The organism is Leuconostoc sp. C5, from assembly GCF_056530425.1.
The window spans coordinates 1,594,285-1,649,257 of record NZ_CP134351.1; the positions used below are offsets into that span (position 1 = coordinate 1,594,285).

Annotated in this window: 74 protein-coding genes and 1 tRNA gene (2 of these 75 running past the window's edge); 14 read left to right on the forward strand and 61 right to left on the reverse strand. The window is 37.0% G+C overall.

What is annotated here, in order from left to right:
* The 3 genes from RHP56_RS08040 to RHP56_RS08050 form a co-directional block, all read right to left on the reverse strand.
* Window positions 1–87: the beginning of a recombinase RecT gene (locus RHP56_RS08040; RefSeq protein WP_153245443.1), read on the reverse strand. It extends 828 nt beyond the left edge of the window; 87 of the gene's 915 nt are visible here — the first part of the coding sequence; it begins with the start codon at window positions 85–87; its stop codon lies beyond the left edge, outside the window.
* Window positions 88–89: 2 nt separating this feature from the next.
* Window positions 90–428 carry a hypothetical protein gene (locus tag RHP56_RS08045; RefSeq protein WP_228117375.1) on the reverse strand — a complete coding sequence of 113 codons (339 nt, stop codon included), beginning with the start codon at window positions 426–428 and terminating at the stop codon, window positions 90–92.
* Window positions 429–512: 84 nt separating this feature from the next.
* Entirely contained in the window at window positions 513–731 is a 219-nt protein-coding gene (locus RHP56_RS08050) for a hypothetical protein (RefSeq protein WP_072614121.1), read from the reverse strand.
* Between the two features lie 93 nt (window positions 732–824).
* On the opposite strand from RHP56_RS08050, the gene RHP56_RS08055 reads away from it, so the two are divergent.
* Window positions 825–1,376: a hypothetical protein gene (locus RHP56_RS08055; protein WP_072614122.1), complete on the forward strand. Its 552-nt coding sequence runs from the start codon at window positions 825–827 to the stop codon at window positions 1,374–1,376.
* Between the two features lie 156 nt (window positions 1,377–1,532).
* Here RHP56_RS08055 and RHP56_RS08060 read toward each other — a convergent pair whose 3' ends face one another.
* Window positions 1,533–2,255 (reverse strand): phage antirepressor KilAC domain-containing protein, encoded by a 723-nt coding sequence (locus tag RHP56_RS08060; protein ID WP_462794689.1) that lies wholly within the window; start codon window positions 2,253–2,255, stop codon window positions 1,533–1,535.
* 5 nt (window positions 2,256–2,260) lie between these two features.
* Window positions 2,261–2,503, reverse strand: a complete 243-nt coding sequence (locus tag RHP56_RS08065) for a MerR family transcriptional regulator (RefSeq protein ID WP_136903796.1) — start codon at window positions 2,501–2,503, stop codon at window positions 2,261–2,263.
* Window positions 2,504–2,571: 68 nt separating this feature from the next.
* Between RHP56_RS08065 and RHP56_RS08070 the strand changes: the two genes are divergently transcribed.
* Entirely contained in the window at window positions 2,572–2,781 is a 210-nt protein-coding gene (locus RHP56_RS08070; RefSeq protein ID WP_010284703.1) for a hypothetical protein, read from the forward strand.
* On the opposite strand, the gene RHP56_RS08075 is transcribed toward RHP56_RS08070, so the two are convergent.
* Window positions 2,759–2,905 carry a hypothetical protein gene (locus RHP56_RS08075; protein WP_153245445.1) on the reverse strand — a complete coding sequence of 49 codons (147 nt, stop codon included), beginning with the start codon at window positions 2,903–2,905 and terminating at the stop codon, window positions 2,759–2,761. The two genes, RHP56_RS08070 and RHP56_RS08075, sit on opposite strands and share 23 nt — an antisense overlap.
* 15 nt (window positions 2,906–2,920) lie before the next feature.
* On the reverse strand, window positions 2,921–3,127 hold the full coding sequence (locus RHP56_RS08080; protein WP_096639508.1) for a helix-turn-helix domain-containing protein: 207 nt from the start codon (window positions 3,125–3,127) through the stop codon (window positions 2,921–2,923).
* 252 nt (window positions 3,128–3,379) lie between these two features.
* Between RHP56_RS08080 and RHP56_RS08085 the strand changes: the two genes are divergently transcribed.
* The 4 genes from RHP56_RS08085 (at window position 3,380) to RHP56_RS08100 (ending at window position 6,430) form a co-directional block, all read left to right on the forward strand.
* Window positions 3,380–3,727 (forward strand): helix-turn-helix domain-containing protein, encoded by a 348-nt coding sequence (locus RHP56_RS08085; RefSeq protein ID WP_128684406.1) that lies wholly within the window; start codon window positions 3,380–3,382, stop codon window positions 3,725–3,727.
* On the forward strand, window positions 3,724–4,155 hold the full coding sequence (locus RHP56_RS08090) for a M48 family metalloprotease (RefSeq protein WP_136903795.1): 432 nt from the start codon (window positions 3,724–3,726) through the stop codon (window positions 4,153–4,155). Before RHP56_RS08085 ends, RHP56_RS08090 begins: the two co-directional genes overlap by 4 nt.
* A gap of 49 nt (window positions 4,156–4,204) precedes the next feature.
* The gene (locus tag RHP56_RS08095) at window positions 4,205–5,206 is read left to right on the forward strand and encodes a hypothetical protein (protein WP_194258435.1); all 1,002 of its coding nucleotides are present in this window, start codon (window positions 4,205–4,207) and stop codon (window positions 5,204–5,206) included.
* A gap of 177 nt (window positions 5,207–5,383) precedes the next feature.
* Window positions 5,384–6,430 carry a site-specific integrase gene (locus RHP56_RS08100; protein WP_136903794.1) on the forward strand — a complete coding sequence of 349 codons (1,047 nt, stop codon included), beginning with the start codon at window positions 5,384–5,386 and terminating at the stop codon, window positions 6,428–6,430.
* Window positions 6,431–7,116: 686 nt separating this feature from the next.
* On the opposite strand, the gene RHP56_RS08105 is transcribed toward RHP56_RS08100, so the two are convergent.
* The 46 genes from RHP56_RS08105 to RHP56_RS08330 form a co-directional block, all read right to left on the reverse strand.
* Window positions 7,117–7,374, reverse strand: a complete 258-nt coding sequence (locus tag RHP56_RS08105) for a hypothetical protein (protein WP_135400141.1) — start codon at window positions 7,372–7,374, stop codon at window positions 7,117–7,119.
* A gap of 98 nt (window positions 7,375–7,472) precedes the next feature.
* A complete protein-coding gene (locus RHP56_RS08110) occupies window positions 7,473–8,048 on the reverse strand; it encodes a hypothetical protein (protein WP_462794679.1) in 576 nt (191 codons plus the stop codon).
* A gap of 14 nt (window positions 8,049–8,062) precedes the next feature.
* Window positions 8,063–8,467, reverse strand: a complete 405-nt coding sequence (locus RHP56_RS08115; RefSeq protein WP_462794680.1) for a DUF6941 family protein — start codon at window positions 8,465–8,467, stop codon at window positions 8,063–8,065.
* 162 nt (window positions 8,468–8,629) lie between these two features.
* The gene (locus RHP56_RS08120) at window positions 8,630–9,103 is read right to left on the reverse strand and encodes a holin (RefSeq protein ID WP_462794681.1); all 474 of its coding nucleotides are present in this window, start codon (window positions 9,101–9,103) and stop codon (window positions 8,630–8,632) included.
* A 12-nt stretch (window positions 9,104–9,115) separates the two neighbouring features.
* Complete coding sequence (locus RHP56_RS08125) at window positions 9,116–10,207, reverse strand: GH25 family lysozyme (RefSeq protein ID WP_462794682.1); 1,092 nt, start codon at window positions 10,205–10,207, stop codon at window positions 9,116–9,118.
* Window positions 10,208–10,210: 3 nt separating this feature from the next.
* Complete coding sequence (locus tag RHP56_RS08130; protein ID WP_011680273.1) at window positions 10,211–10,435, reverse strand: hypothetical protein; 225 nt, start codon at window positions 10,433–10,435, stop codon at window positions 10,211–10,213.
* Between the two features lie 17 nt (window positions 10,436–10,452).
* Window positions 10,453–11,259: a hypothetical protein gene (locus RHP56_RS08135; RefSeq protein WP_179876248.1), complete on the reverse strand. Its 807-nt coding sequence runs from the start codon at window positions 11,257–11,259 to the stop codon at window positions 10,453–10,455.
* 11 nt (window positions 11,260–11,270) lie between these two features.
* Window positions 11,271–12,365 carry a hypothetical protein gene (locus RHP56_RS08140; protein ID WP_462794683.1) on the reverse strand — a complete coding sequence of 365 codons (1,095 nt, stop codon included), beginning with the start codon at window positions 12,363–12,365 and terminating at the stop codon, window positions 11,271–11,273.
* The gene (locus RHP56_RS08145) at window positions 12,362–12,787 is read right to left on the reverse strand and encodes a hypothetical protein (protein WP_462794684.1); all 426 of its coding nucleotides are present in this window, start codon (window positions 12,785–12,787) and stop codon (window positions 12,362–12,364) included. The genes RHP56_RS08140 and RHP56_RS08145 overlap by 4 nt, the downstream gene beginning before the upstream one ends.
* 49 nt (window positions 12,788–12,836) lie before the next feature.
* Window positions 12,837–13,073 (reverse strand): hypothetical protein, encoded by a 237-nt coding sequence (locus RHP56_RS08150; protein WP_179876251.1) that lies wholly within the window; start codon window positions 13,071–13,073, stop codon window positions 12,837–12,839.
* The gene (locus tag RHP56_RS08155; protein WP_179876252.1) at window positions 13,073–13,210 is read right to left on the reverse strand and encodes a hypothetical protein; all 138 of its coding nucleotides are present in this window, start codon (window positions 13,208–13,210) and stop codon (window positions 13,073–13,075) included. The genes RHP56_RS08150 and RHP56_RS08155 overlap by 1 nt, the downstream gene beginning before the upstream one ends.
* Before the next feature lie 12 nt (window positions 13,211–13,222).
* Window positions 13,223–17,515: a hypothetical protein gene (locus RHP56_RS08160; RefSeq protein WP_462794685.1), complete on the reverse strand. Its 4,293-nt coding sequence runs from the start codon at window positions 17,513–17,515 to the stop codon at window positions 13,223–13,225.
* 14 nt (window positions 17,516–17,529) lie between these two features.
* Complete coding sequence (locus RHP56_RS08165) at window positions 17,530–18,642, reverse strand: phage distal tail protein domain-containing protein (RefSeq protein ID WP_105296184.1); 1,113 nt, start codon at window positions 18,640–18,642, stop codon at window positions 17,530–17,532.
* A 65-nt stretch (window positions 18,643–18,707) separates the two neighbouring features.
* A complete protein-coding gene (locus tag RHP56_RS08170) occupies window positions 18,708–23,921 on the reverse strand; it encodes a phage tail tape measure protein (protein ID WP_462794686.1) in 5,214 nt (1,737 codons plus the stop codon).
* Window positions 23,922–24,139: 218 nt separating this feature from the next.
* On the reverse strand, window positions 24,140–24,544 hold the full coding sequence (locus RHP56_RS08175; RefSeq protein ID WP_011680280.1) for a phage tail tube assembly chaperone: 405 nt from the start codon (window positions 24,542–24,544) through the stop codon (window positions 24,140–24,142).
* A 340-nt stretch (window positions 24,545–24,884) separates the two neighbouring features.
* Window positions 24,885–25,520 (reverse strand): phage tail protein, encoded by a 636-nt coding sequence (locus RHP56_RS08180; protein WP_096639483.1) that lies wholly within the window; start codon window positions 25,518–25,520, stop codon window positions 24,885–24,887.
* Between the two features lie 3 nt (window positions 25,521–25,523).
* Window positions 25,524–25,898 (reverse strand): DUF806 family protein, encoded by a 375-nt coding sequence (locus RHP56_RS08185; protein WP_010292990.1) that lies wholly within the window; start codon window positions 25,896–25,898, stop codon window positions 25,524–25,526.
* Window positions 25,898–26,314, reverse strand: a complete 417-nt coding sequence (locus RHP56_RS08190; protein ID WP_096639484.1) for an HK97 gp10 family phage protein — start codon at window positions 26,312–26,314, stop codon at window positions 25,898–25,900. Before RHP56_RS08190 ends, RHP56_RS08185 begins: the two co-directional genes overlap by 1 nt.
* On the reverse strand, window positions 26,304–26,675 hold the full coding sequence (locus RHP56_RS08195) for a phage head closure protein (RefSeq protein WP_096639485.1): 372 nt from the start codon (window positions 26,673–26,675) through the stop codon (window positions 26,304–26,306). Before RHP56_RS08195 ends, RHP56_RS08190 begins: the two co-directional genes overlap by 11 nt.
* On the reverse strand, window positions 26,668–27,000 hold the full coding sequence (locus RHP56_RS08200) for a head-tail connector protein (RefSeq protein ID WP_462794687.1): 333 nt from the start codon (window positions 26,998–27,000) through the stop codon (window positions 26,668–26,670). The genes RHP56_RS08195 and RHP56_RS08200 overlap by 8 nt, the downstream gene beginning before the upstream one ends.
* Window positions 27,001–27,010: 10 nt before the next feature.
* Window positions 27,011–28,174 carry a phage major capsid protein gene (locus RHP56_RS08205; RefSeq protein ID WP_096639487.1) on the reverse strand — a complete coding sequence of 388 codons (1,164 nt, stop codon included), beginning with the start codon at window positions 28,172–28,174 and terminating at the stop codon, window positions 27,011–27,013.
* A gap of 9 nt (window positions 28,175–28,183) precedes the next feature.
* Complete coding sequence (locus RHP56_RS08210) at window positions 28,184–28,873, reverse strand: head maturation protease, ClpP-related (protein WP_011680285.1); 690 nt, start codon at window positions 28,871–28,873, stop codon at window positions 28,184–28,186.
* Window positions 28,870–30,012, reverse strand: a complete 1,143-nt coding sequence (locus RHP56_RS08215; protein WP_096639489.1) for a phage portal protein — start codon at window positions 30,010–30,012, stop codon at window positions 28,870–28,872. The genes RHP56_RS08210 and RHP56_RS08215 overlap by 4 nt, the downstream gene beginning before the upstream one ends.
* 4 nt (window positions 30,013–30,016) lie before the next feature.
* A complete protein-coding gene (locus RHP56_RS08220; protein WP_096639490.1) occupies window positions 30,017–30,205 on the reverse strand; it encodes a hypothetical protein in 189 nt (62 codons plus the stop codon).
* Window positions 30,202–32,082: a terminase large subunit gene (locus tag RHP56_RS08225; RefSeq protein WP_179876256.1), complete on the reverse strand. Its 1,881-nt coding sequence runs from the start codon at window positions 32,080–32,082 to the stop codon at window positions 30,202–30,204. Before RHP56_RS08225 ends, RHP56_RS08220 begins: the two co-directional genes overlap by 4 nt.
* Entirely contained in the window at window positions 32,069–32,590 is a 522-nt protein-coding gene (locus tag RHP56_RS08230) for a phage terminase small subunit P27 family (RefSeq protein ID WP_096639491.1), read from the reverse strand. The genes RHP56_RS08225 and RHP56_RS08230 overlap by 14 nt, the downstream gene beginning before the upstream one ends.
* 535 nt (window positions 32,591–33,125) lie before the next feature.
* On the reverse strand, window positions 33,126–33,656 hold the full coding sequence (locus RHP56_RS08235; protein WP_105296190.1) for an HNH endonuclease: 531 nt from the start codon (window positions 33,654–33,656) through the stop codon (window positions 33,126–33,128).
* A 61-nt stretch (window positions 33,657–33,717) separates the two neighbouring features.
* Complete coding sequence (locus RHP56_RS08240) at window positions 33,718–33,918, reverse strand: hypothetical protein (protein WP_105296191.1); 201 nt, start codon at window positions 33,916–33,918, stop codon at window positions 33,718–33,720.
* A 110-nt stretch (window positions 33,919–34,028) separates the two neighbouring features.
* Window positions 34,029–34,640: a hypothetical protein gene (locus tag RHP56_RS08245; RefSeq protein ID WP_105296192.1), complete on the reverse strand. Its 612-nt coding sequence runs from the start codon at window positions 34,638–34,640 to the stop codon at window positions 34,029–34,031.
* A gap of 50 nt (window positions 34,641–34,690) precedes the next feature.
* Window positions 34,691–34,870 (reverse strand): hypothetical protein, encoded by a 180-nt coding sequence (locus tag RHP56_RS08250; RefSeq protein WP_105296193.1) that lies wholly within the window; start codon window positions 34,868–34,870, stop codon window positions 34,691–34,693.
* Between the two features lie 285 nt (window positions 34,871–35,155).
* The gene (locus RHP56_RS08255; RefSeq protein ID WP_011680294.1) at window positions 35,156–35,410 is read right to left on the reverse strand and encodes a hypothetical protein; all 255 of its coding nucleotides are present in this window, start codon (window positions 35,408–35,410) and stop codon (window positions 35,156–35,158) included.
* A 413-nt stretch (window positions 35,411–35,823) separates the two neighbouring features.
* Window positions 35,824–35,949, reverse strand: a complete 126-nt coding sequence (locus tag RHP56_RS08260) for a hypothetical protein (protein WP_010292084.1) — start codon at window positions 35,947–35,949, stop codon at window positions 35,824–35,826.
* Entirely contained in the window at window positions 35,946–36,524 is a 579-nt protein-coding gene (locus RHP56_RS08265; protein WP_010292081.1) for a hypothetical protein, read from the reverse strand. Before RHP56_RS08265 ends, RHP56_RS08260 begins: the two co-directional genes overlap by 4 nt.
* A gap of 97 nt (window positions 36,525–36,621) precedes the next feature.
* Window positions 36,622–37,065 (reverse strand): DUF722 domain-containing protein, encoded by a 444-nt coding sequence (locus RHP56_RS08270; protein ID WP_462794688.1) that lies wholly within the window; start codon window positions 37,063–37,065, stop codon window positions 36,622–36,624.
* A gap of 255 nt (window positions 37,066–37,320) precedes the next feature.
* Window positions 37,321–37,488: a hypothetical protein gene (locus tag RHP56_RS08275; protein ID WP_165379444.1), complete on the reverse strand. Its 168-nt coding sequence runs from the start codon at window positions 37,486–37,488 to the stop codon at window positions 37,321–37,323.
* Window positions 37,485–37,925 carry a hypothetical protein gene (locus RHP56_RS08280; protein WP_281446813.1) on the reverse strand — a complete coding sequence of 147 codons (441 nt, stop codon included), beginning with the start codon at window positions 37,923–37,925 and terminating at the stop codon, window positions 37,485–37,487. Before RHP56_RS08280 ends, RHP56_RS08275 begins: the two co-directional genes overlap by 4 nt.
* Before the next feature lie 2 nt (window positions 37,926–37,927).
* Window positions 37,928–38,323, reverse strand: a complete 396-nt coding sequence (locus RHP56_RS08285) for a hypothetical protein (RefSeq protein ID WP_258984183.1) — start codon at window positions 38,321–38,323, stop codon at window positions 37,928–37,930.
* Complete coding sequence (locus RHP56_RS08290; protein ID WP_181065408.1) at window positions 38,313–38,456, reverse strand: hypothetical protein; 144 nt, start codon at window positions 38,454–38,456, stop codon at window positions 38,313–38,315. The genes RHP56_RS08285 and RHP56_RS08290 overlap by 11 nt, the downstream gene beginning before the upstream one ends.
* 124 nt (window positions 38,457–38,580) lie before the next feature.
* Window positions 38,581–38,844, reverse strand: a complete 264-nt coding sequence (locus tag RHP56_RS08295; protein WP_105296197.1) for a hypothetical protein — start codon at window positions 38,842–38,844, stop codon at window positions 38,581–38,583.
* Window positions 38,845–38,846: 2 nt separating this feature from the next.
* Entirely contained in the window at window positions 38,847–39,554 is a 708-nt protein-coding gene (locus tag RHP56_RS08300) for a putative HNHc nuclease (protein ID WP_258984190.1), read from the reverse strand.
* A gap of 155 nt (window positions 39,555–39,709) precedes the next feature.
* Complete coding sequence (locus RHP56_RS08305) at window positions 39,710–40,483, reverse strand: DnaA ATPase domain-containing protein (protein ID WP_223346828.1); 774 nt, start codon at window positions 40,481–40,483, stop codon at window positions 39,710–39,712.
* Entirely contained in the window at window positions 40,480–41,238 is a 759-nt protein-coding gene (locus RHP56_RS08310) for a conserved phage C-terminal domain-containing protein (protein WP_273709210.1), read from the reverse strand. Before RHP56_RS08310 ends, RHP56_RS08305 begins: the two co-directional genes overlap by 4 nt.
* Before the next feature lie 138 nt (window positions 41,239–41,376).
* Window positions 41,377–42,033: a hypothetical protein gene (locus RHP56_RS08315; protein ID WP_153245442.1), complete on the reverse strand. Its 657-nt coding sequence runs from the start codon at window positions 42,031–42,033 to the stop codon at window positions 41,377–41,379.
* Window positions 42,030–42,944, reverse strand: coding sequence for a recombinase RecT (locus tag RHP56_RS08320; protein WP_153245443.1), 915 nt, complete (start codon window positions 42,942–42,944; stop codon window positions 42,030–42,032). The genes RHP56_RS08315 and RHP56_RS08320 overlap by 4 nt, the downstream gene beginning before the upstream one ends.
* A gap of 2 nt (window positions 42,945–42,946) precedes the next feature.
* Window positions 42,947–43,285 carry a hypothetical protein gene (locus RHP56_RS08325; protein ID WP_228117375.1) on the reverse strand — a complete coding sequence of 113 codons (339 nt, stop codon included), beginning with the start codon at window positions 43,283–43,285 and terminating at the stop codon, window positions 42,947–42,949.
* A gap of 84 nt (window positions 43,286–43,369) precedes the next feature.
* Entirely contained in the window at window positions 43,370–43,588 is a 219-nt protein-coding gene (locus RHP56_RS08330; RefSeq protein ID WP_072614121.1) for a hypothetical protein, read from the reverse strand.
* Between the two features lie 93 nt (window positions 43,589–43,681).
* Here RHP56_RS08330 and RHP56_RS08335 point away from each other — a divergent pair, with 93 nt between their 5' ends.
* Complete coding sequence (locus tag RHP56_RS08335) at window positions 43,682–44,233, forward strand: hypothetical protein (protein WP_072614122.1); 552 nt, start codon at window positions 43,682–43,684, stop codon at window positions 44,231–44,233.
* A gap of 156 nt (window positions 44,234–44,389) precedes the next feature.
* On the opposite strand, the gene RHP56_RS08340 is transcribed toward RHP56_RS08335, so the two are convergent.
* Together RHP56_RS08340 and RHP56_RS08345 are read right to left on the reverse strand one after the other, a co-directional pair.
* On the reverse strand, window positions 44,390–45,112 hold the full coding sequence (locus RHP56_RS08340) for a phage antirepressor KilAC domain-containing protein (RefSeq protein WP_462794689.1): 723 nt from the start codon (window positions 45,110–45,112) through the stop codon (window positions 44,390–44,392).
* A 5-nt stretch (window positions 45,113–45,117) separates the two neighbouring features.
* Window positions 45,118–45,360, reverse strand: a complete 243-nt coding sequence (locus RHP56_RS08345) for a MerR family transcriptional regulator (RefSeq protein ID WP_136903796.1) — start codon at window positions 45,358–45,360, stop codon at window positions 45,118–45,120.
* A 68-nt stretch (window positions 45,361–45,428) separates the two neighbouring features.
* Between RHP56_RS08345 and RHP56_RS08350 the strand changes: the two genes are divergently transcribed.
* Complete coding sequence (locus tag RHP56_RS08350; RefSeq protein WP_010284703.1) at window positions 45,429–45,638, forward strand: hypothetical protein; 210 nt, start codon at window positions 45,429–45,431, stop codon at window positions 45,636–45,638.
* Here RHP56_RS08350 and RHP56_RS08355 read toward each other — a convergent pair.
* Together RHP56_RS08355 and RHP56_RS08360 are read right to left on the reverse strand one after the other, a co-directional pair.
* Window positions 45,616–45,762 (reverse strand): hypothetical protein, encoded by a 147-nt coding sequence (locus RHP56_RS08355; protein WP_153245445.1) that lies wholly within the window; start codon window positions 45,760–45,762, stop codon window positions 45,616–45,618. The genes RHP56_RS08350 and RHP56_RS08355 overlap by 23 nt on opposite strands.
* A 15-nt stretch (window positions 45,763–45,777) precedes the next feature.
* Entirely contained in the window at window positions 45,778–45,984 is a 207-nt protein-coding gene (locus RHP56_RS08360) for a helix-turn-helix domain-containing protein (RefSeq protein WP_096639508.1), read from the reverse strand.
* A gap of 252 nt (window positions 45,985–46,236) precedes the next feature.
* Between RHP56_RS08360 and RHP56_RS08365 the strand changes: the two genes are divergently transcribed.
* From RHP56_RS08365 to RHP56_RS08380, 4 genes are all read left to right on the forward strand, one after another.
* Window positions 46,237–46,584 (forward strand): helix-turn-helix domain-containing protein, encoded by a 348-nt coding sequence (locus RHP56_RS08365; RefSeq protein WP_128684406.1) that lies wholly within the window; start codon window positions 46,237–46,239, stop codon window positions 46,582–46,584.
* A complete protein-coding gene (locus RHP56_RS08370; protein WP_136903795.1) occupies window positions 46,581–47,012 on the forward strand; it encodes a M48 family metalloprotease in 432 nt (143 codons plus the stop codon). Before RHP56_RS08365 ends, RHP56_RS08370 begins: the two co-directional genes overlap by 4 nt.
* A gap of 526 nt (window positions 47,013–47,538) precedes the next feature.
* Window positions 47,539–48,063, forward strand: coding sequence for a transcriptional regulator (locus tag RHP56_RS08375; protein WP_409339836.1), 525 nt, complete (start codon window positions 47,539–47,541; stop codon window positions 48,061–48,063).
* Between the two features lie 177 nt (window positions 48,064–48,240).
* Window positions 48,241–49,287: a site-specific integrase gene (locus RHP56_RS08380; RefSeq protein ID WP_136903794.1), complete on the forward strand. Its 1,047-nt coding sequence runs from the start codon at window positions 48,241–48,243 to the stop codon at window positions 49,285–49,287.
* Window positions 49,288–49,466: 179 nt separating this feature from the next.
* Here RHP56_RS08380 and RHP56_RS08385 read toward each other — a convergent pair whose 3' ends face one another.
* The gene (locus RHP56_RS08385) at window positions 49,467–49,856 is read right to left on the reverse strand and encodes a DUF805 domain-containing protein (protein WP_010286910.1); all 390 of its coding nucleotides are present in this window, start codon (window positions 49,854–49,856) and stop codon (window positions 49,467–49,469) included.
* A gap of 433 nt (window positions 49,857–50,289) precedes the next feature.
* A tRNA-Asn gene (locus RHP56_RS08390) sits at window positions 50,290–50,361 on the reverse strand.
* Window positions 50,362–50,774: 413 nt separating this feature from the next.
* On the opposite strand from RHP56_RS08390, the gene ppcA reads away from it, so the two are divergent.
* On the forward strand, window positions 50,775–52,289 hold the full coding sequence (gene ppcA / locus RHP56_RS08395; RefSeq protein WP_014325070.1) for a phosphoenolpyruvate carboxylase: 1,515 nt from the start codon (window positions 50,775–50,777) through the stop codon (window positions 52,287–52,289).
* A gap of 97 nt (window positions 52,290–52,386) precedes the next feature.
* Entirely contained in the window at window positions 52,387–53,298 is a 912-nt protein-coding gene (locus RHP56_RS08400) for a diacylglycerol kinase family protein (RefSeq protein WP_048592362.1), read from the forward strand.
* A 17-nt stretch (window positions 53,299–53,315) separates the two neighbouring features.
* On the opposite strand, the gene RHP56_RS08405 is transcribed toward RHP56_RS08400, so the two are convergent.
* The gene (locus RHP56_RS08405) at window positions 53,316–54,275 is read right to left on the reverse strand and encodes an ADP-ribosylglycohydrolase family protein (protein ID WP_011680313.1); all 960 of its coding nucleotides are present in this window, start codon (window positions 54,273–54,275) and stop codon (window positions 53,316–53,318) included.
* Between the two features lie 18 nt (window positions 54,276–54,293).
* On the reverse strand, window positions 54,294–54,973 hold the 3' portion of the coding sequence (metK, locus tag RHP56_RS08410) for a methionine adenosyltransferase (protein WP_011680314.1). It continues 478 nt past the right edge of the window; 680 of the gene's 1,158 nt are visible here — the last part of the coding sequence; its start codon lies off the right edge, out of view; its stop codon occupies window positions 54,294–54,296.

Here is a 54,973-nt window from a genome sequence, read left to right on the forward strand (position 1 = left end):
CGCATTGTCTTTCAATATTTCCTCAAAATGCTTTTGCATCTTGTCACTGTTAATAATTTTTTGAACTTGTGCTACTTCATTTGCCATAGTTACTTCCACTCCAATTCTTTAATTGCTTCTTCACCATACGTGCTATAAGGCGTTAATATTCCTTTGTACACACCGTTTAGGCAGTTCTTTTCCAAACACGTACCAAGTGCTTCACCGGCACAAACAACTTCTTTCGTTCCGACTTTGACCACATAAACGAAGTAGCATTCTTTTTGCAATTCTTCATAAGTCATCCACATAAAGTCAGCTTCATCTGTATTATTTAATGCATAAACATACAAACATTTCTCGTGAAACGGAACGGCTTCTTTTCCCTCAAAATAATCATGCTCAAAATCATTTCGTGGTTGATATGGTTCGGGTAATGTCACTACCATTTGCATTTACCTCGTTTCTTGCTATAATCGAGATATAAATTTCATTCCAATAATTTATATCTAGCGCTTTAACTGCTCCAACAGTTAGGCGCTTTTCTTTTGCCTATAAACATCACTTGCTCTTTTCAGTGGTTTATCTTCACTAAGGTTGTTAACAATTCGTGTCGCCTGTGCGTAGGTGTATCCGTCCTCAATTAACGACTGACGGAGTATTTCTGCTTCGGCTATATCGAATTTATGTTCGTCATATATGAAGTAGCTCACTCCTACTGCTATGACGATGATTCCAAATACTATGCTCATGTTTACACCTCCTTTATAATGTTTTATTGTTTGTGTGGTGCTATCATTTAATTACTAGTTAAATTGCTCAACTCCAATGAAAGAAAGATAAATATGAAAATTCAGATGATTACCATTCTTGTAGCCTTCTTTACACCTTTTTTAGCTGCTGCCTGTGCTTATTACTTTTCTGTATCCAAGAAACATCAACTTGAAAACCAAGAGGAAGCCTATAAAAATTACTATGCTCCGTTAATGGGCTTACTCACTCATTACCAACTTTCTGCTATTTCCTACGGCATAGCTGTTGGTGCTTCTAAACAAGGAAGTTTTCAATTCAAAGGACGAGTAAAAGTTGATAACAGACTACGTGATTTGGTTAGAAATAATATTGCATATGTCCCCAAAACAATCGGATCTAAATTGCACCAATTTTTAATGTCAAGCGATGATTTCTTTTATCAAGAAGGTGAAGATTATAAAGACTATGAGCACTACGCCATGCTCGCCTCTGAATCTTTCGATTTAATTATCATAGAATCATTAAAAGAAGCATCAGTATTATCAAGGAAGCTAGGATACCCAGACGTAGCGGAAGAACTGTTGAGTGAGTTCCTGAAGTCTTTTGTGGCAAAACCAACAAATCGTCATTTGGTACACGGCTAGGACTAACTAACGTTATCCAAGCGCCATTAGTGAATTTGTACAAGTGATAACTTTCCGGTATCCATAAATCGCCTTCTTGTGGACTGTCGGGGTTAACCCAAGAACAAAATATTTTGTTGCTTGTTCCAGTTTTATGATCAGCTTCCATTACCTCTCCTATGCTGCTTGCAAAAACTTATTAATAAAGTATTGCTGTCCCTTACCAGTTGCCTTTGGTGTCTTAGTTGTTACGTTTACCCCATTTGAGTTAATGTGGTTATGTTCCTTGATTTCAAACAATCCCATTTCCATACTCTTTTGAGTTGGCATGTTGTAGTCTGTTCCCTTACGGCGTATTAGATAGCCATTTTCACGCAACCATGTAAACAATCGATTAGCGCCTGTATCAATGCCGTTCTGTTTCAACAACTTAGCTAGTTCGCCAACCAAGATACTTGTTTGACTTGCGCTCACTGCATCAGCGAACAATGCTTTGGGTTTCATTTCAGCAATCAAGTTATCCTTATGATCTAATTTCATCTGTGCAATAGTTAATGCGCGCGCCATAATCTGGTCTGGGCTGTTCCATGCTTTTTCAACTTGAATGAAGTACATACGAACTTGCTTGCCTTTTTCAGTTCCAGACATCAGCGCAATTTGCTTAGCAGCATCGACCGTTAATGAATAATCTTGCAATTGACGTAATTGTGTACCACCATTGTTTTGGACCTCCGTACCTGAAAGTACGCTGGTAAAATCTTCATTTTCAATTAGTTGCTTGGCGTTTGTTTCAAACCATGCACTGAAGCGTTTCTTAACTTCCAATGCCTGATACAATTCACGGGCACTTACTTGCGCTTCGCCTTGATTGTTGTGATTAATCTTGATAATTTCTTCCATGTTGTTTACCTCCCGTAAAACTTTGTGTGTGAATCTATCCATTCCTGAACTGCCTTTTTCGGATAACCATCTTTCATATTTGGTTGTTCGATATAAGGAAATCCATCTGAATAGATATATTTATTAACGTTGTTTATGCTAACTCCTAGAAACTGAGCCAACTCTGTTTTATCCATGATTTCTGGTAATTGACTCTTGTGGAAAAACTTTATGATTTCATCTAGTTTTGTAAGTAGCTGCGTTACCATCCGATCACTTCCTTTCTAATGTTTGTTTTGTGCTATCCTTTAGTTAATGACATGAAAGGAGAAACACAATGATAAAATTTGGAGATTGGTTAGCTGAATTTAAAGATGTTGATAGACCAATAGGTGATTTAGCAAATGACATGATCAGCGAAAATGCTATTGATACTTTCAACAAAGTTACATCTGTTGATGAATTGCCTTCTAACTTAACTGGAGAAGTCTTAACTGTTGCAATTCAGGCTTTTGAATATTATCTTATTGATACTTCGGTACAATAATTACTGTGTAATCATCTGGCGGTTCAAGTTCGTGTTTAGCGTATTTGAGACGTATTTCTACGTTCCCAATATCTCTGCTATCAATTACCTGGGCTGTTTTTGTTTTGCCTGCGTTATACGCCATGCTTCCGCTTCCTTTCTAAATATCTTTCAGCCCAAGAATTTTCGCTGCACGTTTTTGAATTTCAATATCCTTTGGTGTTGAATTTCCCGCCAACGCTCTACTAACTTGTGCTGGCGATACACCAAGCAATTCTGCTAATTCGACTTGCTTCATTCCTCTTTCCAATAAAGATACTTTGAATTTTATTTTCACTTTGGATGAAGCACTTTCTAGTTCTGTCATTTGTAACCTCCTGTGTAATTTATTCATCAAGTTATTGACAATTATTTACACAATGTGTAAAATAAGTGCATACGAAATAAGCCACAAATTGTGTACCACCTAGTAATCAGACCGCCAAGTTAGATTTACAAGTGTTCGTTTTTTGTTGCTCAATTACTTGATGAACTTATTATTACACACAGTGTTATTTAATGCAATACTTTTGTGTGTTTTTGTGTAATTTTATTTTCGTCATTATCAAAGGATGCTGATATGACAACGTTTGAAAGAATAAAAAAAGTTTCAAAAACTAGAGGTATGAATCTGAAACAAGTAGCTATTGCTTCTGGGTTGAGTGAAAATGCAATATACAGATATAATCAAGGTGTTGAACCAAGTGGCCCCGCTATTAAAGCAATAGCTGACACCCTTAGTGTTTCAACAGAGTATTTGTTGGGGATTGACGAAGATACAAGCTCAAGCCAAAAGAAAAAAGTAGATATTTTAGACGATGAGACAATACTAGCTTTTGACGGTATGGAAATTGAAGAATCTGAAAAAGAAAAGCTGCGTGATTATGCTCGCTATATAATTTCCTTACGTGAAAAGGAGAATAAATGAACAAAATATTTCGCTATGATTACGTTTATCCAGACATAGTAAATGCGCTTGAATTAAAAGCTAAAAATAGCGGTACTGTTTTGATATTAGCCGATGATTTATTAAGCCACGTCCCTGATACTGCTTTAATAAAAAACAAGGCAATCATAATGAATATGAATTTTCAAGTAAACGTTGACTATTGCTACCGTTTAGCTCATGAAATTAGTCATATATTATATGGTGATCACGATGCGCAAGCAGTTTACCAATTCAGTGAATACGGAAAACGTGGTGAAGAATTATTGGCGCACCGAAATGCAATTAAAATGTTAATGAAAATAAAAGTACCTAGTAATCCCATTAATTTTATGGACTACTATCGCATACCCTCATGGTTGGAAAAAGATGTAATAAAGACATTTAGAGAAGTCACAATAGTGGAATAACATTATGTGCTAAGCAACCACATTAAACCGCTCAAGAGAGAATGGGAATATGGAGAAAACAGAAGCGACAAATCATAAAAGAATATGGATTTTAGGTTCAGCTGCGACATTAGTTATTTTACTAATAATCGTTATTATCACAACATTAAATAAGGATAAGCCAAAAGTATCAACAGCCGAAGGCCAGACGATTTATAAAGTAAAAATAACTAGTACTACAGTAGATGAAATGTCAGACTGGAAGATAAGCGGAACAACAAGCGCACCGGACGGGGCAAAATTATTTGCTACTTATGGTGATTCAACAGATGATGAAGATTTTGGTGTAAATGCAGCAACCGCTACATCATTAACTTCTTGGGCTACTGTTAAAAATGGAAAATTTACCATGTATGTTGATCCTTTAACCCTGCATTACAAAAGCACATACGAAGCAGATTCCTCAATTAAATCTTATTTATTTGCTGTAACCGGATTAAAAGGCAAGCTTGAAAAATACGATACAGAATCAAAGATTAGTGACCACATGAAATCAAGTATTATAGATAACATAAAAATCACTAAGCTAACTTTAAACAGTTCACAGGCTGATTACTATAATAATTTAAAAGAATCTAGTTCGAGTTCAGAGGCATCGAGTGAAAGTGAATATTCCTCAACTAGTGATTCCTCATCAAGTTACTCAGAAAACAATGATGTTACTAGTTATCAAACCGGAATTACTTATGATCAAATAGCAAGAACGCCAAACGATTACAAAGGCAAAAAAATGCAATTTACTGGAAAAGTAATTCAAGTAGTTGAAAATGACAGTGAAACAGATATTAGATTAGCGGTTGACGGTAATTATGATAATATCATCATGGTTGGATTCGATCCTGATGTTCTTAATGGTTCTCGAGTGCTTGAAGATGATTTGATCACGGTTTCGGGAGAAAGCGTTGGTACACTATCTTATAAGTCGACTATGGGTGGAAAAATAACAGTACCGGCTATTTACGCCAAAATAATTGACGATCAAGGAAAAGCTAGTGATGACTATGGCGAGTAATAAATGCCCTTGTGGGCGTACATAATAGACAATGAAGTCTCTAAAATAATGCAAAATAAAAAAGCACACCCCAACCTGCAAAAGTTCACTGGGTGTGCTAAAAGTATACTACAAACGCACGGGGCGTTCTATTAGATTATAACAGATATAAGCCTTCTTTTTAAGGGAGATTTTTGTATGGCTTCAATATATAAAAGAGGTAAAACATTTACCGTTAGTGTATCCGTCCCTTATCAAGGCGGATATAAAAAGAAAACTAAATCAGGTTTCAAAACAAAAACCGAAGCAAATCAATGGGCTATAAAAACGGAAGGATCTAAGATTGATGGTGACATTGATTTTAAACCGTCACAACTCCTTTCTTCCTATATAAGTGACTGGATTGATACATATAAAACAGACGTGTCACGTTCAACTCATGTTGGTTATGAAATGACTTTGAAAGCTGTTAGCGAATACTTTGAAAATACATCATTAGATCAAGTAACCCGTCATGATGCCCAAAAATTTTTAAACGAATATGGGCTCTCTCATTCTCTTGCTACTAGCCAAAAAGTCAAAGGACATTTAAGTGGCATATTAAAGGATGCCGTAGCTGATGGAATAATAAGGGTCAATCCTTTTGAAAGAGCAAAACCGCATGGTACTAATGCCAAAGATAGCTCACTAAAGTTCTTAGAATACACTGACTTTAAACGTTTTATAGAATATCTAAAAGAAAACCATGAGCCAACTCATGATATTATGTTAGTAGCTTCTTTATCAGGTGCTCGATTGGGAGAGGTATTAGCCCTTACCCCTAATGACATCGGTAATGGAATAATCAATATCAGCAAATCTTATGAAGAACGTTTGAATATTGTAAAAGAGCCTAAAACTCCTAGTTCAATCAGAACTGTAGATGTTCCAGAATGGCTAACAGATTATTTACTTACATTATCCAAAGACAACGATGAAAGATTATTGAATCGTCAGCAATCTAGCGTTAATCGTGAACTGCAGAGAATATTAACACGATTAGACATCCCCAAAAGAATAACTTTTCATGGACTAAGACATAGTCATGCTTCTATGTTAATTTCTCAAGGCGTTGCTGTAGAATATATAAGTGAAAGATTGGGTCACAAAGATATTTCTATCACTCAAAAAACGTATTTACACCTCTTACAAGTGAAGCGAAATAAGGAAATTTCACACACCATCACGCTTCTTAATTCACTATAATTTTCGATATTTACTACAGTTTTACTACAAGGGTATCTAAAAACCTTATGTACCAGCACCCCTAAATCTTATTCAAAGAAACAGCTCGCAAACCAATGATTATGCCAATGCTAATTTTGGTTTAAATAAAACCGCTATGTATCAACATTTACAAGAAGTTGATTAGCGGTTTTTGTTTTACTTATTTTCTAAAAATTCACTATTATTCATTATTTTTCACTTAAAATTTACTACATTTGCTACAAATTTACTACAAATAAAAAACCGACTAGATTAATTTCTAGCCGGTTTTTTAACGAGTTTCATCTATATAAAAACCTAGCAGGATGCGCAATAAATTGATAATCACCTTGGGAGGATATTATCATGGAGTTTGACTGCCAGCTAGGCGTAAAACAATTCTACTATATTGACATGCATTTTTGCAAGTAAAAAGCCTAACAGATGAATAAGCGAACAAAAATAACTCAGGTAATTATACTTATAGAGCGAAGAAAGTCTGTTAGGCTTAAAAATAATTATACACTACTAATTTTAAAAAGTGTTTTTAAATATTTTGTAATAAAAAGACCCGATAGGGGTAAAGCTTCTCGGAATGCTATCGGGCCGCGTAATTACTTTTAATATAATTACATGATTATTTTAACCAATAAATTCACCGAAAGCAATAACTAATATTAAATCCATCAAAAATCGCCAAGTTCTACATTTACGTTTGTTTCTTTCTTGATATGTTTCGCTAATTCAGGCATGCGATCCTTTTCAGATTCAACGTACCTACCTATTTGTTCTGAATGTGTGGCCGTGCCTATTTTGGCATATTCAAAGAACACGTTTAACTGCTTGGAGTATCTTTGATACACAATACGCACCCAATACAGCGTATTCTTCTTTTTCGTAAATCGCTTCTTGATTTCTTCGATTAGTTTGTCATCGTAATTCATAATGTCACCTCTATGACATTATACGAACACTTGTTCTTTATTGCAAATAAAAATGCGGCTAGTTTCTACACCAACCGCATTTTTAATTTTTAATATCTTTATTTCCAACCTAAAACATGTTGAATTACTTCCCAAATAATTGGCGAAGCTATAGCAAGCAGAGCTACTAATAGCGTCTTGTGATCTTTTTTATCTTTTTTAGCGCCTTCGGAATTGTCTTTAATCTCATCCTTAATGTATACTTTTAAATTAGACTCACTTGTATCTATTTTTTGTGAAACTGTATCTAATTTCGATTCGACTGCCGTAAGCTTAGCGGAGGTGATTTTTGCTGACGCATCAATCAAATCTTTCAAGTTTGCCATATCTCTATCAGTTAGATAGCTATTGTCTGACATTTCTAAAACACCTCCCTTAACCGTTTCATTAGATAGCGTAACATTTTTTACATTGTGTGTTTTTTGCCGATCTGTATAAGCAGTTTTTTGACTAGTTTGAAATCTACTAGTTGTATTCAAAGACAAATAAGCGTTTTTAACAACTGGCGATGTGCTCATTATAACTGCTGCCAAAACAGGAAGTACACCTCCACTTAATTTATGTGTATCGTCACTGTCTGTGTTTTCCAAATCAAGAGTAGGAATATTTGAATTATTTTGAAAAGTAATTACCATATCCGACGTTTACCTTATTGTGGGACATGAACAATCCAAAATGACTGTTTTCCCTTTTCTGTCCCATCTATTGAAAACACTAACTCATGTTCACCTTCAGACTTAAATGGTACATTTCTGAAATTCAAATTAAAATTAAATGTATCTAAAGGGTTTGACGGTTGTATTGGAGCGTTCCCATCAATAGTTGATACTTCTTTACCATTTTGTTTTTCGCGAATAACAAATTGTAACTTGTGTGGCTCATCTAGGTTAATACCCTTTGTTAATACCGAAGCTGCAAAACTCATTCCGCTTGGCACGAATGGGAGCGCAAAAGCCAGTGTCGGATTAATTAGGGCATTTGCGTTCCCCCCTCCTACACCATTCGTGTCGGGAGAAGTTTCGATTCCTTCTCCAAAAATAATTTGAACTGTCATATAAATCTCTCCTTTAATATACTTATATTGTATAACACAGGTGTTATATTTATCATTAAATATTCACTATTAAAGTAATATTCATCAATATACGTTTAATAATGAATATTTAAAACAAAAACCGCCCAACCAGAAATAATCCAGTTGGGTGTTTTTGTTTGTTTAATTTTGTAAGGAATTAACCTTCGCTTGTGCGTCTGCTAATGCTTGTTGTGCTTTTGCTAGTTCATCAGCTTTAGCTAATTCACTTTGTTGTTGAGCGACTTGTTCTTGTGCCTTAACTTGTTCCTCTGTAATTTGAGGGTAAGTTTGATCTAACTCATTAATCAATAGAGCATATTCTTTTTCGACTGCGTTTTTAATTAACGTTTCGTCTGCATCAGAAAAACCTAAAGCAGTCAAAGCTTGAGTAACAATTTTAACTGCGCCAGACTTCTTGGCTTCACCTTCCAGAAACTCAGTGACTCCTAATTTCTGCATAGCCACTACGGCATCTTTAGCTAAAGGATATAATACTTGAATGAGGTTAACCACCTGTTTGTTTCCTAAAATCACCTTGCTGACATATGCACCAATAATTGGAATAGCTGCAATAGCGATTGTTGTAATTAATTTAGTGATTGTATTCGTATCCATGTGTTCTCCTTTTTAGTGAATTGTAGCAAACGCCTTCATCATAGAAACTGGTTCACCGCCGATTTCAACATTAACCGTTGTTGCTGTTTGACTGATAACCTTGTACTTACCGTTCAAAGTGAAGTACTCCATACGTCCGTTATTGCCTTGAATATATTGATTACGCAACTTGTTACCGTATTTATCAGTTAATGTCATTGCACTAATAGGCAAGTAGTTATTGTAATCAATCACTGGAATACTCATATCAATGTTGACACCGTACATCTTGTTGTTATAACCTACCCAGTAATCAGCGACATACACACCGCTGAATGTAGCGTATTGCGTCTTAGCTGGTGTACTTGGCGTGTTGGTTGATTGACTTGGCTTAGATGCAACCTGTTCGGCTGGCTTGTTGTTATCCAATGAACCGACGACCATCACGTTCCCGTCAACTCCGTAGTGATTATCAGCGTATTGCCAAATCTTCACGTTGGAATAGTTAGGGAAATATTGCATAGGTGGTGTTGCTTGATGTGCTGTAGTTAAGTACCAAGCTAACCACAAAGCGTTAGGATAACGAGCGTTAATACGACTTAAATCAACGTGTGAGTTCACATAGCTAGTGTAGCTATAAAACATAGGCTTATACCCAGAGGCGTAAATCTGATCCATGAACGCTAGAATAGCCGTTGTGTTATTGGCCTTGTTTGCACCAGCTCCTGCTTCGTAATCCATAGCAATATATGAACCTTTAGCCAACCCTGCATTTTGTGCATCTTGAACAGCTAATTGAGCTGAATAAGTAGCTTCACTGACTGAGTCACCTACTTGTGCCCAGAAGTAACCGCCTGTTTGCATACCGACTGCATCAGCGTTGTGAATTTGTGCGTAGGCTTTCGGGTTACTATAATGAGCACCCTCACCACCACCTCGTCCACCTAACTTAACCATGGTAAAGTTATCGCCAACTTGCTTAAACGAATTGAAATAACTTGCTGTGTCACCTTGATAACTGGCAACATCAATACCATTAGTATTGGCTGAAACACCCGTGATCATTGCACCAAAAAAGGCAACCGCTCCAATTGAAGCGAATACCCATCGTTTTAATTTATTCAATTTTCAAACCTCCCATTTATCGTGTTTCCACGTTTCCAATTTAGTAAGCCGTATCTCATGGTTGTCAGTGATACTGTTAGATATTTTTAGCTCATCTTTTAAGCTAGCGATATCTGTTCTCAATCCATTAATTGAGTTCACAATGGTATTCTTCAATACCCACCACAAACCACCCAGAAGAATAGACCCCACACTTAGCCAACTCAACAAATCATGTGGCATTTGCATTCATTCACCTCCTTTCTTTAGCGACCTACTGGCAACGGATAGCTCATAGAACCAACCAAATTACCACAATGATTATCTACAACCCTTACCCATAATGTAGTTGTGTCATTCACATAACTAATAACGGGATAAATTGAGGTTGCACCAATGTCACTAGAAGCCTGAGCAATTTCGACATCTGGGCGTAGGCTCCATGGAACACGTCCAATTTGGTTACCATTATTTGCTTTAGAAACATCTACGCCACGCCATCTAAGGAACATAACGTTATCTCTTACACGATATTGAGCGTAGCAAGGTGCCCCATTATCAGACCACAATTTAGCACCTGTTGATGCTATGTCTAAGTTCATCCATCCACTATCGTTAAGCATTGGGTTATGTTGTGTTACTGTTCCTGCTGTTGCTGTAGTACTGAATGTTGCTAGTGGTAATTCATAAATAAAACCACCATTGTTAATGTCTTCCTGTACTAAATCACCTGTAACAGCGCTTAAATATACTTGGTTGATTGTTGGGTAATAGTTGGGTTGTCCTGCTTGTCCTTGCACAGTGTTGGCTTTTGAAAGGTCTACAACAATTGCCAAGTTTCCATTTGAATTAGCTGGCAAAGTTATTTGTGTAGGACTTGTCACTTCGACTAATCGACCTAAAATAATTACTTGCCCTGTGTCAATGGTTGCCGTTAGACCATTAACTGTTATTTTTAATTGATTACCTCTTTTTAGAACTCCTGAAGTGTCCCCGCCTAGAGCTGATTGTGCTGATGCCACTTCTCGTGGTGTGACAAAAGCACGATCACTGGTATACATTGTTATGGCCATTACTATTCCTCCTAATTCGTTGTGCTGAATAAGTCATTTCGTCCAAAGCGTAGGTTTCCAAAAGTTAGGTTAACCACTTCTGAGCTACTGTCGATTGAATAAGCCGTAAGCACTGACTTATATTGTGTGTTGTCGTAGTAAATATTTGATTGTAGCCCTAGCTTTACTTTTTCTAGGGGTAGGAAGTTATTTCCTAACTGTGCGCTAAATTGAATACTATGAGAGTAAGCATTAGCTGATAGATTACTTTGTGCTATTGAGTCATAAGTAGGATTATCAGTCGCTGTCTTGTCAAATAAATATATCTGAACTTGTGTAGGCTTTGCCACATTATCTGTAAGGTTTTTTATAACTGAACCGTCTTCTGTGAGCCAATAACGTGCTAATACAGTAGGATTTTCCATGTTAGTGCCTGCCTGATCTACAATCCACAACTCATTATTGTAATTTCGTAGATTCCTGGAATCACTGACTACCCAATTATTGAAATCGTAAACATCATTTTTAAAATTCCATGTGTCTTTTACCTGATGAAAGTCAATTTTTGGGTAATAAAAAGGTACACCATTTTCTGATGTACCTTGACCTATTCCTGTTACTTCAAACACTGTATTATGTAGCTTGAATCCTCTTACTAAATAATCAATAAAGTTGCTTGTACTGATTCCATCAGATGAGGTTACCTGAAATGCTGTGTTAGTTGAGTTAGTAAGCCCCTTATTGAGTATGTTAGTACCTACATTAGAGTTAATATAGTTGTTTATTAGCTTTAATATATGAGCTTCATAGCTATTACTGCTCTTGCTACCTACAATAATGTCACCATTGAGTAAGTTCCATATATAGTTAGCTGATAATGTCATAAGGTTACTAGAATCAGCTACATCAACTGTGATTATTTGCCCGTAGTATAACAATGTGGTGCTGTTATTAGGTCTAACAGCTACATAATCACCTGTTGTAATTTTGGTGTTCTTATCAATAGTGAATGTACTAGTAACATTACTCAATGCATCCATCTGTATATCATAGCTGAATAACTTATAGGTACCTTTTATAACTAATTTAGCACTATCAAATACTGTAATATCAAGTGCCAAGCTCATACTATCATCCTCTCTTCTTTGAAAGTCACATCTAGTTGAGCATTTTCATCTAAGTAAGCCAGTAGCGCGCTAGTTCCCTCTGGCACTTTTAGATAATTGTTAACTGAAAAATCAGCCAATTGACTAACATCACTGAAACTACCGTCTGTGTTATAAACACGGGCATATTGGTCTTCGGGATAGCTAGAGACTATTAATCTCTGGTTATCAGCTAGATATAAGCTAAATTTAGCCTTACCAACTACTGCACCATCTTGGATAATCTGCCATTCTGGGTAGACATTACATCTACCTGTGATAGTTACTAAAGATGGGCTACCTGATTGAACGCCATAATATTCACTATTGTTGTCTAGCGTGATAGCTTTTTCGCGCCCTGTTACATTGCTTTCAATAAAAACAAATCCATATTTTGTAGTCATGCATTACCTCCTGTTTTATTGGATATGTACGGGAATAAATCCCTTTTATTTAGCCTTCTGTTGTTGGCTTTGATGCTTGTTCATCTTCCACATCATATACAGCGTTATCAAAGTCTGCCTTATCTGCACGAACTTGCTTTTTATTAGCTTCGTATAAATCCTGGTTTTGAATTGTCATGTTGCTTGATGTGCCACTATCAGATACATTGGCACTAAAGTAAGCAATTGCTTGACCGTCTGCTGTTTGTGATATTGCTGTGATTGATACGCTTTTATTAATTGTCATTATTTACTTTCCTCTTCTACTTGTTCTGCTTTTGCTTGATATTGCGTTACAACTGACTGCAACTGTGCATTAACATAAGTTAGATTGGTCAATTGTTGCAATAAGTTGTTAATTATGTCTTCCTGTCTTGGTTGCATTTTTTGCCTTTCTTATAGCATATTTAATTTACTCAACACGGTATAGAGGCTGTAACTCTTACCCTTCACGTAAAATAGCACGTCATTGGTATCATCTGTGCCAAAGCCCGCTTTTGATGGTGTGTCAAAAAATCCAAACCATTTATGACCGTTCGATAATGTTGCTCCTTGGATATGCAATGCTCTTCTATCTGTAGAACTAAATTGTTGCGCTACGTCAAAACCACCCTCAAAGTAAGTTGGTTGGTGCCACGTCATGATGTCTTCAACATGCCACCCTGCTTTACGTCCCTTGTAGCCAGCTACAAGGCTAGAATCCCACGACATTTTCATGTCGTAGGTGCCTACGCTGTTAGTTACACCGAACCCAATACCATCGCCACCTCTAATGGTGTTAGTTCCGTCTGAATTTAAGTCATAATCTGGGTCTGTAGACTTACCTGTATGCCATCCAGCAAGCTTAATCATTAGATAATCTACGTTGTCATGGTCTGGCATGGTTTCATGCTGGAATGTACCCAGATATTCATTTTTGCTACTAATCAATTCGATCTGCCCATTTAGAACATTAGTGGTACCTAAAGAACCATCTAACACCAACCCATCCTGATTAAATTGAGCTGTGCTACCTTGTGAGGTACTAATAGTCATGCCTATTGGGCTAATCCTCACTGACTGATATAACCCATTCCAGTTTGACTGAATGAAATTAGAAACATTACCAGTCAACTTAGCAACGTCTAGGGTAGCAATCTTAGCGCTGGTAATTGTTGCATCGCCAATCTGTGCACTACCTATAGCACCGTTTGCAATCATGGCTGAGTTAATCCACGCTGTACCCTTAATCTGAGTGTTTGGTGCATCAATCGTCACATTCTTGCTAATAAGGCTCATTTGAGATGCATTACCAACAATGCCACTGGTAATTTTGCTGATGTTATCAGTAATACCAATGCTCCAGTTATCCTTAAACAGTGATAACTGGGCTGACATGTCATCATTAGGTGTATATTCCTGTAGCTTTTCAGTAGCCGTTACCAGCGGTTGTGAAAATGTAGCCACCTGACCTGCACCTGCATTGTTAACAAGTAACGATACTTGTACACTTACTGCATTAATAGGGGCTGTAAATCCTTCATTAGATAGCTTTACCCAATAAGGGCTACTTACTTGACCTGTTGACCTAGTGGCTGATGATATTCTTTTGTTATCCTTGTCATAAAACCAAATATCTAGCATTGCCAAGCCCTTGCTGAGGCTATTATTAGTGTAATGAACTAATACAGAAGCGCTATACTTCTTACCACCATAAACGGGTATTTTGTTAGTCCAATAACCTTGGTAGCCTGCTGAGGTTGATGTAACTGATACCGTACCACTGTACTTATTATCAATATTGTTTTTTACACTACCTGATACAACAACTGTGCCACTTCCTGCATATCCAAAGTTTTGAGCAAACTCTGAGTTAGGGAATAGGTTAGTTGCTCCTACTTTAGCTAGAATTGCATCACTTGTTTGAGTTAGTTGTGTTTGAACACCCTTGTCATAACTTGTGATTGAACTTGTTGTAAAGTCCTTGGAACTCTGTAATGTGTTTGAATCACCCTTAGTCCTATCAGTTATTTCTGTCTTAATTTGGTTAGAAGTTTGAGTAACAGAACTCTGTAAACCACTGATGTTGTTTGTTGCTGTACTTAATGTACCCTCAGCTGTGGTTACTCTCTTAGTGACTGAATCAATATTAGTACCTTGTTTGGATACTGTGTCCGTGATTCCGTCTAAGGCTATTTGCTGTAAGGCTACCTTGTCATTGCTGTTATACGCTCCTGGAACATAATCACCAACTGTAGAACCAAAGACTAACATAGGCTGTGATATATAAACCTCATCAGTAACATTCCATGCAAATATTGCATAGGTTACCACTGACTTATCAGGAATAGTCACATTCTGTAGCTTATAGGTATTAGATGAAACACTTAACCCTGGAACTGGTACGTTATATCCGTTTGATAGTGTCCTATTGCCATTTGCATCATAAGCCATGATATATAAGGCTATGGGTGTGCCACCACTTGTGATTGCCTTAGGTGCAAAAAACCTAGCTGAAAAACTTAATTTCATACCAGGTGTAACGGGGACACCGCTAGATGCTATCCAGGAACCATTGCCCTTGTGGCTAACCATGTTTGACCCGAATCCATCTGTTCCAACATTAGTAAACTGAGTTGAAACAACATCTTTAGCTGTAGGGTTGGGGTATTTTGTGTACCATCCTGAATAATCTGGATTAAACTCTGTGTTAGCCAACTGATTAACTTGACCCATAGAATTTATCTTAGTTTGAATGCTAGATACTTGGTTGGTAATTGCATTAGCATTTACATTAACCTGTGCAATTTGAGCATTATAATCTTTTTTAGCTGAATCTAAATCAGTGTTAGTTGCTCTTAAAGTAATATCTTTAGTGTTCTGTGCTATAGATGTTTCTGTAGCTTTAACACGATTATCATTGTTAGTCTTATAGTTTCCTATAGTTGTTACAGCACTATCAGCAGTTTGTTGTGCCTTAGATACTGATGTACTTAAATCACCAGTTTTCTTATCGTAATCTGATTGACTAACCTTAGTAGTTACATCCTTGGCTGTCTGTGTAATATCAGATTGTGCCTTAGTTATACGTCCATCTGCGTTATTTTTATAGGCATTTAATGCAGTTGTTGCTTGGTCTGCTGTTAATTGAGCTTTAGCAGTTGCACTGTCTACGTCCTCAGGTGCTATAGTCCAAGGATATGACATATTACCAGACATCAATCTCATATTAGAGATAGTTACAGTACCAGTTGTTGGTACATTGTCAAACCTAATACCCATGTAAGGTGTTGCAGTAACACCACTCCAATTGCTATTGATACTTGCAGTTAATATAACAGTGCCACTGGTATTGTTACTTGATATAACAGTGTACTTTCCGCCAATTCCCCAAGGTGCTATGTTCCATTGAGGTATAAATTGACCTGATGGGTTAGTTCCTGTGTACGTCCAATCAAATATTAATGTGAAATAGTCGCTAGTCTTCTTAAACTCTTTATACAAAGCATCTAGAGATGATAATGTTATTTTATATAGAGCTTTTGATTGATTATTAGCATTAGCCCCTACTGTAGAGTTTGTATTAACTGTGCCTGTTAAGTAGTTTCTACCACCTACTGCTAGGCTATTAACCTTGGTAACAGTTGCATCGAATCCATCTGCACGTTGTTGTAATGCACTAATTGAACCTGATTGTTGACCTTGAACTGTTTGCAAATTACTTACAGTAGTTTTAGTTCCACTGGCATCAGCTTCAATAGTTGTCATACGTGCATCTTGTGTGGTGTCTGTTTGCTTGATTGATGCTATATCTGTTTTAGCTTGGTTAGCTGTTTGAGTAACATTAGTAACATCAGTGCTTAATTGCCCTGTTTTAGCGTTATATGTGGACGTGTCAACCTTGCTATTTAAACCATTTAAGGCTTGTGTAGCTGTTGATTGAGCGGTACTAATTTTACCGTCTGCATCCTTTTTGTTTTGACTGACTGTGCTTGTAATACTAGAAGCTGTGTCGTCAATTTTCTTACTAATAACACTATCTGCACTAGTAGCTACGTCTATAGCGTTTTTCTTAGCTGTATCTGCATAACCCTGTGCTTTTGTGTCTAGAGCGCTTACTGCTGATGCTCTATCTGTTGCTTCCTTAGATAGATCATCACTAACAGACTTCTTAGCATCTGCTATGTTCTGATTAGCTGTATCTAATGTGCTTTTAGCTACTGTAGCAGTGTTAGCTTTAGCATCACTTAAGGCTTTATCAGCCATTGCTTGTGCTTTATTGTTGAAATCACCATCTTTAACAGCTAAATCAGCTTGTTCTTTAGCCACCTGATTGATTGTTCCGTTAATCTGGGTATTATTATCAGCAATAGCTTTATCTGTGTTATCAGAAGCTGTCTTGATAGTCTCTTCAATACGATTGCTTAGATTTGGGTCTACCTTTAGTACCCAATCTTCACCATTGTATGAGTAAATCAGGAAGTCATTACCATCTTTAAGGAATACCGTATCACCCTTTTGTGGGTTAGATGGCATAGGGTCACCAGCATTGATGTAACTTAGAGGGGTTAAGCCATCACTTGATAATTGAGCACCACCAAAGCCATAAGTAGCATTATCAGCCACATGTGTTAGTTCTTGTTCAATCTTATTTAATTTTCCACCTGTGATTGTGTCGCCATGTTCCCAGTTTGTTGGTTGGTATGCCAAGTTTTTAACCTCCTTTATTCAATACTTGTTATGTCTACTTGCGCCTCATCTACATAAGGCTTATTCCTGTTTTCATCATCATAAGCAACGCCCATAAATCCAAAACCGTACTTCATATTTGAATCTGTTACACCGTCCTCTGGGGCACTTGTGTAAGCTGTGGCTGTGTTGCCTTCTTCTAATTTAAAATGCCTGAATCTAAGTGTTTGACCTTTTACGAATCCTGATGCATTAGTGGTTGCCATTGCATTTAAGCGAATGTAAAACTTATTTAAGTTATCACCTGATAGATTAGGCAATGTAAACGTATAAACCGCTCTAGTCCATGTGTCATTACTAATCTTTGTGGTAGGTGAGAATGTATTACTTACCCTGAATGCAACGCCTGGTACAGTTCCTTTTACATCGACTGAAATTGTATACGTCTTATCAAAACTAAGGACTGAATCACTCATATTAGCCCATGCTTCTGCTAGTCCGTAGTACCACTCTGTGGAACCTGTACCCGTGTAATTCAATGTAATAGCATCACTGTCATATGCAATGGTTGAGTTGATATTATTATTGGTTACACCTGATAAATTAGGTCTTGAATCAGCTGATGCGTTTTCACCTGAGGATTGTAGTATCAAGTTCTGATTAAAATTACCTTGTTCATTAAAAAAGCCTGAGCCATAAATGGCTAGACCTGTATCAATGTTATATGTCTTATATCTACCTTGTTTGTTGTTATACCAAGGGTTAATGAACTCTACTGTAAACTGCTCAAATAATTTATCGGTTTGTAATACTGTCGTTCCGCCTATTTCTGTCTTAGTTAAACTAGTTAATCTTGCATCGCGATGCCAAGTATCAACACCGGTTTTATACAGCAATGTCAATGGTTGAAAAGATAAGAATGTGGAAAACTGACTAAACGTCTGATAACTTCGACTTTCAACATCCCCAAACAATATATTTAATTGCATCTGTCCTTGCTGAATATTTATTTTAGTTGCTTTAAAATAACTTTCATATTGACTATAAGTGTTTGTAAACACTGTTCCCAATCCTGTTGGTGTATTACCGAATAAATTTTCAGAATTCAAATCAACGCTTTCACCACGTGCGTTATTTAGCACAAACATGCTCATATGTACTCCTTTCTAAAACCCGCCCCGAAGTATTGTGTATTTAATGGCGAGTTTTTAGTTTAATTAGCTGATCTAACCGCTCTAGCAATCACAGCTTTAGAAAACTTATTCATAGCAATATCATCTACTGACTGGTTAGCCTCTGTAGTTTGACCTAAGATGCCCGCCAATAACTCAACAACACTATTTAGAGTTTTATTAGTAGCCTCAATCATATTTGATAGATTGCTATTTGAACTTTCAGCAACAGTCGTATTAGAACTAGTATTTTGTGCAAAATGAGTGACTGTTTCACCCAACAATTCCATTGCTCGAGATTTTTTAGACAAATCCCAAGGAATTACCGCCTCTGTCATTCCACCCTCTGCAATATTTGCTATATGTGGCGTGTTGGTGATAGTGCCGTTTGCGTAGCCATGTCCTTGACCTAAGAATGATAAATTAGATCCATAACGATTTTTCGCATAAGCTAAACCAGCTAGCAAAGAATCATAACCATTAAATGGATTGCTGTGTCCTGGGAACTTATAGGCATTAAATGTAGCACTAATGACTTGCATAAGACCCTTGGCTAGGTCACCTGATGCGTTGTTAACGTCACCAATGTTACCCTGTACAGCCTTTTCGTTACCACCTGATTCAGTTTGAATCTGACGTAACACCTTATCGACCATTAAAGAACTTGTTGAAAGTCCATTAGCCTTTAAGGCATCTACAACCTGTGAACGCCATCTTGTAACCCCTGCACCACTTGGTGCACCTTTGCCTCCGCCTGCGTTTCCACTTGATTCAAATCCAGACTTGAGTTTTGATAGCATCTTACCAAAACCATCTTCGATACTCGTTTTAACCATTCCACTAGATGAATTGTGACCTGTATCACCGACTTCTAGTTTATTGACATCAAAAATCTTAGACGCCATATCAGTTAATGTTTTAACGGGATTGGTTAACTTTTCAATAGCCTCACTTGTTGCGTCGGAAACATCATCCCAAATATCAGAAGCCCCTTTAGTCATTGAAGATAAAAATGATTCAATTGAAGATGTACCCTTAGCGTATCCCGGCAATGTTTTACCTAAACCGCCTTGGAATAGCTTAGCTGTATCACTGGCATTCAAAACCTTGTCACCAGGGTTAAGGTTAACAACCTGAGCACCATTGGTACCTAGAAAATCAACTTTACCCGAGTAAGGGGAATACCTTGCTTCAATTCCCGCTTCACCGACAAGCGCTTTTCCACCGGATACACCTCGAGAACCAGTAGCGAATGCTTGCATCGTAGCAGGCTTATATCCAAAATCACCACCACTTTTAACATCAACGCTTTTAATACCAAATCCTTTGACTAAGCCATTAAAGAAATCGCCTAATCCTTTCCAAATGCTGTGCGTTCCTTTGGCTTGCTTTGAAGCGGCTTCCATAGAACCATTAGCTTGGAGAACAGCCTTATTAACTACGCCGTTTCCTTGTTTACCAGCTGCATCAAGGACACTATCTTTTTGTTTATATGCCTTATCAACAACTTCATTTCGCTGTTGTGTTGCAGCATTGGATGTTTTGTTTCTTTGACTAGTTGCCTTACCAACAATATCGTCATGTTGCTTATTAGCTGAATCAACTGTTTTATTTCTCTGATCTTTTGCAGCATTAACAGTATCGTCGTGCTGCTTATTAGCCGAATCTCTAACGCTTTTACGTTGGTCTTTAGCCCATTGACTATTGCCCTTGAACTGATTTTCGGAAGCTTTTATTGTGTCATCGCGTTGCTTGTCGGCTGCCTTTTTAGCATCTTTGTACTGATTTTTAGCAGCGTTAACAACGTTATCACGTTGTTTGTCAGCGGCTTTAGTAACCTTTTTGAGTTGTTCATCAGCAGCTTTTTGCGCAGCATCTAGCTTTTTATCAGCATACTTTTTGACGTTGTTATATTCTTCTCGTGACTTAGAAGTAATATCCTGTAACTGCTTATTAGTTAACCGTCCTTTATCCTTGGTCAACTTATCCATCAACTTTACTTGCTCGTTGTTAGATAACTTAATTTTCCCGGTCAAAGTTGTATGCAGTTTAGCTTCTTCAACAGTTGTTTCAGTTGCATTTTTGACAGTCAGTTTATTAACAGCCTTTTTCTTGGCCTGATCGTCCTTAGCAAGTGCTTGCTCTTTCTTTTTATAGTCCTTTTGAACTTGTAAAGAATTTTCTCCATACTTAGCAGCATCTTTAGCAATTATGCTATCCCATTTATTGCTGTCTTTTTGCTTAGTTTTATTATATGAAGTTTCAAGCTTTTGACGTTGCTGTGAATAATACTTTGTCAATGCTGTTCTATCAGATTGACTTAGTTTTTCAACACTATTAGCCTTTTTGCCTTCTTCTTTGATAGTTTTTAATCTATCTTGATATTCTTGTTCAGTAAGATAACCGTTTTTCTTTAGCAGCTTAATATCCTGTAAATCTTGCTTTTGCTTTTCAGAATAATATTTTTTAGAAGCTTTATTCAAATCTGAATAAGCGTCTTTTGCATCAACTTTCGGTGCTTTGATAGTTATCTTATTATCTGAAAAAGCTTTTTTTAATGCTTTGTTAAGCTTTTTAGTAATCGATTGAGCTGTCTTAGTACTTCCTAACGAATCACCAATAGCAGAACCAATCGCTCCTCCAGCTAGTGTACCTGCACCAGGAATAACACTTCCTAGTATTGCTCCAATACCACCACCTATAACAGCTCCGGCTCCTTTAGATGCAGCACTGATTTTATCACTAGACTTTTTAGAACTGATTGCAGTAGCGATACTTCCACCTACATCAGCAGCAGTTAGCGCTATACCTAATCCTGAAACAACTTTGCTGGCAACACTAGCGACTTTAGCTCCAGTAGATAGAGTTGCTAATCCGCCTCCTGCTCCAGCTGCTCTTGTAGTTGCTGCAGTTTCAACCATCGTGGTTGCAGCGCCTGCTTTACCACCTACTGAACCAGTAGCATTAGCAGCTGTATTTAATGCTGCGGTTGTTTTTAAGACACCATTCAGTTCTTTATAAGTACCAATAGCTGTTTTAATCCAACCTATTGTGTCACTTATCTTTTTAAAAGCCCATATACCAGCAAACACTTCTGCAAATGCTTTAATTTGACCAGTATGTGTGCCAATATACTCAACTAAACCAACTAACTTATCGCCTACCCAAGCTACTCCCTCAGCAATTTTCTTTAGTCCGTCTTGACCTTCTTTGGAATTAAAGGCTTTAGCCATTTTTACAGCGGCTTCTGATATGACTGGCAACATTTGTTTACCAATCATGATCATAACGGCTTGACCAGCTTGGCTAAATTGTTGCAATTCAGCTTTAACAGACTTCATGTTCTTTTTGGCTAAATCAGCTACATATCCTTGCCCGTCTGCGGATTTTTTAACTTTTTCATTTAGCTCACCTAGTTCTTTGTTGTTTTGAGCTAAAATTACACCAGCATTTTGACCAGTAGTACCGAATAAACTATTGAATACTGAGTTCTTTTGAGCAGTACCCATATTCTTGGTTTTTTCGTTAATAATGCCCATGATAGTTGTCAAATCACGTAGGTTGCCGTTTGAATCAACTAATTGACTACGACTAATACCCAACTTACTAAGCATGTCATTAGTTCCGCCAGACTTAATCGCTTGTATCTTGCCGTTCAATTTTTCAATGGCTTCTTGCTGCGTTTTAATGGCAGATGCAGCTGATTTAGAACTCTTTGTGCCAGCTTTTTCAGCTGCTTGATAATCAGCTATTTTTTTCTGATGGTCTGCTATTTTTTCATTTAACGAATCAATTGATGAAGCCGAACCTTTTTGTGCCGCCTCTTGATCAGATAGTGCACCTGTAATAGAATTAATAACTTTACGTAAACCAGTACCAGCTTTATCAGCTTCAAGACCATGGTTAGAAAGAATACCCATGGCTGATGCTGTCTCAGATAATTTAAATCCTGCAGCATGAGAAGAATCACCTACATATTCCATTCCTTTTCCAAGGTCATGAAAGTCAGTGGCTGTCATATCAGCAGCATAGGCTAACTGGTTAACAACTTCTTTGGTATTTTTAGTCATCTTAGCAGCGTTATTAGTACGCATGCCGTATGCATCAACAACCTGAGATGTAACAGTAAGGACATCATTGAAATCATCACCAGAAGCTACTGATGCTTGCAGTTCAGACTTCATGGCTTTTAATGCAGCCGTTGATGTGTATCCTCTTTTTTCTAACTCCAAGTACCCTTCAGCAATAGCCTGTTGTGACTTACCATATTGCACAGAATATTTGGCGCCGTCTTTTTGCATCTGTGATAGATTTTTTGTTACCTCAGCTTGCTTTTCACCACCCGTAGTGGCTATGTTATTTACTTTTACAAATGTATCTTGTAAGTTTGTAGCAAGCTGAGCGCCCTTAATTGAAACAGCACCAATACCGACAATAGCAATACTACTACTGTATGCCATGTCTTTGATTTTCTGGCCTGCAGTATGGAACCCATTACCCATCTTTTCAGCAGCACGGTAAGCACCATTGGCTCCGCTTGCGTACTTGCTTAACCCGTAAGGATTGGCACGGTTAACTTCTGCTTGAGTTAATTTCAACTCGTTTTTCATGTTAGCAACATTTGTTGCCGTTTCATTCACTCGAACAGCTTGCCTTTTGTATGCATCACTAGCTGAACCACTTGCATGCTCAATTCTTTTCAGCTCTTCTGATTGCTTAACATACTGTTGGGAGAGGTTTGATAGCGAGGCTTTCATATTATTAGCGCTAGTAATATTAGCTGCTCTAGTATTATGCTCTGCTTTCAAACGGTTGACATACGAATCAGAAACTTGATTCATCTGCTTATATTCTTGTTGCAACTTTGCTAATCCACTGGTTTGATACTCCATTGAAGACTTGGCACGTTGTTGCTGAGACTCTAAGCTAGCTAATTTTTGATTAGCCTGTTGGATGTTTCTTTCGTATTTTAAAAAGGACTCAGCACCTTCTTTTGTAGAGGTGTCTAAGCCCTTTTGACGTTGTTGCAATTCAGTTATTTTGTTTTTCTGAGCTTCCATTTCTCGGCTCAGACCGTTGTATCGCTCTTGCGATGCTTTTAAGTAATCGCCCGATGATTTAGCCGCTGCCTCTTGAGCTTTCCAAGCGTTTTTAACAGAAGTAACAGCATCGTTCAAACCACGTAAACTATTAGTCGCTTTTAAAGTGTCTAAAGCAATAGACGTGGCCATCTCCGCCTGAATTCGTTCAACCATCTACTCTCCTTCCCCCGGTATATTCAACCCCATTTGTTTAGCAATAGCTAATGGATCACCAGCACGTTTATCAGGCTCTTTTGCATTAAGCATATTCATGAATGAAAAATATTCCTGATTATCTAAATCACTTGGCAAAATACCGTATTCTTTAAAAAGTTGTTTTTTTAAATAACGCGCCTCTTCAAGTTGGTTCTTCTTGTCGAATACTTCCCTTCTTATTCGACCAAATCTTCTTTTGGGTCTTCTTCATTTACCTCTTCTTGACTTTCAGAAGCAAGCTTAACAAGATTTTCGTATTCTTCTTCGCTAACGCCCATCATCATCAGTTCTACATATTCATAAGCATCTGAAAATTGTTTAGATGATACACTATGGGTTAGTTCGTCCATTTCTTCGTCAGAAATACCAAAAATTGACTTGATTACGTCCATCTTAATTTTGCTAGATTTCAACTCATTTTTCTGGATATCAATAAACTCCATACCCTCAGTATCAGCAAGTTCACCGAGTTTTATGCTGTTTTCAATCGCTTCTTCTCGCAAACCAAATGTCTTTTTTATAGATACCGTCTTGCGAATTCCGAACTTATTCAACTTAATTTTTTCTGTATTAACTGCCATGATCTAGGCTCCTTTTATTTTGATATGTACGGGTAAAATTACCCTAAATTTAGTTACAAAACGACGTATTTTTTTAGTGACAAAGTTACATTTTTTCAAATTAAAAAATGAGAACTTACAAAAAAGTTACAAAAATTGTGTAACTTTACGAAAAAAATGTAACTTCTGTATCCCTTGACAGGCATAGCCCGAATAGCAAAAAGTTACAAAGTTACATAAAATACTATATAAATATATATATATATTATTACAAGGTTTAAAGGTAACTATGAGTAACTAAAAATGTAACCCGCCCATTTTCATGTACTGTTTATTTCAAAAGCGAGTTAAAAAATACTAATTATTGACCTGTTGTGCCATCAGTTGGTTTTGAATAGCCAGGGAAGGTTTCTGCCATTAACGCATCAAGTGTAAATCCATCTACCAAATCAGATGCAACTTGGTATGGCTCACCCCCGAATTGAGTATCAACAACGGGATTCATTGTCGTTAAAGTCATAACGTCGTTTGAATCAGTTTCGTTGTTAGTGTTTGTACCCAACGTCTTGTTTCCTTCGATCATTGTCCCGTTAGCAAAGGCATAATATATTTTATGTTGCTTATCCAATGTTTGTGTCACAGCGATCGCCGCTACGTGCGCTTCTTTTTCACCATCAACAAAGCCTTTGCTTGTTGTTTGGATTTTACCAAGCAGCTTTTGCTTAGCTTCAAATCCTAGATCAAGCATTGTAAATTCGGCTGTTGGATATGAACGAGCCTTAGTTGAACGTTTGGCCTTATTGTTTGAGTATTGCAAGGTTGGTGCAGTACCCAAGTTCTGAATTTGAATTTGAGTAGCACCTTCAGCAGTAGCATCTTGATGGCCGTCTGCTTCATAGATGCCTGTGTCGCTCAAACCATCAGCGCCTTTTATTAATTGACCTGTTGCATTGTCAATTAATCCGAAATATGAGGTAACAATACCTTGTGTTGCCATGAATTAATCCTCCAAAATATAATTTTTTTCAAAATAAAAGACCTTAGTGACTTGATTAGTCTTCGGGTCATTGGTATGTGATTTAGATTGGGTTGTTTGCCAATCGTTTTTTTCTAATAGCCTTGCCAATGATATTTCTGTGTCAAGAATTGGCTTGGTGAAGTTAATTCCGTAAAATATCTGTACTTCAACACCATAATTCATGTTTCTAAAACGGTTGTTGGCTCTCTTATCCAAGTCGTTAACCGTTTCGGTCACAAGAACTACTGTTGAGGTGACATTCTCGAGATATTCTTCATCGATACTTGTTACAAAAACAACATCAGCAAAACTCATTGCTTCTATGAGTTCTTGAACTTCAAAAATGGGTAGTATCATCAATTACCACCTTTCAAAAGTCGTTGATATTCAGCATATTGAGCCGCTAACACAGCTTGTCGAGAACTACGCCTAGCGTCTTCAACAAAGTGATCACCTGGAATAAATTTTGTGCCATCGTTCAATAATCTTGCGATACGACCGTGGTTTATACCTTTTTTGGTGAAACCAACTAACGAGGTACCGTCACGAATGTAATCAATGTTTGTTCCGGAAACTTCAATTGAATCAGCTAAGTGAGTTACTTGACTAGTGTCCTTATGATTTTCATCATAATGTTTGGCCTTAGTAATATCATGGAGCCTTGTTTTGTAGACTTCCGCTCCAACTAACGTAATTTTTTGTCTCTGCTTAACGTTAGGAACTAGTTTATTCACATTACGTAGCCATTGATCTAAAGCATCATCAAGTTCCATCAAATGCCCCCAGTGGTTCTTTAGTAATGGTGATGTAGTCAAACGAAACCGGTGTATTACTTTCATCAGATGAAATATATTTGATGTCGTGAACCTTACCCGTTTTTACAAAGCGAACTTTTAAATTCTCTGTAAGGCTCTCGTTGTGCCGTACAGCAATTATTTTAGTTTCCTGTATACTTGTTCCAAAAATAGAATCAGATTGCGTAATCGAGCGACTACGGGGTGCATATCGCATTTGGCTAGTAGAAGAAACGAAACTAGGTACTTTTTGTCCTGTGTTTTTGTTTAAAACAGATTTAACAGTTCCGAACTCAACCTTTCCAATAAAGTTGCTTGGTTTTAATTTTCCACTAACCATTTGTCTGACCCACCTTCCATCTGATTTTGTTCAGCATGTACTGATAAGACTTAGGATAAGCAATTTGCTGACCAGATAAAGCACCACGATTGTAGTAATTGAAATCAACCAATGTCCTAACTGCTTGATTAAATATTGGTATCTTTCGATATATTTCAATATCGATAGTGCTGTCAATTGAACCACGAGCGTCTTCTTCGGCATAATCAATCAATTCCTGTAAAACACCATCATCACCATCAATTGCTAAATAGTCTTGCATATCACCAACCGTGACACCTGTTGATGTTGAAGGCGCACGAGGTGAATTTGTTTCATCTGCCATGAATTACTCCTTATTCGCCACTGACAGATACAGGAGTAGCTGTGTTAGTAATAAAGTAACCGGCTTTGTCATCAGCTTGCTTAACTCCAAATCGGAAAGCAGCACCTAGGTAACGGCCATAAATTTTGCTGTCTTCCCAAGCCAAAGTAATTTCTTGACGGTTAGGGAATAGAACACCACGCTTTGTGTCACCGATAAATGCTTTTTGGTCACCAGCGTTACCAAATAGTTCATCACCAATCACATAAACCGGTACTCCCAGCAACGTCTTTCCGGATGCTTGTGCTAATGATGCAGTTGATTCTTGAAGTAAGTAACGTCCGTTCTTATCTTTCAATGTGTCAACGGCATTGTAGAATGATTGGCTAGCAATAATAACACGTGCATAAGCTGGATCTAAATCAACATTCAAAATGTGCTTTACTTGGTCAGCTAATGTATCACTCGTAGTTGACTTAGCAGTAAATGCTTGCAAAACTGGTGCAATCAAGGCGTTATAAGTGTTAACCTTCTTTTCACCGATTGATTGACCAACCAATGCTGTCAAATCGACTTGTGTGTCAGCAATTGATTCTTCTGAAAGAGGAATTGCACCACGATAAGTATCGACAGACCAGTCTACTTCCTTGAAAGTAGGTTCAGCTAAAGCAGGGTTTTCTGCTAATTCCTTAACAGAATTGAAACGATCGGTTGCACGTTGCAAAATAGGATACTTACCACTTGGAGTAGTAACTGGTGTCTTGTTAACCAAAGTTGATAAGTCAACAACTGAGTTAACTTCAGCAGATGGATCATAAATAATTTCTTCTGGAATCAATACACCAACTTCTGACGAAGTAACTTGTGAAGCAACTGCATCTGAAATCTTTGCACCGCGAGAATGAATGAAATCATTAATGCCTTGCTTTTTTGCAGCAAGTTCAGCGGCCTTATTGTCCAAAATATTAGTCTTTTTACCAGGCTTTTTAGGCTCTGGTTCGACGTCTTCAAAGCTCTTGAGTTGAGAGTTCAAAATATCACGGCGTGTCTTAGCGTCCGTCAAGTCATCTTGAGCCTTCTTAATATCTTCTACTGAAGCAGAATCATCTTGAACCATGTTGTTCAATTTAGCATTCAAATCAGATGCCTTGGTGCTAGCGTCACGGAATGCCGCTTGTAGTTGTTCTTTAGTCATATTTTTCTCCTATTTACGTAAAATAGCCAACTTAGCTTGCACGAGCTTGTCGTGTTCACTTGGTTGACTATCAGTTGCGTTAGTTTTCAATTTTTGATTTTCACCAACCAAATCTTTGATACGATTGATAATTTTGCGAGGTAGTACATTATTAACAGAATTAGTGACTGGCTCTTTTTCAAAAGTCATTACTTCATCAACTAATCCAAGTTCTAATGCATCGTCAGCATTAATCCACGTCTCTTTATCCATCAAGGCAAGGAACTCATCGACTGGACGCCCTGTTTTTACAGAATACGCCTTAGCTATGGCCTTGTCGGTGGATTTTAGCGCGTTAGATGTTTTATCCAAGTCATTGTGGTTACCACCTGCATAAGTTGACGCATTATGTATCATTAGTTGAGCAACTGGCGAAATTTGAACAGTATCACCAGCCATTGCAATAATCGATGCAGCACTATAAGCTGAACTTTCAATTTGCGTAATAACTTTACCAGGGTAATTTCGTAACGCTGTGTAAATTTCATTCGCAGCATCAACTTCTCCGCCTCCTGAATTAATTCCAATTTCTAAATCAGAACCATCAGTAGGTAAGTTGCCTAAAATATCAGTTGGTGAGGTAACAGTCATGCCTAACCAATCACGATATATTTCTGCATCATCATCATTAGTGATCATGCCTTTAATATCTAACTTCATTCACTTTCTCCTTTCCCCTGCGTCGATGGAACATAGACAGGTAAATTATTAGGCAACACACCATATTGCTTCAGCATGAATTCAGCCTGCGCTTGACCCAAAGTGCCAACTTTAACCATGTCGTTGATTTGGCTAACACGGGTAGCGTCGTCAACATATTGCATATCAAGTGTTAAATCTTCTGCATTCATTTTCAAAGCAATTTCATCAATTTCTGGGGCTACATAACTAATTAAGTTCTCGTAGTACAAGTTCTTGATTTGTGTGCTGTTGCTGTGCTGACTTTCTGTACTATTACCACCCCCTAACATGTCTACAGGTACACCAAACGCCTTACTAATCTGATTAGCAGAATACTCTGCGTTATTGTTTAACGCTTTGAATACATCAGCTTTCATCTCAAATTGACTGAACGTAGAATTGGAATCCAAAACCATCAGTCGGCCATTATTTGAGCCGTTATTAGCTTTTTCAAATGCATCACGTGCTGCATCAGCATCACCCTGTTCCAGCAGTGCGTTACTAATCTGTAAAACAGAAGTTGGCGTGATACGATTTTTAATCAAGTTCAAGCTTTGGTCTGTACTTGCTGTTGAAACGGTCAGCTCTTTAGTCAAACTTTCTAACGGTGACATCCCCACAAGATATTGATAGGTTGCGTCAGGCATTAACCTAAAGTGAAGTATCTTGTCTTGTGTTAATTTGCGTTGAGGGTGGTTGTTGTATTCAGCCAACGTATAAACTGCACCTTGATTCGCATTGTCAATATCAATACTAATAATCGAAGATGGCGGTATTTGTTCTAAATAATCCAAATCCAACGGTACATAAGCGTTACCACTCAATAACAATTGAATAATGACACCCTGCCAAAATGAAAAACGACCAATCAGCTTTGAAGGCTGATTAAGTCGCTCACTAACATACGTGTTTTCAGTTTTAAACTTAGCACTAGCAATATCGCTTGCTATTCGATTAACTACACTGAATATGTCACTGTTTTTTAGTGCGTTTGCGCCACTTATATATCCAACAGGAAGACCCGCTATTTGTGAAATAACTGGATCATATCCATGCGTACTAGGATAAGTTGTGTCAATGATTTTATGTTGTCGATTTCTCGAAGTCATTAAACCCATTCATTTATTCCCTCCTTTCCATATTGAGAATTATCGCCATGGCTACAAACAGCAGTCCTGAAACGGTAAAACCAATAATTACATTAAAATAAAAAGCACCGATATCAATCAATGCTATTCCTATAATAAACAGAATTGCCGCTAGCCAGTTATCAAAAAAATTAGATATACTTTTTATAATTTTTACTATCATCCAAACATCCTCTTAAAGTAATCTTTCTTCTCATCACGGCTCAAATCATTAAACGGATTATAATCATCCCCTTTAAAATCTTCAAAATAGAACTGTGCTCCAGTATGTGCGTTAACCAATGCATCTGATGTATCGATGTGATCACTTGTTCTATTCAAACGGTCAATCTTAACAGCTCCACCTCTGTCTTCAATCAACACAGCATTTGTAAATCCATCAATCAAAAGTGGGTCATTCAAAATAGCAGCATTGCCGTTAATAAATTGCGCTTGCAAATCTTTAGTTGGATTAGACAGCACCTGTGAAGTTGGTCGAACGGTAGATACAGGCCATTCATCGTGGTAGTTTTCGATACGTTTTAACAGCCAATCAGATAAGTTGGGGTCAAGCGCTATCATCTTTACTTTCAAGTCGTTGTCAGCAACGAACTTTTCTAACCGATGATAAACTTGGTCTTTATCGATAGTTCCTTCTGGACTTCTAGTTATTTCACACAGCCCTTGTTTTTCAAGCTCGCGATAATTTAAACCATCTTGTTTTTCCTTAGCTTCAATCGTTTTAGCTTGTGCAAAAGGAATAAAACTGAATTGTTTACAAAAATATTTATAACTTTTCACTTCACGATAAGGGAATATAAAACCTAATGAGGTATTATCGTTACTTTGACTACCATCAAAGCCGATATAAACATCACGACCATAAATATCAAAGTCATCAATGATATTTTTCTGAATGTTTTCAAGAGACAAATAACTATTTTGGAACTTACGACTCCAGATGTTCAATGATTTATTAACAAACGTGGCAAGTTCACCACTTCTATCAGCATCATCTCTATCCTTAATCAAACTATTGATTTCAGACTTATATTTGCCCTCGTCCATCTCGTTTAAGTTAGGGTTTGATTTGCTCCAAGTACTTTCTTCAAACACTTCATTTTCACTATCTTGAGCATAAATAATTTGAAACGTATTGTCTGCTTCACGTGAATCATCTTGTTCAATAATCTTGCGCATCAAATCTTGGTCTTTTTTGAATTTAACCTTTGCATTAGGGTAGGCAGTTGATATCTTGACAAACATACGATTTTTTATACCGTTTTGACCAGATGTTATTTGTCGCAATGTTTCGTTTTTATCAGGTTTAAGATTACCAATTTCATCATAAACAGCAATAACGTTGTGAAATGAATCAAATCCGCCACCTTCTGATGTTCCTTTACGAATGGTGTTCTTGCTGATACGCCCTATTACTTGTTGTGTTTGTGCATCAACATCATTTTCTTTAGCCCAAGCAGAAAACTCTGGCATTTTTAATAGCTTCTTGGCCTGAATAGAAACATCGTTAAATAACTTAGTGGCGTGTTCACTATCATAACTAGCAACCAGAAAATCTTGTGACGTTGCTTCCGCAGCGACCATAAAGTAATAAAAGTTAACCAACATGGATGCAATAAACGTTTTGCCCTGTCTACGAGCAACGCTTATGTTAGATGTGGTAAATCTTGTACCATTTTCTTCCGTACGCCAACCCAATAAACTGTCTAATATAAACGACTGCCAATTATACGGCTTCAAAGTGACCTTAAAATTATCAGGGTTAGGTAGTATCCTTGTAAAATTCTCAATCATAGTTACATATGCGGTGTCATAGTGATATGGAAAATCGTTGTCACGTTGTCTACCCAAGTCTTGCATATGCCTAAAACAAGCTAGTTGCGCATCTCGACCAGCTATATACTTATCAGTGAACAAAACATCAAAAGCATATTGAGTAGCTGGATCATTATATTTATCTAAATAACGTTTATATCGTCTTTTTTCTGATTTAACAGCACCTTTAACGTCTGTTACACCTACTAAATTAAATGTCTGCACCGAACTTCACCAACCTTAAATTATCTTGCTTGTTTTCCTTAACACCAATGTCACTTGGAACCAGTTGACCAGACCTTGCATCAAATGATAATCCTAAGTCAACAGCTAATGATTTTAAAGTCTTGATACTATCATTCATTATTGAATATGCAGGATTCTTCTTACTGAAATCTGTTATTTTATTGCCTTCATCATCAAAATTATAGGCAAATATACCGTTTTCTGATACTTCTTTTTCTGCAATTATATACGTGCTGTATGATGAACAAAAAGCTTCAAGATTAACTGTATCAATTTGTTTTATGGTACCCAGTTTCCGTAACTCAGGAACTATTTTTTTCCAAATTGTTATACCACTTCCTTTTAAATGATAAGGAGGGGTGTCTTGTAGTTCGTTAAGTTCATTTTGTTTCTCCTGAAACTCTAAATTACGTTCTCGTTGGTCTGCTCTGACTGTTTCGTCAGTGCCAGTAGTCCTTTTACGTCCAGAATTGCGTTTATTTACCAAACAAACACCCCCTTTCGTCAAAAGTTTGTGGTATACTAAATGCATATTAATAACACGTTAAACGTTGATATAACAACGTTTTAAATTCTAAAATAGCCCATTCAAAAATTTTTGATTTCTGCATTTGCAAAAAACGAGGACGCCACCTTGTGACGCTCCCTCCGTTTGCCCCCACCCGGGGGTATTTTTTATTTGTACCCGAATAATAATCAAATATACTGCTAAGTTAATATGTAAAAGCCGTACGATTATATTGTTAAGCTACTAATTAAAGAGAAGAATCAAATCTTTTGCTCGTCAAGTGATAAACCGGAAGACGACTGATGGAATTATCTCCAAACGGAATTATTTTCGTTCTCTTTTTCTTATTCTTATTCAACAATTTCAATCTAATCAATTCATTTGTTAGTTGATCAGCTTTGTTGTTCGTTCTGTTCTTCATATCTATTCCTTTCGTTGATGAACAATAGCTTGAATGATTAACAACCAATAACTAATGATGATAAGTAAGTTCATTATCAAATGTTACACAACATCAATCATCTTTCCTTTCGTCATGACGTTTGATTGAATCCAATATCCATTGTCTTACCTCATCCTTACCCCATGACTTGCTAGTGTCTATGTTCTCTAGGAATAAGCCGTCAGTATAGACATCTTCCTCAAGCATACCCTTGTACCAGTGACACCTCTTGCATATCACCCATAGATTATCTTTATCCAGCTGCCTGCGCTTATCTATCTTTCTGGGGATGATATGATCTACAACTAAATAACCTTTGGTTGTGCTTGTACGTCCACAACACTCACACGTGAACATTACTTGTTGCTTTAGTCCTGCTGATAGATGCTTCCACGTCTTGTTGTGGTAGAACTCATTAGCTTCCTTGTCACGCTTGTTAGCGTTGTACTCACGTTGCTGTCGCTTACGTTCATAAGATGACTTAGGTTTGAACTCTGGCTTAGGTCGATACATAGCCTTGTGTATCTCACAGTATGGATTGTCTTGTGCATAAGGTATGGTGTTATGACAGTCAGGTTTACGGCATATCTTTACTCTAGCCATGCTCACTCCTTAAATTTATGTATACAAAAAGCCCAACTCAATTTAATGAGTTGAGCTTATATTACTTGAACAAACTCCAAACGCTTTTCGTTGTCTTGTGATAAACGCTATTCTTTACTGACTTGCTTGGATTGGTTATGAAGCCAGTTCCTTTCTTGCCATACGCAGGATTAATGGCTGACTTAACTGCTCGCTTAGCACGTCCGGTTGTTCTAGCACTGATAGACTTTTTGATTGATGGTGTTCTCATTCCAAACTTCATATACTCATACCTCGCTTTATAACTACATTATAGTTCTTCTTGAAAACAGTTGCATAACGTCCTCCTCATTCACTGCAAAATAAAAAGCGCTCATGCGCTTATTGATTAACTTATTTAGATATAACTTTGTCAACTGCTTTTGCAATAATTCTATTTTGATCAGTTATAGTTTCATTTAATTTTTTAAGTCGATACTCTTCTGTGTAGTGCCCATCACTATAAGTCGTTGGATAATTTTTCTCATCAATTGAATAGCTATCTATATACATTTTTTTACTAAAATGCTTTGTTCCAAAATTCGCTTCGTACGTTATTGTAAATTTTCTATCCGTTACGTATTTTATAGTTGCATCTTCACCAACTGCTATCAGGGATATTATCTCTTGATTAGGCGCTAATGGAAAATTTTTGAATTTAGTAAATCCATTTGGATCTAATGTCTGACGACCTGTTTCAGATTCAAACAATGGTGTTATTTCAATATTTTTTATCCATCCTATACTACTACCATAATTTTTAATTTTTAGCTCGGTATTAAAAAATCCGTTTTCATGATGCTTGTGTAAGGAAATGAATATTATGGGTCTATTTTTTTCTCGTTCATCAACAAATTTCGCATATAAATTTATAATAAAGCTTATTGTAGCAATGATTACTGGTACCCCTATTGACAAAAGCACTAACCAGTTATCGATTGTAAATTTATTAAATATATCAAACATATCAATCCTCCAATAGCAGTAATTATACTACTAGAGAGACGAGGGTTGGATTAGAAATTATCGAATCGTTTAGAAATTTTATCAAATTCCTTGTCGAAATCTTTTTCAAACTTCTTGCGCCGATCATTCATTTTCATCATATATCTAATTACAAAGATAATTAAGAACACAAGTGCAAACAGCCAAAGCAACCCAAAAACAATCGCAATAATCAATAATGTGTTAATCATAATTTTTCTCCTAAACGCGCCACTCGGCAACTAACTCAACCACTTCATGTGGCTCTTGTAGTCAATCTGTCTGTTCTCCATCACTTCCGACCTAACCTGAATACGCGAGCGCTCATGTCGTGCAATGCTCTCTGTTTTCATCATGTCAGCGTGCTTACGATTAACATCAGTCGCCTGTTTGATATGTCTACGTCTCTTGCGTAGTTTTTTCTCTGCTTCATTCATGTTTAACTCCAAACAAAAAGCCCAACCTATTCACGTGGTTGAGCTTTTAAAATATTCAATTTATTTCTGGGCAGCTTTATGCAGAAATGCATAATACTCATACAGAGCTAACGCTACGAACATAACTAAAGCAATGTAAATCGCCCCAGATACTGCTGTGACAGCTACTACGGTCAATCCAATCGCTGAAGTTGTGAAAATCAACGAAAACTTTTGAAGTTTAGTCAACTTGTCAGTATCTCCTTGAAATGACACTGAGGTCATAATAACACCAACTAATATCATTAATCCAAAGAAAATATGTAATGCAATCATAATTATCTCTCCTTTATGTACGATGCCTTACCCCAACAATAATCATAGAAGAACACATCACGAATATTGCTTCCAATATAAGGCACCTCATTAATAATAGCATCTTCTGAAAGCGATTACTACTAAATTTTGCCAATTAAAAAGCATCCGTTAAGATGCTTTCTTGGTGACCCATATCACTTTATGATATTATCAATACTTTTTTCAGGAGAGTATAGAATGCTTGGGTTACCACACGTTAAATGCTAGCACACAAAGTTACCTTTGTCACTAACATATTTTATGTACGGTGCCTCACTTCTTGCGATGAGAAAGAAGTTAAATACGGTAATAGGAGTATTTATGTGAGACACCTTACAAACTATGTTGACACTATACGTTACTAATTTCTAGGTCATTTTCAGTCTGATTTATTAGTTATCTTTCGAGTTTTTGCCACTATTTTTATTTTTACCAACTGTATACCCAATTTGAAAAGTGGATATCACCAAAGCAATTATAGATAAAACCATTGGCCCATATATATAAATTTCACTCATTTTTGTTCCTCCAAAATTTTGGAATTTTTCTTATAGTCTTGATCATACAACGATTTATTATTTTCGAGCACCTTTAAATCACTTTTAATTACATTCAATGAACTGCCGACACCTTGGTAGAAATTTTGTCTTGCTCCCAAATCTACGTGAAGCTTGTCTGTGTCTTTTGGAGTTTCCGTTTGGTTAACCCTCAACGCATTCACATATGATGTCGCCTTGTAAATCACAGCGTTAAGATTTTGACGATAAACTTGATAATTCATAGCTTGATTTTTAGACAAACTTGTTGGATTTATGGCTTCAATAGTTTCAAAGTTTTGTTGAAGACTATCAAGTTGAAATCTAAATTGACCATAATCAAGTGTTTCATCTCCGCCATTGTCAATTTTATAAATCATCAGATCCAAATCATATTCAGCTAATTTTGCTGAATTAATCAGAATTTTGTTTGTATTGTCGCTGTACCTTTTACTTTGATTCCATTGATATATACCACTAAAAGCAGATATAACAACAGCAATTATTGTCAAAAACCAAGTTACAACTTGCGACAAAGTAATTTCTTTCTTGCTCATAAATCATCTCTCCTTTTACAAGAAAGATGATACCACATCATTGACTTCTTAATTATTAACAATACCATTATTGCACTGTTTTTAAGTCAAGAACTGTCTAGAAACTCGCATGTTTTTGCCGCTCTGAGTTATCCACTGGCTGATAAGCAAATACCGACTTTCGATATATCTGCTTAATATTCTGCAAATCTCTGTGGCACTGGCTCTCTGATTTAGAAAGTATTCTAGCTACCTGATTCCAACTACGCTTGCGTCTACGATCATATCGCAAGGATAGCATGGCTCTCTCTTCCTCCGTTAGTATCTTCAAAAAGTTAGACATGCACCACTTGTCACGAATAAAGGACTGTAACGCATAATCACTTTCTTCAATGATTAGCTGATTATCCAGAACTCGGTTTTCTTTGTTTTGAGCAGTACCACCGCCTATATTTTCATCTACTGTTTCAGGTGTCTGTAATTCGATTTTACGTAGCTTAATCTGCATGTCGATTACACCTGAATAATAGTCACTTAGGTATCTGTCTATTCTATCTGCCACGCTTTGCTCCTTTTAATGATATAATTACCAAAAAATAAAAGGTCAATTTAATATATATGACACAACTTATACTTTACATTTTGATATATTCAATGATTTTTTTCTTATCAATTACTTTAATAATTGGATTTCTTATCCATAGTCACGGTACCAAAATTATTTCGGTATTTGGTATTTTCATACAAGTATTAATACTAGCCTATCTACACTTATAAAGCATTTCAATGACTGTGAATTTCTTGTGCCATTCGTTCATTAATCACCCTTCCTCATAAATACATAAAACATAGCTGCATCAAGACCAAAAATAATTACGTATGTCAACGCTAATTCAAAATTGATAACCATGAACAATCCAGCGATAACGCTAATTAACATTAGCAAGACACATATTGTTAGTCCTGTGATTTGTAGTTTTCTCATAAAATTACCTTACCTTTATTAATTTCATAACCCATTTCTTTGGCATAACCATATATCGATGATTCATTGCAGCCAGCTTGTTTAGCGATTTCATGAACGTCCGTAACGCCAGCTTTCGTCAACTGTTTAAACTTCGCTACTCGTTTTTGCTTGGCTTCTGACGGGGTTTCTTCTGGCGCTTTCACGATCCCTTTTTCAATTAACTTTCTGCGCTTGGCATATATTTGAACAGTGGTTTTACCAATCGCGTTCGAAATTCCCCTGAATTCTTTACCTTCATCAAGCATAGAAATTAATGTTTCCGTTTGTTTATTGCTCCAGTGACTTGAATTTTCACCGCCTAGTTCTATTTTTAATTTTGACTGCATCCACTCGACAGCCATGTCAAACCCGAATTTTCTTTCCTTGTCACAAAATTCAGCTGCATAGTTCGTCATTATTATTTCTCCAGTTCGTATATCTCCAATCGTGGGTTATCTTTGTCGATATAAAAATCATGATCATATCCTTTGATGTGTTTGATATTGTCGTTCCCTAAAAACTTTACCCCTCGAACGTTTGCCTTTTGCATACCATCAAATATGAATTTTTTTATGAAATCCCAATTATCAGGGTCAATTCGTCCGTCTGCTAAGTACCAGTCAAATTTCAATTTACAAGGCCAATTAAATATAATACCATCAACCATAGCTTGTTCAACTATTCTTTTAGCATATAAAGTTCCCTTCTTTTTCAATCCCGAACCTGCATATCTATTTGTTCTTTCTGCATTTATATACTTATTTAAAGTTTTATCTCGATACTGCTCGATATTGAAGACGATTTTATTTTCCATTTTGTCTACGCTTTAATTTTTCAAGAATTTCTAATGCATATCGTCCATCAACCACACCTCGTGGTTTGCCATCTGGAGTTAAAAACGCTTGCCTTGCTTCTTCAAATGGACTTAGCCTTTTACTTGTTGCCATCTCTATACCTCTCATTCGCTCTCACGTCCACAGAAACAGTCATATTTGACGTTTTAAATGTGGTTTGGTGTATTTATACCTAAACAGCGTTTGACGTCTATTTCTTATTGCTGCGCTGTTTGAATTAAGATAATCTAGCTTCTTGCAGTCTATCGGCTAGTTTCTTTTTTTCTTCTTCACTTAATTTTCTGCGTTTTTTAACCATAAACGAGCTTGAGTAGTCATCGCTAACCCAACCAGATAGTCTATCTTCTGTTTGTTCTTCAATTTCGCCCATCTGCTCTGCGTATTTTCTGATATGTGGTGGGTAGGTAGTATCAATGTGCCAATTACCTACTTCAACGTCGAAAATAACTATCGTCTCTTGTTCATTTCTTGCTAATGCCATGTTTAATCTCCTGTTTTTAATCTGTGAGTTTGTGCTATTTCATCATTTATCACAATTCCGTTTAAGTGAAACTTACTCATGAACTTATTTTCATCAGTGTGAAACATTTGGTGGTGGGTTCTGCAAAGTTGAACAGCCCTCCGCCCTAAATGGTTTACATCACGTCTATCGCCGCCCATTCCAACACGTGAGCCATCTAAATGGTGCAGGTCACTCGGTCTCTTGCCACATATCACGCAACACTTGTTCATCAGACACTGATATTCCCAGTGCGCTATTTCCTGTGGCTCCAGTTCATTCAACGGCTTCACACTCAAGCTGATGTTATGCAAAACTGCATAATCTAATAACATGTTGATAAATTCGTTCGTATCCGACTTGTTGCCCTTGACTGCACTCAGGCTAAATTCGCCAAAGTCTAAACCGTGGTAATACTCGTACGCGCCGTAAAAGTGCCTTCTCGTGCTTTCTGCGGTCTCTAACCATACTCCACCTACTTGTGACAACCAAATGTCATTGAGTAACGCAAACGCAAATCTACGCTGTTTTGGCGTTGGTTCATTATCATCACTAGCTACCACCGATAGAACTTGTTGCTGATTAGTTGCGTGATACTTCTGCAAAGTGCGCAAATCTTCATCGCTCATTTGCAATGTGACTAACCCTTTGTTTGGATCTAGCTTATTCACTTGTCCAAATAATTCAGTCACTAAGCACTCCTACACTATTTCTATGCCCCAATGCCAAGGTTCACTGTCAACGCACATGCGCTTTGCTAATGCATACTCCACATCATCAAACTTCGTGAACACTCTTGGGTCTCGCATAATTACTCTGTCGTTTTCTGTACAAATCATTTGATAACTCATTCTCTGACATCGTCCAATCCGTCAAACACAACCGTGTTCTCTGCTTTTTTTGTAATCAGTCGGCTAACAATCTTCTTGTTGTACATGCGTTCCAGATCGCCCCTATCGTTATTTGTAGTCACGATAGTGCTGTAACGCTTGTTGCCGTCTTTATCTCTCACTTGCCTTGCTTCAGCAACTCGAAACCAGAACTGCTGTAATCTTTCAGTGGCACTGCCTTCGTTTTTCATACCACCAGCTTCAGAACCAAAGTCATCAAGTATCAACACATCAACTTCACGCATTGATCGCTCAATGTTCTTTATCTTGATAGCTGCCTCATTGTCATTGAAGTCATACATAATCAATTCTCGTAAGTCCATAACGCTGACAAACATGCTCAACTTATCCGAGTGCTGTTTCAGTGCATCAATGATTGCTAACACCATGGCTGTTTTACCAGTACCAGCTTCACCGTAGAACAGAACGTTGAAATTACTATCAAACATTCTCTTAGTGATATCTGCGGACTTCTTCCAAATATCATGTGCTAACTTTTGATTTGGTTGCACTTTTGGGTTCCACTTCTGAAATGTGAACGTCTGCTCACCGCTAGTTCCCCACACGCTATCTCGCTTGTAGATACGTGCCCTGTTATTAAACAGTGCTTGACGAACTCGTTCCTGGTCTTCACGTTCTACTTTTTCACGCCATGCTTGCAATTCTTCATCGCTAACCTTGTTCTTGGCAAAGCGTTCATCGTTTTCCAACATCTCCTTGAGGCTATTCATCTTGTTCCATAGCCTCCGTTCCTCATTGCTGGTTTGCCAGTTACCTGGTTTTCATTCAAGTAACTTTCAAACTTAGTTCCAAACAATGTTTCAGGTCTTAGATATTGTTTCATTTTTTGATCTGTTAACCATTGCTTGCTTTTAACATCAATCACGGTTCTAAAATCATCTAAACTAAATCCTTCGTTAAATCTTGCTTTGATTAACTTTTTAGTTTTAGTTCCACTACTTCGATATTTACTTCCAGTCTTTTCGTTCAAATAATTAACAACTTCTTTGTAAGGGAGTTGGTCGGGTTCTTTGGAACCGGACAATATATCTTTTCTATCCTTACCTAACCTAACCTTACCTAACCTTACCTGCGTCAACGTTTCGTCTACGTCTCGTGGACGTTCTGTATACGTGACTAAATCTTGGCGTTCATATTGACCTGATTTGTTAATCTGAAGTTGCTCTAATTCGTTGGGATACATGGTTTTGTTGTAGGTATCCTTACGAATATAATTGTGAACACGCCAATCTTTTATCACTACTACTCCGTTTTCAAAAGGGAGTAAAAACTGTTTTGCGATTAACAACTTTCTATCGTCATCGCTAGACCCAATCATTCTTTGAATTGTTTTGGTATTATCTATAAATCCGTCATCATCTGCATGCATGTTTAAGTGAAAATATAGCGCCTGTGTTGACAACGGCATATCAAGAAAAGTATCTGTGTCGGTAACTTTTTTACTAAACATTCTTCTTTGTGCCATGTTTCTCCTTTGGGCTTCACACCCTTTCGTGTGGTTACGCCACATCGCCATCATACGAATGAACATCAACGAATCGAGCGACTTAAACTCTTTTCACTGGCTAATCAGTTTAGTGACGATGATCGGGTCATAACGACCTTAATTTAATTGTTTGGCGATTTCAGAAAGCATCTGTTTGAAGTCTTTACCGGTGTATATACCGTCATCTTGAATATCGTCCCAAACTTTCGAGAACTCATATTTAATCGCTTTTTTTACTTCCTGAACTTCTGTCAACTTGGGCGGTTCAGACTCCAATGCTTTAGCCTGAACAAATTCTAAATTCAGCAACTTCGTTAGTGCTCCGGTTGGTTTACCAGTGGCGGTGAAATTGCTAATCTTTAACCAATCTGCCTTAATAGTTAGTGGTGTTTTAAGTTGATACGATTCATTACGTTCATCAATTTCTTTTTGCAACACTGGTTGTAATTGCTTTAGACGGCCAACATTCCACGTATTTTGTTCTTCCGTGATATCCTCAATGATTGAATCAGCGGTATCTTTAATGGCGAATAAACCGCCATTGCGCTCAGTTAATTCTTGTTCATATTCCTTAACATTTTGCTTCACTGATTTCTTGATTAAGTCAGATACTTGCTTCATGTCTTTCTTCAAAGCAGCCATACTTTGAGCATCTACCTTGCTACTAATCGTGGTCACTTCAACACCGTTCAACGTTGCTCGCAAATCGTTCCAGTTTTGTGCCACACCGTTTTCAAAACTAATCAACGGCATTACTGTTTTTGGCTCATTCATTTCACGTCCTCCGAAGTATCATTCTTTTCAGCAAAAGGATTAGGCGCATCACCTGTATCAACTCCAGAAAACGGATTATCGCTTTTTTCTTCTGGTTGATTATCAATAATTTCTGGTTCAACGTTTTGATCGTCAGTAGTGATTTCTTCTGTTTCCGGAGTAACATCACGTGCTTCACGTTCGTTCTTATCGTCTTCTGCAATAGCTTGCGCAACCTTAGTTGTCTTAGGAGCAAACTTAAGCAAGTCTTTCATCACGGTTTTAATCGCCATTGCATCAAAATCTGTGTACCATGGTGTCTGTGGTGTTTTACCGTATTTGTCTTTATGGTCTGGCCCCTTATAGGTTTGACTATACTTCAAAGCGTGGTTAATCACTCGTTGGATTGGCCAATACTTGACAATGCGTTCACCATCTAAGTAATAAAATGCCAAGTATCCAGCTACTGGACTTTCACCATCTACATATGGATCGTAGTTTTCATTTTCCATTGTGAATTCATCAAATACATAGTTGTAATGTGGCTTGTTCGCTTCATAAACAACGCTTCCACCCAAACGACCAACACGACCGGTATTCTGTACAAGTTTGATAATTCCTCGATAGCCTAGTTGGAACTGAGCTTTAACATCCTTGGTTACCCACTTACCATCTACCTTTGCTCGCTTTCCATATGGAATGACGTAGGCTTCACCAAGGTCTGGTAAGACGGACAAATCAAGAATGGCGGCTCGCATTGCAGCGTTTGTTAGATCATTCATATTTGTTTTTGCTAAGTCTGGGTTCAATGCCACTACTGTTGACAATCCACTTAAGAAACCAGCCGCATTGTCTTTCAATATTTCCTCAAAATGCTTTTGCATCTTGTCACTGTTAATAATTTTTTGAACTTGTGCTACTTCATTTGCCATAGTTACTTCCACTCCAATTCTTTAATTGCTTCTTCACCATACGTGCTATAAGGCGTTAATATTCCTTTGTACACACCGTTTAGGCAGTTCTTTTCCAAACACGTACCAAGTGCTTCACCGGCACAAACAACTTCTTTCGTTCCGACTTTGACCACATAAACGAAGTAGCATTCTTTTTGCAATTCTTCATAAGTCATCCACATAAAGTCAGCTTCATCTGTATTATTTAATGCATAAACATACAAACATTTCTCGTGAAACGGAACGGCTTCTTTTCCCTCAAAATAATCATGCTCAAAATCATTTCGTGGTTGATATGGTTCGGGTAATGTCACTACCATTTGCATTTACCTCGTTTCTTGCTATAATCGAGATATAAATTTCATTCCAATAATTTATATCTAGCGCTTTAACTGCTCCAACAGTTAGGCGCTTTTCTTTTGCCTATAAACATCACTTGCTCTTTTCAGTGGTTTATCTTCACTAAGGTTGTTAACAATTCGTGTCGCCTGTGCGTAGGTGTATCCGTCCTCAATTAACGACTGACGGAGTATTTCTGCTTCGGCTATATCGAATTTATGTTCGTCATATATGAAGTAGCTCACTCCTACTGCTATGACGATGATTCCAAATACTATGCTCATGTTTACACCTCCTTTATAATGTTTTATTGTTTGTGTGGTGCTATCATTTAATTACTAGTTAAATTGCTCAACTCCAATGAAAGAAAGATAAATATGAAAATTCAGATGATTACCATTCTTGTAGCCTTCTTTACACCTTTTTTAGCTGCTGCCTGTGCTTATTACTTTTCTGTATCCAAGAAACATCAACTTGAAAACCAAGAGGAAGCCTATAAAAATTACTATGCTCCGTTAATGGGCTTACTCACTCATTACCAACTTTCTGCTATTTCCTACGGCATAGCTGTTGGTGCTTCTAAACAAGGAAGTTTTCAATTCAAAGGACGAGTAAAAGTTGATAACAGACTACGTGATTTGGTTAGAAATAATATTGCATATGTCCCCAAAACAATCGGATCTAAATTGCACCAATTTTTAATGTCAAGCGATGATTTCTTTTATCAAGAAGGTGAAGATTATAAAGACTATGAGCACTACGCCATGCTCGCCTCTGAATCTTTCGATTTAATTATCATAGAATCATTAAAAGAAGCATCAGTATTATCAAGGAAGCTAGGATACCCAGACGTAGCGGAAGAACTGTTGAGTGAGTTCCTGAAGTCTTTTGTGGCAAAACCAACAAATCGTCATTTGGTACACGGCTAGGACTAACTAACGTTATCCAAGCGCCATTAGTGAATTTGTACAAGTGATAACTTTCCGGTATCCATAAATCGCCTTCTTGTGGACTGTCGGGGTTAACCCAAGAACAAAATATTTTGTTGCTTGTTCCAGTTTTATGATCAGCTTCCATTACCTCTCCTATGCTGCTTGCAAAAACTTATTAATAAAGTATTGCTGTCCCTTACCAGTTGCCTTTGGTGTCTTAGTTGTTACGTTTACCCCATTTGAGTTAATGTGGTTATGTTCCTTGATTTCAAACAATCCCATTTCCATACTCTTTTGAGTTGGCATGTTGTAGTCTGTTCCCTTACGGCGTATTAGATAGCCATTTTCACGCAACCATGTAAACAATCGATTAGCGCCTGTATCAATGCCGTTCTGTTTCAACAACTTAGCTAGTTCGCCAACCAAGATACTTGTTTGACTTGCGCTCACTGCATCAGCGAACAATGCTTTGGGTTTCATTTCAGCAATCAAGTTATCCTTATGATCTAATTTCATCTGTGCAATAGTTAATGCGCGCGCCATAATCTGGTCTGGGCTGTTCCATGCTTTTTCAACTTGAATGAAGTACATACGAACTTGCTTGCCTTTTTCAGTTCCAGACATCAGCGCAATTTGCTTAGCAGCATCGACCGTTAATGAATAATCTTGCAATTGACGTAATTGTGTACCACCATTGTTTTGGACCTCCGTACCTGAAAGTACGCTGGTAAAATCTTCATTTTCAATTAGTTGCTTGGCGTTTGTTTCAAACCATGCACTGAAGCGTTTCTTAACTTCCAATGCCTGATACAATTCACGGGCACTTACTTGCGCTTCGCCTTGATTGTTGTGATTAATCTTGATAATTTCTTCCATGTTGTTTACCTCCCGTAAAACTTTGTGTGTGAATCTATCCATTCCTGAACTGCCTTTTTCGGATAACCATCTTTCATATTTGGTTGTTCGATATAAGGAAATCCATCTGAATAGATATATTTATTAACGTTGTTTATGCTAACTCCTAGAAACTGAGCCAACTCTGTTTTATCCATGATTTCTGGTAATTGACTCTTGTGGAAAAACTTTATGATTTCATCTAGTTTTGTAAGTAGCTGCGTTACCATCCGATCACTTCCTTTCTAATGTTTGTTTTGTGCTATCCTTTAGTTAATGACATGAAAGGAGAAACACAATGATAAAATTTGGAGATTGGTTAGCTGAATTTAAAGATGTTGATAGACCAATAGGTGATTTAGCAAATGACATGATCAGCGAAAATGCTATTGATACTTTCAACAAAGTTACATCTGTTGATGAATTGCCTTCTAACTTAACTGGAGAAGTCTTAACTGTTGCAATTCAGGCTTTTGAATATTATCTTATTGATACTTCGGTACAATAATTACTGTGTAATCATCTGGCGGTTCAAGTTCGTGTTTAGCGTATTTGAGACGTATTTCTACGTTCCCAATATCTCTGCTATCAATTACCTGGGCTGTTTTTGTTTTGCCTGCGTTATACGCCATGCTTCCGCTTCCTTTCTAAATATCTTTCAGCCCAAGAATTTTCGCTGCACGTTTTTGAATTTCAATATCCTTTGGTGTTGAATTTCCCGCCAACGCTCTACTAACTTGTGCTGGCGATACACCAAGCAATTCTGCTAATTCGACTTGCTTCATTCCTCTTTCCAATAAAGATACTTTGAATTTTATTTTCACTTTGGATGAAGCACTTTCTAGTTCTGTCATTTGTAACCTCCTGTGTAATTTATTCATCAAGTTATTGACAATTATTTACACAATGTGTAAAATAAGTGCATACGAAATAAGCCACAAATTGTGTACCACCTAGTAATCAGACCGCCAAGTTAGATTTACAAGTGTTCGTTTTTTGTTGCTCAATTACTTGATGAACTTATTATTACACACAGTGTTATTTAATGCAATACTTTTGTGTGTTTTTGTGTAATTTTATTTTCGTCATTATCAAAGGATGCTGATATGACAACGTTTGAAAGAATAAAAAAAGTTTCAAAAACTAGAGGTATGAATCTGAAACAAGTAGCTATTGCTTCTGGGTTGAGTGAAAATGCAATATACAGATATAATCAAGGTGTTGAACCAAGTGGCCCCGCTATTAAAGCAATAGCTGACACCCTTAGTGTTTCAACAGAGTATTTGTTGGGGATTGACGAAGATACAAGCTCAAGCCAAAAGAAAAAAGTAGATATTTTAGACGATGAGACAATACTAGCTTTTGACGGTATGGAAATTGAAGAATCTGAAAAAGAAAAGCTGCGTGATTATGCTCGCTATATAATTTCCTTACGTGAAAAGGAGAATAAATGAACAAAATATTTCGCTATGATTACGTTTATCCAGACATAGTAAATGCGCTTGAATTAAAAGCTAAAAATAGCGGTACTGTTTTGATATTAGCCGATGATTTATTAAGCCACGTCCCTGATACTGCTTTAATAAAAAACAAGGCAATCATAATGAATATGAATTTTCAAGTAAACGTTGACTATTGCTACCGTTTAGCTCATGAAATTAGTCATATATTATATGGTGATCACGATGCGCAAGCAGTTTACCAATTCAGTGAATACGGAAAACGTGGTGAAGAATTATTGGCGCACCGAAATGCAATTAAAATGTTAATGAAAATAAAAGTACCTAGTAATCCCATTAATTTTATGGACTACTATCGCATACCCTCATGGTTGGAAAAAGATGTAATAAAGACATTTAGAGAAGTCACAATAGTGGAATAACATTATGTGCTAAGCAACCACATTAAACCGCTCAAGAGAGAATGGGAATATGGAGAAAACAGAAGCGACAAATCATAAAAGAATATGGATTTTAGGTTCAGCTGCGACATTAGTTATTTTACTAATAATCGTTATTATCACAACATTAAATAAGGATAAGCCAAAAGTATCAACAGCCGAAGGCCAGACGATTTATAAAGTAAAAATAACTAGTACTACAGTAGATGAAATGTCAGACTGGAAGATAAGCGGAACAACAAGCGCACCGGACGGGGCAAAATTATTTGCTACTTATGGTGATTCAACAGATGATGAAGATTTTGGTGTAAATGCAGCAACCGCTACATCATTAACTTCTTGGGCTACTGTTAAAAATGGAAAATTTACCATGTATGTTGATCCTTTAACCCTGCATTACAAAAGCACATACGAAGCAGATTCCTCAATTAAATCTTATTTATTTGCTGTAACCGGATTAAAAGGCAAGCTTGAAAAATACGATACAGAATCAAAGATTAGTGACCACATGAAATCAAGTATTATAGATAACATAAAAATCACTAAGCTAACTTTAAACAGTTCACAGGCTGATTACTATAATAATTTAAAAGAATCTAGTTCGAGTTCAGAGGCATCGAGTGAAAGTGAATATTCCTCAACTAGTGATTCCTCATCAAGTTACTCAGAAAACAATGATGTTACTAGTTATCAAACCGGAATTACTTATGATCAAATAGCAAGAACGCCAAACGATTACAAAGGCAAAAAAATGCAATTTACTGGAAAAGTAATTCAAGTAGTTGAAAATGACAGTGAAACAGATATTAGATTAGCGGTTGACGGTAATTATGATAATATCATCATGGTTGGATTCGATCCTGATGTTCTTAATGGTTCTCGAGTGCTTGAAGATGATTTGATCACGGTTTCGGGAGAAAGCGTTGGTACACTATCTTATAAGTCGACTATGGGTGGAAAAATAACAGTACCGGCTATTTACGCCAAAATAATTGACGATCAAGGAAAAGCTAGTGATGACTATGGCGAGTAATAAATGCCCTTGTGGGCGTACATAATAGACAATGAAGTCTCTAAAATAATGCAAAATAAAAAAGCACACCCCAACCTGCAAAAGTTCACTGGGTGTGCTAAAAGTATACTACAAACGCACGGGGCGTTCTATTAGATTATAACAGATATAAGCCTTCTTTTTAAGGGAGATTTTTGTATGGCTTCAATATATAAAAGAGGTAAAACATTTACCGTTAGTGTATCCGTCCCTTATCAAGGCGGATATAAAAAGAAAACTAAATCAGGTTTCAAAACAAAAACCGAAGCAAATCAATGGGCTATAAAAACGGAAGGATCTAAGATTGATGGTGACATTGATTTTAAACCGTCACAACTCCTTTCTTCCTATATAAGTGACTGGATTGATACATATAAAACAGACGTGTCACGTTCAACTCATGTTGGTTATGAAATGACTTTGAAAGCTGTTAGCGAATACTTTGAAAATACATCATTAGATCAAGTAACCCGTCATGATGCCCAAAAATTTTTAAACGAATATGGGCTCTCTCATTCTCTTGCTACTAGCCAAAAAGTCAAAGGACATTTAAGTGGCATATTAAAGGATGCCGTAGCTGATGGAATAATAAGGGTCAATCCTTTTGAAAGAGCAAAACCGCATGGTACTAATGCCAAAGATAGCTCACTAAAGTTCTTAGAATACACTGACTTTAAACGTTTTATAGAATATCTAAAAGAAAACCATGAGCCAACTCATGATATTATGTTAGTAGCTTCTTTATCAGGTGCTCGATTGGGAGAGGTATTAGCCCTTACCCCTAATGACATCGGTAATGGAATAATCAATATCAGCAAATCTTATGAAGAACGTTTGAATATTGTAAAAGAGCCTAAAACTCCTAGTTCAATCAGAACTGTAGATGTTCCAGAATGGCTAACAGATTATTTACTTACATTATCCAAAGACAACGATGAAAGATTATTGAATCGTCAGCAATCTAGCGTTAATCGTGAACTGCAGAGAATATTAACACGATTAGACATCCCCAAAAGAATAACTTTTCATGGACTAAGACATAGTCATGCTTCTATGTTAATTTCTCAAGGCGTTGCTGTAGAATATATAAGTGAAAGATTGGGTCACAAAGATATTTCTATCACTCAAAAAACGTATTTACACCTCTTACAAGTGAAGCGAAATAAGGAAATTTCACACACCATCACGCTTCTTAATTCACTATAATTTTCGATATTTACTACAGTTTTACTACAAGGGTATCTAAAAACCTTATGTACCAGCACCCCTAAATCTTATTCAAAGAAACAGCTCGAAAACCAATGATTATGCCAATGCTAATTTTGGTTTAAATAAAAAACATCTAGAAAATAATCTAGGTGTTTTTTTATTTCACAAAATTATTACTAATTCACATTACTTTGATTCAAAGTCCAACGTGATTCCGGTGTCGTTGGTAAAATCATTAAAATAAAGAACCAAATATTTCCGATAATCGGAATCAAATCAATAAATATCCAACCAGCACTTCGATTTGTATCGTGCAGACGGCGTGCTTTCAAAGTAAAAGTAGCAATCCACACAATTATCATGACGATTCTTGTTGTCAAATTAGTAGACAAGTCACCAACAGTGTAGATATCTTCAATTGAATGACCTTGCATATTTTCCAAGATGCTAACTAATATTCCACCCAAAAAATAATTGACAATTAACGGTACCCAGTACTGTGTCCTTGTTGCCGTTGCATGCCAAGAAAACATTTTTGTCCAAAATTCACGATAAGCATTAATCATATGATTTCCCCCTTTTCTCTCATCATCAATCAATGATAACACTCTTTTTGGAAAAAAGTTAATTTAGAGAATCAAGCTAGAATATGTTGACAATATAAAAAGCAGCTTACTCTCAAACAACAATTTCCAAAGCTTACACTGGGTAAATTATTATTTTCTCATCTAAGCATCTGCTGAAATAGAGCTATCAGGCACCATCAACATTTCTAGCCTAAACGCTGAGTAAACTGCTCCTGGATTGAAAGAAACCCATTCCCGTTATCGTTAAGGATAACTTCAACAACTCGCATTGTTATTAGGACTTCCTCCTAATCTATATACGTAGTATAGCATATAAACGCTCCGATTGCAAACGCTTACATTTATGATATATAAACCACCTCAAATGACCAGAAAAGCCAACTCAACAAATTGTGAGTTGGCTTTTTACTAACTGCTCCACTTGGATTCGAACCAAGGACCTGCGCATTAACAGTGCGTTATTCTACCACTGAACTATGGAGCAATGAAATAAACAATGATTAAATTATAATGTATTAATTATTAGTTGTCAACATATTTTTCAGAAAAAAATATGTACTTTCATAATACAATTTTAATAATAAAAAAATCCCCAACAGACAGGACTATATCAAGGAATTTAATTTCAATCGTCTGTTGGGGGTAGTAACGTTGTGAACAAACATTACTATTTTAGTATAGCCACTACTTTAACAATTATTCTAAAAAATGTTAGGTTACTTATCAAGATGAATGTTTCTCAAAAATACTATGATTAATTTGTATCAGAAATTTATCCCCGCAATTTTCGAACATTAAGGATCATTTAACTTAATTATTCGTAAAAAAGCTGACATTATTTCTGCTTGTCGTTTGTCAGTATGTTACAATATCATCAGTACAAATTAAGGAGCTATCATGACATCACGTAAAATCCCTTCAATCATGGGAACGCAACATCCAGATAATGCTAATGCGCCATTCTGGGAAAGTTCTCAGCAACCATTTATCAGTGCCTATCGAGAAACCGGTGAAGCATTTGAAAACTTTAATGAATTAAATGTCGATGAGTATATGTGGGATTGGGAAGGTAAACATGCTGATGCAGCTGTCATTGATCGCTTGTTTAGCACAGAGTATGATTATTTCAAAGATCATCAAATCGGTCGTGACAAGTTTTTAACTTTCCGTTTCCCTAATATTTGGGAAGAAAAAGGCTACAACTTAATGCAAGCGATGACTGCCTTCTTAAGTTCTGAAGACTTCGCCCATGATCTTGGATTCTCTCGACCATTATTTGAAGCTATTCTGCCAATGGCACAGCGTGCAGACCAAATTTTGAAAATGCAAGTTTTGTTTGAAAAATTAGCAAACTTCAAATCAGCAGAATTTACTCGCTCTGATAAAAACACACCCTATATTGAAATGATCCCTCTTTTTGAGGATTTTGAAACGCAATTACATGCACCTGAAATTTTAAAGGAGTATTTAAACCTCCACGAAGAACATTTTGGCTTCCGACCAAAATATATGCGTGTATTCTTAGCCGGATCGGATTCTGCTTTAACAGCTGGATTTATGAGTTCAATTACCGGTAACAAACTAGCAATTGCGCGACTTCATGAGTTTGCTGAAGAAGAAAACATTGAAATTTTCCCAATTTCAGGAACCGGATCAGCAATTTTCCGTGGTGGTTTATCTCCACACCGCATCGATCGCTACGTAACAGAATTTCCAGGAGTACGCACAGCAACTGTTCAATCAGCATTCCGTTACGACTTTCCTATTGAAGAAGTGCAAAAAGGTATCGCTGAATTAAAAGAAAAATTGCCTGTTGCAGAACCATTAAAAATTTCTCTTGATGATCAAAAGATTTTAACTGAGATAGCTGAAGAGTCCGCTAAGTTTTATTCTAATACGCTAGACAATTTGGTTCCTAGCATGCAAGCGATTTTCAAGGCGTTCCCAAAGCGTCGTGATCGCCGTCAACACGTTGGTGTTCTTGGATATTCACGTTCAGTTGATGGTATCGAATTACCAAGGGCCATTAACTTCACTGGCTCATTCTACTCAGTCGGTGTCCCACCAGAATTTATTGGTTTTGGGCGCGCATTGAAGCATTTAGATGCTGATCATTTGAGCGTATTTGTTCGCTCATATCCTAGCATGAGCAAAGACTTTAATGAATTAGCACGCTTCGTTAATATGGATGCTTTGCAAATTCTAAAAACTCAAAATGCTGCTTGGGCCGAAGTTGAAGAAGATATTCTCATCATGCAACGTATTTTCAAGTTTGAAATTGGTCCTCAAACGCGCGAAGAACAACAACATGCTGAAATAGCACTTCAAGTAGTGCAATTTAAAGATGGTGCCCCAGTTGCCATTACAGCCCTTATTAACCGCATGGCACAATTACGACACTTCCTTGGATAAAAAGCCTAAACAGGCTTTTTTTATTTGCTCTCAGTTCGCCTTAACATTGAAATTTTGATACAATGATACTAATTTGTTTGAAAGCAAGAGTCAAAATATGCCAGATTTCCACATTATTAATATAGTACAAGATAAACACCAAGATATACAATCTGCAGATTTTGTCTCTCACGTGAAAAATTCACTGAAGTTTTCTTCGTGGTATGAGGCTACATTTGACGCAGAAATAACTTTTATAGCAAAAAAACTGGCCAAAAACCTACCGGATGAATCATCAAATCATGTTATTTTAGTACTTGGCAACGACAACACCTTGAATGCAGTATTAAATGGACTACTTAGTGTCGAGCGCCAACATCAACTTCCTATTAGTTATATACCTTTGGATCTCCATACTAATTTTACACCCGCGCTCCATCTCAAAGATAAGACAAACGTCTTACCTCAATTGCAGCAAATTCATCATCCTAAATTTTTAAATATTGGCAAAATCTGTGGTGATATACCCAAACAGCAGACCAAATATTTTATTAGTAGTGTTGGCATTGGTTTTGATACTGCACTAACCGAATACAAGAAAAATAGTATTAAAAATACCAGTCCATTCAAACTTAACGTATTAAAGAATCATTTTTTGACCACTAAAGCCTTCTTTAATCAGAAAAGTTTTCCTGTAACGATTAACGCTTGCTCGGAATATTTGCAACTACCAAACTCCTTCCTACTAACCTTAAAAAACAAAGCAACTGCAACATCTACTACTGGCAACCTGCCAGAAACTTCGATAGAAATTATTGTTCTTAGGAAAATGAAGATGATGCAATTTGTCACGGGTATTATTTTCAATCATAAATATTTAAGATCAAACATCATACATCACGTTAACCTATCCCCTGGAGATGCTATTCATGTTCACGATATTCAACCTGGACATATTGATGGCGGACTACTTGGAAATGGTAGTTTTTCATTTAATGTTGATCAACAGTCTTACCCATTTTGGATTTAAATTGCAAAATAAACCCACTAACCTAAGTTAGTGGGTTTATTTAATAGATTGAATCTTGATGAACGTTCAGCTTGCCCAATTACCGTCGTAATCACACGTTTTGAAACAAGATTTTGTCCAAATTCTAATACTAAATCATCTTTATAATATATTGCAGCAATTGCACTAACTAGGGTGGGTACAATGCTGTTAGAATGACCATGAATCAAAGATTTTTCAACTGCTTGCGTGTAACTATCACTATTCAACAAGCTCCAAATAACCGCCTCCAATGTTGGCGAAGCTTTACCATTTAATTCGATTTTATCAGCTGGTATATTTGAAAAATCAGGTAGATTGAGATCATAAAACGCAGTCAGTTCATTCACAAAAACTTGGTGGCGAGAATAATACTCAAATCCAAATGCTAATCCATTTTCTACGGCATCAGATATCAAATGCCCGTCCAATATTTGACTGACAATGAGGCTGAGCATCCCCACACTGACCAGAGCACCTTCGTCATTGTGCGTTAAACCCGCTATTCTATGTAACATCAGCATGGCTGGTTCATCATTAATAAAAGAAACCCCTACTTGATGATATAAATAGAGAGAGACTGGCAGCATACGTGATAGTATATTTTCACTATCAGCATCATCAGTACCAATTCCTGCTGCCAATATGTCTCTATTTTTAGTATAGTTTTCTAACGCCTGCTTGGTCACAACATCCACATCTTGAATTGTTCCCATTGGTGCATATTGGCGCTTTTTGTACCAGTTTTGCAGATGAATCATTACATCTGCTAACTGATAACCTCGTGATAAACTAGCGGTTGTTGTCAGTGCCAAGCTTGTCTGGGTACCCCATCTCAGCTCATGATCTGACTCACCTCGTAACAATTTTTCCTGTTCACGAACTGGCAAATAGGCAATACTTTCGCCTACAGCCATTCCTTTCAACAAAAATTGAATTGTCGATCCTTTTTTAACCATATTTCATTTTATCATGAATTAAAGTAAGTTTTTGATTTCTTTCACCTTATCTAATGATTCCCAAGGAAGATCGATATCCGTACGTCCGAAATGTCCGAATGCAGCTGTCTGCTTATAGATTGGACGACGCAAATTTAAGTTGTTAATAATAGCTAATGGTCTGAAGTCAAACAATTTAGTTATAATTTCATTGATTTTTTCTTCAGAAACTTTGGCTGTACCAAATGAATCAACATTCAGTGATACAGGGCGTGCAACACCAATTGCATATGATACTTGCAATTCCAACTTATCAGCGACCCCAGCCGCAACCATGTTTTTTGCAACATAACGAGCATAGTAAGCGGCAGAACGATCCACTTTTGTAGCGTCTTTACCTGAAAAGGCACCGCCACCATGATGGGCAGCACCACCATAAGTGTCCACAATAATTTTACGTCCTGTTAATCCTGAATCGGCTTGTGGCCCACCTAAAACAAATCTTCCAGATGGATTAATATAATAAATCGTGTCTTCGTCTACCAAATCTTGTGGTAACACTTCATCAATGACATGTTTACGAATATCAGCTCGCAATTGCTCTAGTGTGACTTCGTCATCATGTTGTGTTGAAAGGACCACAGCAGCAATGCGCTTAACTTTATCATTATCATCTAATTCAACTGTTACTTCACCTTTAGCATCTGGTCTTAGATATG

Bases quoted from the DNA above. Each gene is read 5' to 3' on its own strand.
- RHP56_RS08165 (WP_105296184.1), bottom strand. From the start codon at position 18,642: ATGTTTGTGCTAAATAACGCACGTGGTGAAAGCGTTGATTTGAATTCT.
- RHP56_RS08220 (WP_096639490.1), bottom strand. From the start codon at position 30,205: ATGATAGTAAAAATTATAAAAAGTATATCTAATTTTTTTGATAACTGG.
- RHP56_RS08235 (WP_105296190.1), bottom strand. From the start codon at position 33,656: ATGGCTAGAGTAAAGATATGCCGTAAACCTGACTGTCATAACACCATA.
- RHP56_RS08305 (WP_223346828.1), bottom strand. From the start codon at position 40,483: ATGAATAGCCTCAAGGAGATGTTGGAAAACGATGAACGCTTTGCCAAG.
- RHP56_RS08170 (WP_462794686.1), bottom strand. From the start codon at position 23,921: ATGGTTGAACGAATTCAGGCGGAGATGGCCACGTCTATTGCTTTAGAC.
- RHP56_RS08310 (WP_273709210.1), bottom strand. From the start codon at position 41,238: ATGGCACAAAGAAGAATGTTTAGTAAAAAAGTTACCGACACAGATACT.
- RHP56_RS08285 (WP_258984183.1), bottom strand. From the start codon at position 38,323: ATGGAAAATAAAATCGTCTTCAATATCGAGCAGTATCGAGATAAAACT.
- RHP56_RS08340 (WP_462794689.1), bottom strand. From the start codon at position 45,112: ATGGAAGAAATTATCAAGATTAATCACAACAATCAAGGCGAAGCGCAA.
- RHP56_RS08360 (WP_096639508.1), bottom strand. From the start codon at position 45,984: ATGACAGAACTAGAAAGTGCTTCATCCAAAGTGAAAATAAAATTCAAA.
- RHP56_RS08335 (WP_072614122.1), top strand. From the start codon at position 43,682: ATGAAAATTCAGATGATTACCATTCTTGTAGCCTTCTTTACACCTTTT.
- RHP56_RS08045 (WP_228117375.1), bottom strand. From the start codon at position 428: ATGGTAGTGACATTACCCGAACCATATCAACCACGAAATGATTTTGAG.
- RHP56_RS08120 (WP_462794681.1), bottom strand. From the start codon at position 9,103: ATGGATACGAATACAATCACTAAATTAATTACAACAATCGCTATTGCA.
- RHP56_RS08370 (WP_136903795.1), top strand. From the start codon at position 46,581: ATGAACAAAATATTTCGCTATGATTACGTTTATCCAGACATAGTAAAT.
- RHP56_RS08375 (WP_409339836.1), top strand. From the start codon at position 47,539: ATGAAATCAAGTATTATAGATAACATAAAAATCACTAAGCTAACTTTA.
- RHP56_RS08330 (WP_072614121.1), bottom strand. From the start codon at position 43,588: ATGAGCATAGTATTTGGAATCATCGTCATAGCAGTAGGAGTGAGCTAC.
- RHP56_RS08405 (WP_011680313.1), bottom strand. From the start codon at position 54,275: ATGGTTAAAAAAGGATCGACAATTCAATTTTTGTTGAAAGGAATGGCT.
- RHP56_RS08135 (WP_179876248.1), bottom strand. From the start codon at position 11,259: ATGGCCATAACAATGTATACCAGTGATCGTGCTTTTGTCACACCACGA.
- RHP56_RS08195 (WP_096639485.1), bottom strand. From the start codon at position 26,675: ATGGTTAGTGGAAAATTAAAACCAAGCAACTTTATTGGAAAGGTTGAG.
- RHP56_RS08215 (WP_096639489.1), bottom strand. From the start codon at position 30,012: ATGGGTTTAATGACTTCGAGAAATCGACAACATAAAATCATTGACACA.
- RHP56_RS08245 (WP_105296192.1), bottom strand. From the start codon at position 34,640: ATGTTTGATATATTTAATAAATTTACAATCGATAACTGGTTAGTGCTT.
- RHP56_RS08070 (WP_010284703.1), top strand. From the start codon at position 2,572: ATGATAAAATTTGGAGATTGGTTAGCTGAATTTAAAGATGTTGATAGA.
- RHP56_RS08180 (WP_096639483.1), bottom strand. From the start codon at position 25,520: ATGGCAACACAAGGTATTGTTACCTCATATTTCGGATTAATTGACAAT.
- RHP56_RS08280 (WP_281446813.1), bottom strand. From the start codon at position 37,925: ATGACGAACTATGCAGCTGAATTTTGTGACAAGGAAAGAAAATTCGGG.
- RHP56_RS08150 (WP_179876251.1), bottom strand. From the start codon at position 13,073: ATGACAATTAATAAAAGCGTATCAATCACAGCAATATCACAAACAGCA.
- RHP56_RS08260 (WP_010292084.1), bottom strand. From the start codon at position 35,949: ATGAGTGAAATTTATATATATGGGCCAATGGTTTTATCTATAATTGCT.
- RHP56_RS08105 (WP_135400141.1), bottom strand. From the start codon at position 7,374: ATGAATTACGATGACAAACTAATCGAAGAAATCAAGAAGCGATTTACG.
- RHP56_RS08290 (WP_181065408.1), bottom strand. From the start codon at position 38,456: ATGGCAACAAGTAAAAGGCTAAGTCCATTTGAAGAAGCAAGGCAAGCG.
- RHP56_RS08140 (WP_462794683.1), bottom strand. From the start codon at position 12,365: ATGAGCTTGGCACTTGATATTACAGTATTTGATAGTGCTAAATTAGTT.
- RHP56_RS08085 (WP_128684406.1), top strand. From the start codon at position 3,380: ATGACAACGTTTGAAAGAATAAAAAAAGTTTCAAAAACTAGAGGTATG.
- RHP56_RS08210 (WP_011680285.1), bottom strand. From the start codon at position 28,873: ATGAAGTTAGATATTAAAGGCATGATCACTAATGATGATGATGCAGAA.
- RHP56_RS08275 (WP_165379444.1), bottom strand. From the start codon at position 37,488: ATGAGAAAACTACAAATCACAGGACTAACAATATGTGTCTTGCTAATG.
- RHP56_RS08110 (WP_462794679.1), bottom strand. From the start codon at position 8,048: ATGGTAATTACTTTTCAAAATAATTCAAATATTCCTACTCTTGATTTG.
- RHP56_RS08400 (WP_048592362.1), top strand. From the start codon at position 52,387: ATGCCAGATTTCCACATTATTAATATAGTACAAGATAAACACCAAGAT.
- RHP56_RS08065 (WP_136903796.1), bottom strand. From the start codon at position 2,503: ATGGTAACGCAGCTACTTACAAAACTAGATGAAATCATAAAGTTTTTC.
- RHP56_RS08380 (WP_136903794.1), top strand. From the start codon at position 48,241: ATGGCTTCAATATATAAAAGAGGTAAAACATTTACCGTTAGTGTATCC.
- RHP56_RS08055 (WP_072614122.1), top strand. From the start codon at position 825: ATGAAAATTCAGATGATTACCATTCTTGTAGCCTTCTTTACACCTTTT.
- RHP56_RS08345 (WP_136903796.1), bottom strand. From the start codon at position 45,360: ATGGTAACGCAGCTACTTACAAAACTAGATGAAATCATAAAGTTTTTC.
- RHP56_RS08255 (WP_011680294.1), bottom strand. From the start codon at position 35,410: ATGATTGCATTACATATTTTCTTTGGATTAATGATATTAGTTGGTGTT.
- RHP56_RS08090 (WP_136903795.1), top strand. From the start codon at position 3,724: ATGAACAAAATATTTCGCTATGATTACGTTTATCCAGACATAGTAAAT.
- RHP56_RS08385 (WP_010286910.1), bottom strand. From the start codon at position 49,856: ATGATTAATGCTTATCGTGAATTTTGGACAAAAATGTTTTCTTGGCAT.
- RHP56_RS08190 (WP_096639484.1), bottom strand. From the start codon at position 26,314: ATGGAACTTGATGATGCTTTAGATCAATGGCTACGTAATGTGAATAAA.
- RHP56_RS08205 (WP_096639487.1), bottom strand. From the start codon at position 28,174: ATGACTAAAGAACAACTACAAGCGGCATTCCGTGACGCTAGCACCAAG.
- RHP56_RS08265 (WP_010292081.1), bottom strand. From the start codon at position 36,524: ATGAGCAAGAAAGAAATTACTTTGTCGCAAGTTGTAACTTGGTTTTTG.
- RHP56_RS08320 (WP_153245443.1), bottom strand. From the start codon at position 42,944: ATGGCAAATGAAGTAGCACAAGTTCAAAAAATTATTAACAGTGACAAG.
- RHP56_RS08145 (WP_462794684.1), bottom strand. From the start codon at position 12,787: ATGACTACAAAATATGGATTTGTTTTTATTGAAAGCAATGTAACAGGG.
- RHP56_RS08315 (WP_153245442.1), bottom strand. From the start codon at position 42,033: ATGAATGAGCCAAAAACAGTAATGCCGTTGATTAGTTTTGAAAACGGT.
- RHP56_RS08175 (WP_011680280.1), bottom strand. From the start codon at position 24,544: ATGGCAGTTAATACAGAAAAAATTAAGTTGAATAAGTTCGGAATTCGC.
- RHP56_RS08350 (WP_010284703.1), top strand. From the start codon at position 45,429: ATGATAAAATTTGGAGATTGGTTAGCTGAATTTAAAGATGTTGATAGA.
- RHP56_RS08200 (WP_462794687.1), bottom strand. From the start codon at position 27,000: ATGGCAGATGAAACAAATTCACCTCGTGCGCCTTCAACATCAACAGGT.
- RHP56_RS08130 (WP_011680273.1), bottom strand. From the start codon at position 10,435: ATGCAAATGCCACATGATTTGTTGAGTTGGCTAAGTGTGGGGTCTATT.
- RHP56_RS08365 (WP_128684406.1), top strand. From the start codon at position 46,237: ATGACAACGTTTGAAAGAATAAAAAAAGTTTCAAAAACTAGAGGTATG.
- RHP56_RS08325 (WP_228117375.1), bottom strand. From the start codon at position 43,285: ATGGTAGTGACATTACCCGAACCATATCAACCACGAAATGATTTTGAG.
- RHP56_RS08080 (WP_096639508.1), bottom strand. From the start codon at position 3,127: ATGACAGAACTAGAAAGTGCTTCATCCAAAGTGAAAATAAAATTCAAA.
- RHP56_RS08075 (WP_153245445.1), bottom strand. From the start codon at position 2,905: ATGGCGTATAACGCAGGCAAAACAAAAACAGCCCAGGTAATTGATAGC.
- RHP56_RS08100 (WP_136903794.1), top strand. From the start codon at position 5,384: ATGGCTTCAATATATAAAAGAGGTAAAACATTTACCGTTAGTGTATCC.
- RHP56_RS08155 (WP_179876252.1), bottom strand. From the start codon at position 13,210: ATGCAACCAAGACAGGAAGACATAATTAACAACTTATTGCAACAATTG.
- RHP56_RS08050 (WP_072614121.1), bottom strand. From the start codon at position 731: ATGAGCATAGTATTTGGAATCATCGTCATAGCAGTAGGAGTGAGCTAC.
- ppcA (WP_014325070.1), top strand. From the start codon at position 50,775: ATGACATCACGTAAAATCCCTTCAATCATGGGAACGCAACATCCAGAT.
- RHP56_RS08240 (WP_105296191.1), bottom strand. From the start codon at position 33,918: ATGAAGTTTGGAATGAGAACACCATCAATCAAAAAGTCTATCAGTGCT.
- RHP56_RS08115 (WP_462794680.1), bottom strand. From the start codon at position 8,467: ATGACAGTTCAAATTATTTTTGGAGAAGGAATCGAAACTTCTCCCGAC.
- RHP56_RS08095 (WP_194258435.1), top strand. From the start codon at position 4,205: ATGGAGAAAACAGAAGCGACAAATCATAAAAGAATATGGATTTTAGGT.
- RHP56_RS08060 (WP_462794689.1), bottom strand. From the start codon at position 2,255: ATGGAAGAAATTATCAAGATTAATCACAACAATCAAGGCGAAGCGCAA.
- RHP56_RS08250 (WP_105296193.1), bottom strand. From the start codon at position 34,870: ATGATTAACACATTATTGATTATTGCGATTGTTTTTGGGTTGCTTTGG.
- RHP56_RS08295 (WP_105296197.1), bottom strand. From the start codon at position 38,844: ATGGCATTAGCAAGAAATGAACAAGAGACGATAGTTATTTTCGACGTT.
- RHP56_RS08355 (WP_153245445.1), bottom strand. From the start codon at position 45,762: ATGGCGTATAACGCAGGCAAAACAAAAACAGCCCAGGTAATTGATAGC.
- RHP56_RS08185 (WP_010292990.1), bottom strand. From the start codon at position 25,898: ATGATACTACCCATTTTTGAAGTTCAAGAACTCATAGAAGCAATGAGT.